Origin of the sequence: Bradyrhizobium sp. B097, assembly GCF_038957035.1 — a bacterium.
Classification (GTDB): domain Bacteria; phylum Pseudomonadota; class Alphaproteobacteria; order Rhizobiales; family Xanthobacteraceae; genus Bradyrhizobium.
Window position 1 is genome coordinate 5050150 of the sequence record NZ_CP152412.1, and the last position, 55840, is coordinate 5105989.

At 64.7% G+C, this 55840-nt stretch carries 55 protein-coding genes and 1 pseudogene (2 of these 56 running past the window's edge); 33 read left to right on the forward strand and 23 right to left on the reverse strand.

The features are described from left to right. The 3 genes and pseudogenes from fabG to AAFG07_RS23840 form a co-directional block, all read left to right on the forward strand. Positions 1 to 194: the 3' portion of a 3-oxoacyl-ACP reductase FabG gene (gene fabG, locus AAFG07_RS23830; protein ID WP_212317641.1), read on the forward strand. The gene continues 487 nt to the left of window position 1, outside the view; the window shows 194 of its 681 coding nt (coding positions 488-681); its start codon lies off the left edge, out of view; the stop codon is at positions 192 to 194. Positions 195 to 252: 58 nt separating this feature from the next. Then, positions 253 to 453 carry a hypothetical protein gene (locus AAFG07_RS23835; protein WP_342722311.1) on the forward strand — a complete coding sequence of 67 codons (201 nt, stop codon included), beginning with the start codon at positions 253 to 255 and terminating at the stop codon, positions 451 to 453. After that, positions 450 to 697: pseudogene (locus AAFG07_RS23840) on the forward strand (hypothetical protein). The gene AAFG07_RS23835 and the pseudogene AAFG07_RS23840 overlap by 4 nt, the downstream one beginning before the upstream one ends. A 28-nt stretch (positions 698 to 725) precedes the next feature. On the opposite strand, the gene AAFG07_RS23845 reads toward AAFG07_RS23840, so the two are convergent. Beyond that, complete coding sequence (locus AAFG07_RS23845; protein ID WP_342722312.1) at positions 726 to 863, reverse strand: hypothetical protein; 138 nt, start codon at positions 861 to 863, stop codon at positions 726 to 728. 140 nt (positions 864 to 1003) lie between these two features. On the opposite strand from AAFG07_RS23845, the gene AAFG07_RS23850 reads away from it, so the two are divergent. The 3 genes from AAFG07_RS23850 (at position 1004) to AAFG07_RS23860 (ending at position 2400) form a co-directional block, all read left to right on the forward strand. Next, positions 1004 to 1687, forward strand: coding sequence for a DUF2161 family putative PD-(D/E)XK-type phosphodiesterase (locus AAFG07_RS23850; protein WP_342722313.1), 684 nt, complete (start codon positions 1004 to 1006; stop codon positions 1685 to 1687). A gap of 15 nt (positions 1688 to 1702) precedes the next feature. Next, positions 1703 to 2002 (forward strand): putative quinol monooxygenase, encoded by a 300-nt coding sequence (locus AAFG07_RS23855; RefSeq protein ID WP_342722314.1) that lies wholly within the window; start codon positions 1703 to 1705, stop codon positions 2000 to 2002. 89 nt (positions 2003 to 2091) lie between these two features. Further along, positions 2092 to 2400, forward strand: a complete 309-nt coding sequence (locus tag AAFG07_RS23860) for a hypothetical protein (RefSeq protein WP_176531725.1) — start codon at positions 2092 to 2094, stop codon at positions 2398 to 2400. Positions 2401 to 2537: 137 nt separating this feature from the next. On the opposite strand, the gene AAFG07_RS23865 is transcribed toward AAFG07_RS23860, so the two are convergent. Beyond that, entirely contained in the window at positions 2538 to 3161 is a 624-nt protein-coding gene (locus AAFG07_RS23865; protein ID WP_342722315.1) for a GNAT family N-acetyltransferase, read from the reverse strand. A gap of 139 nt (positions 3162 to 3300) precedes the next feature. Then, positions 3301 to 3699: a PaaI family thioesterase gene (locus AAFG07_RS23870; RefSeq protein ID WP_092113549.1), complete on the reverse strand. Its 399-nt coding sequence runs from the start codon at positions 3697 to 3699 to the stop codon at positions 3301 to 3303. Positions 3700 to 3881: 182 nt separating this feature from the next. Between AAFG07_RS23870 and AAFG07_RS23875 the strand changes: the two genes are divergently transcribed. Beyond that, positions 3882 to 4667 (forward strand): cobalamin-binding protein, encoded by a 786-nt coding sequence (locus AAFG07_RS23875; RefSeq protein ID WP_342722316.1) that lies wholly within the window; start codon positions 3882 to 3884, stop codon positions 4665 to 4667. 189 nt (positions 4668 to 4856) lie between these two features. Here the strand turns inward: AAFG07_RS23875 and AAFG07_RS23880 are convergent, their stop codons facing one another. Next, positions 4857 to 6134: an ArgE/DapE family deacylase gene (locus AAFG07_RS23880; protein WP_342722317.1), complete on the reverse strand. Its 1278-nt coding sequence runs from the start codon at positions 6132 to 6134 to the stop codon at positions 4857 to 4859. Between the two features lie 55 nt (positions 6135 to 6189). Further along, positions 6190 to 6915: a pyridoxamine 5'-phosphate oxidase family protein gene (locus AAFG07_RS23885; RefSeq protein ID WP_342722318.1), complete on the reverse strand. Its 726-nt coding sequence runs from the start codon at positions 6913 to 6915 to the stop codon at positions 6190 to 6192. 73 nt (positions 6916 to 6988) lie between these two features. Here AAFG07_RS23885 and AAFG07_RS23890 point away from each other — a divergent pair, with 73 nt between their 5' ends. The 3 genes from AAFG07_RS23890 to AAFG07_RS23900 all read left to right on the forward strand — a co-directional run bounded on the left by AAFG07_RS23890 (position 6989) and on the right by AAFG07_RS23900 (position 9054). Continuing rightward, the gene (locus AAFG07_RS23890) at positions 6989 to 8503 is read left to right on the forward strand and encodes a PLP-dependent aminotransferase family protein (protein WP_342722319.1); all 1515 of its coding nucleotides are present in this window, start codon (positions 6989 to 6991) and stop codon (positions 8501 to 8503) included. A gap of 147 nt (positions 8504 to 8650) precedes the next feature. Beyond that, the gene (locus AAFG07_RS23895) at positions 8651 to 8800 is read left to right on the forward strand and encodes a hypothetical protein (RefSeq protein WP_165445530.1); all 150 of its coding nucleotides are present in this window, start codon (positions 8651 to 8653) and stop codon (positions 8798 to 8800) included. Between the two features lie 11 nt (positions 8801 to 8811). Further along, positions 8812 to 9054 carry a DUF6719 family protein gene (locus AAFG07_RS23900; RefSeq protein WP_342722320.1) on the forward strand — a complete coding sequence of 81 codons (243 nt, stop codon included), beginning with the start codon at positions 8812 to 8814 and terminating at the stop codon, positions 9052 to 9054. Positions 9055 to 9109: 55 nt separating this feature from the next. On the opposite strand, the gene AAFG07_RS23905 is transcribed toward AAFG07_RS23900, so the two are convergent. Both AAFG07_RS23905 and AAFG07_RS23910 read right to left on the reverse strand, forming a co-directional pair. Next, positions 9110 to 9505, reverse strand: a complete 396-nt coding sequence (locus tag AAFG07_RS23905; protein ID WP_342722321.1) for a hypothetical protein — start codon at positions 9503 to 9505, stop codon at positions 9110 to 9112. A gap of 39 nt (positions 9506 to 9544) precedes the next feature. Beyond that, positions 9545 to 9703, reverse strand: a complete 159-nt coding sequence (locus tag AAFG07_RS23910; RefSeq protein WP_171947546.1) for a hypothetical protein — start codon at positions 9701 to 9703, stop codon at positions 9545 to 9547. Between the two features lie 444 nt (positions 9704 to 10147). Between AAFG07_RS23910 and AAFG07_RS23915 the strand changes: the two genes are divergently transcribed. After that, positions 10148 to 10375 carry a hypothetical protein gene (locus AAFG07_RS23915; RefSeq protein WP_342722322.1) on the forward strand — a complete coding sequence of 76 codons (228 nt, stop codon included), beginning with the start codon at positions 10148 to 10150 and terminating at the stop codon, positions 10373 to 10375. A gap of 43 nt (positions 10376 to 10418) precedes the next feature. Here AAFG07_RS23915 and AAFG07_RS23920 read toward each other — a convergent pair whose 3' ends face one another. Next, complete coding sequence (locus AAFG07_RS23920; protein WP_342722323.1) at positions 10419 to 10979, reverse strand: CreA family protein; 561 nt, start codon at positions 10977 to 10979, stop codon at positions 10419 to 10421. Positions 10980 to 11202: 223 nt separating this feature from the next. Here AAFG07_RS23920 and AAFG07_RS23925 point away from each other — a divergent pair, with 223 nt between their 5' ends. The 4 genes from AAFG07_RS23925 (at position 11203) to AAFG07_RS23940 (ending at position 15420) form a co-directional block, all read left to right on the forward strand. Then, positions 11203 to 12957, forward strand: coding sequence for a L,D-transpeptidase (locus AAFG07_RS23925; RefSeq protein ID WP_342722324.1), 1755 nt, complete (start codon positions 11203 to 11205; stop codon positions 12955 to 12957). A gap of 174 nt (positions 12958 to 13131) precedes the next feature. Next, positions 13132 to 13701, forward strand: coding sequence for a glutathione peroxidase (locus AAFG07_RS23930; RefSeq protein ID WP_342722325.1), 570 nt, complete (start codon positions 13132 to 13134; stop codon positions 13699 to 13701). Positions 13702 to 13864: 163 nt separating this feature from the next. Continuing rightward, positions 13865 to 14842 (forward strand): polysaccharide deacetylase family protein, encoded by a 978-nt coding sequence (locus tag AAFG07_RS23935; protein WP_342722326.1) that lies wholly within the window; start codon positions 13865 to 13867, stop codon positions 14840 to 14842. 20 nt (positions 14843 to 14862) lie between these two features. Then, positions 14863 to 15420 (forward strand): dihydrofolate reductase, encoded by a 558-nt coding sequence (locus tag AAFG07_RS23940; protein ID WP_342722328.1) that lies wholly within the window; start codon positions 14863 to 14865, stop codon positions 15418 to 15420. Between the two features lie 15 nt (positions 15421 to 15435). Here the strand turns inward: AAFG07_RS23940 and AAFG07_RS23945 are convergent, their stop codons facing one another. Genes AAFG07_RS23945 through AAFG07_RS23955 form a run of 3 tightly spaced genes read right to left on the reverse strand, consistent with a single transcriptional unit; the run spans position 15436 to position 17823 of the window. Further along, the gene (locus AAFG07_RS23945; RefSeq protein WP_342722329.1) at positions 15436 to 15816 is read right to left on the reverse strand and encodes a nuclear transport factor 2 family protein; all 381 of its coding nucleotides are present in this window, start codon (positions 15814 to 15816) and stop codon (positions 15436 to 15438) included. Next, positions 15813 to 16769, reverse strand: a complete 957-nt coding sequence (locus AAFG07_RS23950) for a dienelactone hydrolase family protein (RefSeq protein ID WP_342722330.1) — start codon at positions 16767 to 16769, stop codon at positions 15813 to 15815. The genes AAFG07_RS23945 and AAFG07_RS23950 overlap by 4 nt, the downstream gene beginning before the upstream one ends. Before the next feature lie 10 nt (positions 16770 to 16779). Continuing rightward, complete coding sequence (locus tag AAFG07_RS23955; RefSeq protein WP_342722331.1) at positions 16780 to 17823, reverse strand: substrate-binding domain-containing protein; 1044 nt, start codon at positions 17821 to 17823, stop codon at positions 16780 to 16782. A 214-nt stretch (positions 17824 to 18037) separates the two neighbouring features. Here AAFG07_RS23955 and AAFG07_RS23960 point away from each other — a divergent pair, with 214 nt between their 5' ends. Beyond that, a complete protein-coding gene (locus AAFG07_RS23960; RefSeq protein WP_342722332.1) occupies positions 18038 to 19312 on the forward strand; it encodes an MFS transporter in 1275 nt (424 codons plus the stop codon). A gap of 6 nt (positions 19313 to 19318) precedes the next feature. Here AAFG07_RS23960 and AAFG07_RS23965 read toward each other — a convergent pair whose 3' ends face one another. Continuing rightward, positions 19319 to 19771 (reverse strand): DoxX family protein, encoded by a 453-nt coding sequence (locus AAFG07_RS23965; protein WP_342722333.1) that lies wholly within the window; start codon positions 19769 to 19771, stop codon positions 19319 to 19321. A 199-nt stretch (positions 19772 to 19970) separates the two neighbouring features. Continuing rightward, entirely contained in the window at positions 19971 to 22280 is a 2310-nt protein-coding gene (locus tag AAFG07_RS23970) for an NADP-dependent malic enzyme (protein ID WP_342722335.1), read from the reverse strand. Between the two features lie 223 nt (positions 22281 to 22503). On the opposite strand from AAFG07_RS23970, the gene AAFG07_RS23975 reads away from it, so the two are divergent. Next, positions 22504 to 24501, forward strand: coding sequence for a hypothetical protein (locus AAFG07_RS23975; RefSeq protein ID WP_342722336.1), 1998 nt, complete (start codon positions 22504 to 22506; stop codon positions 24499 to 24501). A gap of 40 nt (positions 24502 to 24541) precedes the next feature. Here AAFG07_RS23975 and aspS read toward each other — a convergent pair whose 3' ends face one another. Beyond that, positions 24542 to 26317, reverse strand: a complete 1776-nt coding sequence (gene aspS / locus AAFG07_RS23980) for an aspartate--tRNA ligase (RefSeq protein ID WP_342722337.1) — start codon at positions 26315 to 26317, stop codon at positions 24542 to 24544. A gap of 207 nt (positions 26318 to 26524) precedes the next feature. Between aspS and AAFG07_RS23985 the strand changes: the two genes are divergently transcribed. After that, positions 26525 to 27997: a YdiU family protein gene (locus AAFG07_RS23985; RefSeq protein WP_342722338.1), complete on the forward strand. Its 1473-nt coding sequence runs from the start codon at positions 26525 to 26527 to the stop codon at positions 27995 to 27997. Between the two features lie 96 nt (positions 27998 to 28093). On the opposite strand, the gene AAFG07_RS23990 is transcribed toward AAFG07_RS23985, so the two are convergent. Then, on the reverse strand, positions 28094 to 29083 hold the full coding sequence (locus AAFG07_RS23990; RefSeq protein ID WP_342722339.1) for a zinc-dependent alcohol dehydrogenase family protein: 990 nt from the start codon (positions 29081 to 29083) through the stop codon (positions 28094 to 28096). A 119-nt stretch (positions 29084 to 29202) separates the two neighbouring features. On the opposite strand from AAFG07_RS23990, the gene AAFG07_RS23995 reads away from it, so the two are divergent. The 3 genes from AAFG07_RS23995 to AAFG07_RS24005 all read left to right on the forward strand — a co-directional run bounded on the left by AAFG07_RS23995 (position 29203) and on the right by AAFG07_RS24005 (position 33224). Continuing rightward, positions 29203 to 30102 (forward strand): LysR family transcriptional regulator, encoded by a 900-nt coding sequence (locus AAFG07_RS23995; protein ID WP_342729227.1) that lies wholly within the window; start codon positions 29203 to 29205, stop codon positions 30100 to 30102. Between the two features lie 679 nt (positions 30103 to 30781). Then, a complete protein-coding gene (gene chrA, locus AAFG07_RS24000) occupies positions 30782 to 31999 on the forward strand; it encodes a chromate efflux transporter (RefSeq protein ID WP_342722340.1) in 1218 nt (405 codons plus the stop codon). Between the two features lie 112 nt (positions 32000 to 32111). Next, positions 32112 to 33224, forward strand: coding sequence for an acyltransferase (locus AAFG07_RS24005; RefSeq protein ID WP_342722341.1), 1113 nt, complete (start codon positions 32112 to 32114; stop codon positions 33222 to 33224). A gap of 57 nt (positions 33225 to 33281) precedes the next feature. On the opposite strand, the gene AAFG07_RS24010 is transcribed toward AAFG07_RS24005, so the two are convergent. Continuing rightward, positions 33282 to 34466, reverse strand: coding sequence for an OpgC domain-containing protein (locus AAFG07_RS24010; RefSeq protein WP_342722342.1), 1185 nt, complete (start codon positions 34464 to 34466; stop codon positions 33282 to 33284). 807 nt (positions 34467 to 35273) lie between these two features. Between AAFG07_RS24010 and rnd the strand changes: the two genes are divergently transcribed. Both rnd and AAFG07_RS24020 read left to right on the forward strand, forming a co-directional pair. Further along, positions 35274 to 36422, forward strand: coding sequence for a ribonuclease D (rnd, locus tag AAFG07_RS24015; RefSeq protein ID WP_212317696.1), 1149 nt, complete (start codon positions 35274 to 35276; stop codon positions 36420 to 36422). Positions 36423 to 36773: 351 nt separating this feature from the next. Further along, complete coding sequence (locus AAFG07_RS24020) at positions 36774 to 36977, forward strand: cold-shock protein (RefSeq protein WP_021079877.1); 204 nt, start codon at positions 36774 to 36776, stop codon at positions 36975 to 36977. Positions 36978 to 37066: 89 nt separating this feature from the next. Here AAFG07_RS24020 and purN read toward each other — a convergent pair whose 3' ends face one another. Both purN and purM read right to left on the reverse strand, forming a co-directional pair. Continuing rightward, on the reverse strand, positions 37067 to 37717 hold the full coding sequence (gene purN / locus AAFG07_RS24025) for a phosphoribosylglycinamide formyltransferase (RefSeq protein WP_342722344.1): 651 nt from the start codon (positions 37715 to 37717) through the stop codon (positions 37067 to 37069). After that, positions 37714 to 38787, reverse strand: a complete 1074-nt coding sequence (purM, locus tag AAFG07_RS24030; protein ID WP_229169778.1) for a phosphoribosylformylglycinamidine cyclo-ligase — start codon at positions 38785 to 38787, stop codon at positions 37714 to 37716. The genes purN and purM overlap by 4 nt, the downstream gene beginning before the upstream one ends. Before the next feature lie 160 nt (positions 38788 to 38947). Between purM and AAFG07_RS24035 the strand changes: the two genes are divergently transcribed. The 4 genes from AAFG07_RS24035 to ppx all read left to right on the forward strand — a co-directional run bounded on the left by AAFG07_RS24035 (position 38948) and on the right by ppx (position 44115). Further along, positions 38948 to 39490 (forward strand): CDP-alcohol phosphatidyltransferase family protein, encoded by a 543-nt coding sequence (locus AAFG07_RS24035; RefSeq protein WP_028332358.1) that lies wholly within the window; start codon positions 38948 to 38950, stop codon positions 39488 to 39490. A gap of 95 nt (positions 39491 to 39585) precedes the next feature. Continuing rightward, a complete protein-coding gene (locus AAFG07_RS24040; protein ID WP_342722345.1) occupies positions 39586 to 40263 on the forward strand; it encodes a chromosomal replication initiator DnaA in 678 nt (225 codons plus the stop codon). A gap of 132 nt (positions 40264 to 40395) precedes the next feature. Next, positions 40396 to 42600, forward strand: a complete 2205-nt coding sequence (locus AAFG07_RS24045) for an RNA degradosome polyphosphate kinase (protein ID WP_342722346.1) — start codon at positions 40396 to 40398, stop codon at positions 42598 to 42600. 12 nt (positions 42601 to 42612) lie between these two features. Next, positions 42613 to 44115 carry an exopolyphosphatase gene (ppx, locus tag AAFG07_RS24050; protein ID WP_342722347.1) on the forward strand — a complete coding sequence of 501 codons (1503 nt, stop codon included), beginning with the start codon at positions 42613 to 42615 and terminating at the stop codon, positions 44113 to 44115. A 15-nt stretch (positions 44116 to 44130) separates the two neighbouring features. Here the strand turns inward: ppx and AAFG07_RS24055 are convergent, their stop codons facing one another. Beyond that, entirely contained in the window at positions 44131 to 44970 is an 840-nt protein-coding gene (locus AAFG07_RS24055; protein WP_342722348.1) for a TerC family protein, read from the reverse strand. A gap of 110 nt (positions 44971 to 45080) precedes the next feature. Then, positions 45081 to 45503, reverse strand: a complete 423-nt coding sequence (gene ndk / locus AAFG07_RS24060) for a nucleoside-diphosphate kinase (RefSeq protein WP_050425938.1) — start codon at positions 45501 to 45503, stop codon at positions 45081 to 45083. A gap of 350 nt (positions 45504 to 45853) precedes the next feature. On the opposite strand from ndk, the gene AAFG07_RS24065 reads away from it, so the two are divergent. The 3 genes from AAFG07_RS24065 (at position 45854) to AAFG07_RS24075 (ending at position 48470) form a co-directional block, all read left to right on the forward strand. Next, the gene (locus AAFG07_RS24065) at positions 45854 to 46111 is read left to right on the forward strand and encodes a sulfur globule protein precursor (protein WP_342722349.1); all 258 of its coding nucleotides are present in this window, start codon (positions 45854 to 45856) and stop codon (positions 46109 to 46111) included. Positions 46112 to 46348: 237 nt separating this feature from the next. Further along, a complete protein-coding gene (locus tag AAFG07_RS24070) occupies positions 46349 to 46519 on the forward strand; it encodes a hypothetical protein (RefSeq protein ID WP_342722350.1) in 171 nt (56 codons plus the stop codon). 88 nt (positions 46520 to 46607) lie between these two features. Further along, on the forward strand, positions 46608 to 48470 hold the full coding sequence (locus AAFG07_RS24075) for an ABC-F family ATP-binding cassette domain-containing protein (RefSeq protein WP_342722351.1): 1863 nt from the start codon (positions 46608 to 46610) through the stop codon (positions 48468 to 48470). A 234-nt stretch (positions 48471 to 48704) separates the two neighbouring features. Here the strand turns inward: AAFG07_RS24075 and AAFG07_RS24080 are convergent, their stop codons facing one another. From AAFG07_RS24080 to AAFG07_RS24090, 3 genes are all read right to left on the reverse strand, one after another. After that, positions 48705 to 49256 carry a hypothetical protein gene (locus tag AAFG07_RS24080; RefSeq protein WP_342722352.1) on the reverse strand — a complete coding sequence of 184 codons (552 nt, stop codon included), beginning with the start codon at positions 49254 to 49256 and terminating at the stop codon, positions 48705 to 48707. Between the two features lie 103 nt (positions 49257 to 49359). Further along, a complete protein-coding gene (locus AAFG07_RS24085) occupies positions 49360 to 49812 on the reverse strand; it encodes a DNA polymerase III subunit chi (RefSeq protein WP_176531759.1) in 453 nt (150 codons plus the stop codon). Between the two features lie 18 nt (positions 49813 to 49830). Then, the gene (locus AAFG07_RS24090) at positions 49831 to 51333 is read right to left on the reverse strand and encodes a leucyl aminopeptidase (protein ID WP_342722353.1); all 1503 of its coding nucleotides are present in this window, start codon (positions 51331 to 51333) and stop codon (positions 49831 to 49833) included. A 369-nt stretch (positions 51334 to 51702) separates the two neighbouring features. On the opposite strand from AAFG07_RS24090, the gene lptF reads away from it, so the two are divergent. From lptF to AAFG07_RS24105, 3 genes are all read left to right on the forward strand, one after another. Further along, positions 51703 to 52869: an LPS export ABC transporter permease LptF gene (gene lptF, locus AAFG07_RS24095; protein ID WP_342722354.1), complete on the forward strand. Its 1167-nt coding sequence runs from the start codon at positions 51703 to 51705 to the stop codon at positions 52867 to 52869. Continuing rightward, the gene (gene lptG, locus AAFG07_RS24100) at positions 52866 to 53963 is read left to right on the forward strand and encodes an LPS export ABC transporter permease LptG (RefSeq protein ID WP_342722355.1); all 1098 of its coding nucleotides are present in this window, start codon (positions 52866 to 52868) and stop codon (positions 53961 to 53963) included. Before lptF ends, lptG begins: the two co-directional genes overlap by 4 nt. 77 nt (positions 53964 to 54040) lie before the next feature. Next, positions 54041 to 55840, forward strand: the 5' portion of a protein-coding gene (locus AAFG07_RS24105; protein WP_342722356.1) for an LPS-assembly protein LptD. The gene runs 618 nt beyond the window's last position; 1800 of the gene's 2418 nt are visible here — the first part of the coding sequence; the start codon lies at positions 54041 to 54043; its stop codon lies beyond the right edge, outside the window.

Below are 55840 nucleotides of genomic sequence, written 5' to 3' on the forward strand. Positions count from 1 at the left end.
TCAAGGGCAAGGTCACGGTCAACGCCGTCCTGCCCTCGATCATCGACACCGCCGCCAATCGCGCCGCGATGCCGAAGGCCGACATCTCGAAATGGGTGACGCCAAAGGAACTCGCCGACGTGATCCTGTTCCTCGCCAGCGACGCCGCAAGCGCCGTCACCGGCGCACTGCTGCCGGTGAATGGGCGGGTTTAGACGCTTTGCCTTGTCCCGACGTCTTTTCGCTCGATACGAGCAATGCTATATATCTGGGATGACCACTGCCGAAGACATCGAGAAGGCCGTCGAACAGCTGGCTCCTCGCGAGCTTGCGCGTTTTCGCGCCTGGTTTGAAACGTTCGATGCTGAGCGTTTCGATGCAGCGATCGAACGGGACGCTAAAGCCGGGAAACTCGACGCCGTGGCGGACGAAGCCTTGGCGGCGCATCGCGCTGGGCAGTCGCGCGACTTGTGAAGCACTCCGCTTCCCCGAAGTTTTGGGCTGCCAGTTGCCTGTCCCAATCCGGGAGCTCGCCGACGCGAACTTCGCACTGTTGAAGCGCAATCCGCGCCATCCATCACTTCAGTTCAAGAAAGTCGGACGATTTTGGTCCGTTCGGGTCGGTTTGCGATATCGCGCGCTCGCGGTTGAAACAGACGATGGATATCTCTGGTTCTGGATCGGCTCTCACGCAGACTATGACCGCCTGATCAGCTAACGCCGCGAGCCCGGCGAGCATCGACAGTTCAATCAGCAACCAGCAGCCGCAGCTTCGACCTGAAGCGGATGCTCTGCTTGCCGGCCAGCGCCATGCCGTCGCCTTCGGCGGTCTCGTCGGTGTAGGTGCCGGTAAAGCCGATGGTGACCACCTTGCGTTCCCACACCGGGCGCTCGCCATAGGTCGGCGAATGCTCCTCGTTGGTGACCTGGTCGCGCTTTGGGCAAATTCCGTCGGCCTCAGCGGGCGCAATTCCGCGCTATGCTGGCACCTGAGTCGCGGCGGGATGCCGCAGGAGCCTGCCTGTTGGAAACCGCGCTTTATCTGCCCGTCAAACGCTTCCTCGAAAAGCTCGGCTTCACGGTGAAGGGCGAGATCGGCGGCTGCGACCTCGTGGCGCTGAGCGGCGGCGATCCGCCTGTCGTCGTGATCGGCGAACTGAAGCTCGCCTTCAATCTCGAACTGATCCTGCAGGCGGTCGATCGCGCCGCCGCCGCCGATGAGGTGTGGATCGCGGCCAAGGTTTCGGCCCGCGGCAAGGGCCGCGAAAGCGACGCGCGCTATCGCAATCTGTGCCGGCGGCTCGGCTTCGGCATGCTCGGCGTCACCGACCGCGGCGACGTCGAGGTGCTGGTGCCGCCGCCGACTGCGGCACCGCGCCGCAATCCGAAGAAGCGCTCGCGCCTGATCACCGAGCACCGGAAGCGCAAGGGCGATCCAGCCATGGGCGGATCGACGCGCGCGCCGATCATGACCGCCTACCGGCAGCAGGCGCTGGCCTGCGCCTGTGCGCTGTCGGATGGGCCTCGGCGGGTGCGCGACCTCCGCGCCGAGATTCCCGACGCCGGCAAGATCCTGCAGCATAATGTCTACGGCTGGTTCGATCGCGCCGAGCGCGGCATCTATGTGCTGACCGATGCCGGCCGTGCCGCGCTGAAGCGCTGGCCGCAGCAACCGATCAATGCGTCAGGGGTGGAAGCCGCCCCGTAACAACAGGGGAAGACCATGATCGTCGTCACCGGCAGCGTCACCGCCCGCCCCGACTCGTTCGACGAGGTGCGGCGGTTGAGCCTCGAGCATGTCCAGCGCTCGCGCACCGAGCCCGGCTGCATCTCGCATTCGGTCCAGGTCGACTGCGAGAATCCGCTCAGGCTGGTGTTTTTCGAGCAATGGGCCGACCGCGCCGCGCTGGCGGCGCATTTCGCGGTCCCCGCCTCGCGCGATTTCGTCCGCTCCCTGCAATCTCTTGCGGCCGCTGCGACCACCATCGAACTTTATGACGCTCACAAGATTGAGAGACTCTAGCTGCATGGCTGGATTGCCATCTCATATTCATATTGCAATGCAACATTGGGGACCTTACGTATCTCCCGCGATTCAAAGATGAGGCGGCGATGAGCGGAGACTGGAATACAAAGTATGGCACCCGGCGCGTGCGGCATGATCCGCCGACGCTGGAGGAGGCAATCTTCGCCGCCATCGGCATCACCGATGACGTGGAGGCCCAGGCCGAGATCGCATCGTCCCTGATGGGGCTGCCCTATGAAGAGGTGCTGGCCGAGGTGAAGAAGACCGCGCGCGTCAGCGCCCGCACCGGAACGGCAACCCGCGTGATCGCCGGCGAACAGGGCGCGCAGCGCTCCGTCGTGGTCGAGCGCCGCGTGGTCCGCCGTCTCGTGCCCGCCAAGCGCACCGGCACCTGAAATACAACATCCGGTTACTCAAAGAAAAAGGGCAATCCGCTGAACGGATTGCCCTTTTTACGTTTGATCTGAGCTTCTTATTGGACGCGTTTCCTTCCCGTGCACCGGTGTCCGGTTCGCTTGGAAACGCTATCGGCTCAGGCGGCGCGGCCCCAGCCGGACATCTGCATTACCATTCGCCAATAGGCGCGGTTCATGTCGACGATCGCGCGCGCGGCCTCGACCGGCGTAACCGGTGCAGCGGCCGGCGCCGGTTCGCCCTGGTTCTGCTCGGTCAGGTCGATGCTGCCGGTGGACTCACCGTGACGGAAGGTCAGCTGCGCACCGAACTTGGTGGCGAGCGCACGCATCGCATCGTTCTGCGCGCCCGTGGTGATGCGCAGGCTGCCGTAGCCCTTGGCATGCGCCTCGGCGATCAGCTTGCGGAACAGGGTGCTGCCGACGCCCTTGCGCCGCACCGACCGCTCCACACTGAAGGCGATTTCCGGCTGCGCATCCGGTGACTGCTCCGGCGGATGCAGCTCGGCCGCGCCGCGGACCACGCCATCCTCGAAATAGGCGATGATGACCGTGCCGTCGTTGGCGCAACGCTCGGCATAGCGGCGGATGAAACTGTCGTCGATGAAGCCATGAAAACGATCGTGGCGGCTGGTACGGTCCAGTCGCAACAGGTGATCGCGCAGCAGAGGAAGCTCCTCCTGCTGGCTCAACGTCCGGACGGTGCCCTTGGCGGACGTCGGACGGATAGAATCATAGTTCATTTCATAACTCCTCTTGGTAGCCCTCGAGGAGGCGTCGAGTCCCTAGCATCCCTATATTGTGCATCGCAGCATATAATTCAAGTGTCTAGATTCATTTAAGTAAACAATGATGTGATCGACAAATCACATCATCGCCTCATCATAATACCAATTGCGTTTGCGTAACCACAGCGACCAGCTTGCCGTCCTCGGTCTCCAGCCTGGTCTGCCATACCTGGGTCCGCCGGCCCCGGTGAACAGGTGTCGCCGTCGCGATCACGGTGGTCCCCTCCTTGGCGCCACCGATGAAATTGGTCTTGCTCTCCAGCGTCGTGGTGCCCTTGGCGTCCTCAGGCAGGTTGATCACGGTGGCGGCGGCGCCGACGGAGTCGGCGAAGGCCATCACCGCACCGCCGTGGATGGTGTTGCGGAGGGTGCAGAGGTCCGGCCGCACCAGCATTTTCGCAACAACCCGATCCTGGCCCGCCTCGGTGAAGGTGACGCCCTTCAGTTCCGCAAACGGCATCTTCATCGATTGGATCTTTTCGAGCGGCGTCATCACGTTTCTCCGGTTTTTCTGGCGTCATACGCGGGCTTGACCCGCGTATCCATCGTCCTCGCGAGAAGCTTCCTCTGCATGATGGATTGCCGGGTCAAGCCCGGCAATGACGTGCGAGGTAATGGAACGGATGACGTCATGGCCGCCGTGACAATCCTTGGCGAGTCTGCATACCGTCCGCGATGCGTGACTTCCCTCCCCGCCGGATCGTCTGCCTGACCGAAGAGACGGTCGAGACGCTGTATCTGCTCGGCGAGCAGGACCGCATCGTCGGCGTCTCCGGCTATGCGGTACGGCCACCGCGGGTCCGCCGCGAGAAGCCGCGGGTGTCGGCGTTCATCTCCGCCGACATCCCAAAGATCCTGGCACTCGATCCCGATCTGGTGCTCGCCTTCTCCGATCTGCAGGCCGACATCGTCACCGATCTCGTGCGTGCCGGCGTCGCCGTCCATGTCTTCAACCAGCGCGACGTCGCCGGGATCCTTGCGATGATCCGCACTTTGGGCGCGATGGTCGGCGCCGCCGAGCGCGCCGGGCAACTCGCCCAAGGGCTCGAACAACGGCTGGCCGCAATCGCGGCAACGCCGCGTCCGGCGCCGCGGCCAAAGGTCTATTTCGAGGAATGGGACGATCCGCTGATCAGCGGCATCGGCTGGGTGTCCGAACTGATCGAGATCGCCGGCGGCGGGGACGCGCTGCCGCATCTGCGGGCGCACAAGGCCGCCAAGGACCGCATCGTCACGCCCGACGCCGTGCGCGCTGCGATGCCCGACGTCATCCTGGCCTCCTGGTGCGGCAAGAAAGTCGTGCCCGACCGCATCCGCAAGCGGGAGAGATGGAGCGACATCCCGGCCGTGCGCAACGACCGGATCGTCGAGATCAAGTCACCGATCATCCTGCAACCCGGCCCCGCCGCATTGACCGATGGGCTCGATGCGATCGTCAAGGCGTTGTGGCCGGAGCGCTGAATCTGCCAACGTCGTCCTGGCGAAAGCCAGGACCCATAACCACAAATCTTGCTTGTTGTGCAACGCTGCGAGGACGAGTCTCATCACAACATAGGCCGCGGAGTATAGGTCCCGGCTTTCGCCGGGACGACACCGAATGTGGTGCGCAATCGCGCACGAGACCATTGCAATGACGTGAGCGCGAGCGCGCTACGCCTGCTCCACCCCACACCATTCCGCGATGAACAGCGCGGTAGCCTTGGTCGACTTCCGCAGCGAGTCCAGTTCGACATATTCGTTGAAGCCGTGCATCGCCGCGCCACTGGCGCCGAAGCAGAGGCTCGGGATGTCGTAGTTCAGGCCGTAGAACCGCGTGTCGGTCAGTGCGGTGAAGGCGCGGTCTTCCACCGCCCCGCCATAGACCGCCTGATGCGCCCTGGCGAAGGCGGCTTCGGGCGCCTCGGAGTTCACGAGCTCGTAGCCTTCCGACAGGAAGCCCGACCATTCCACCTGCGGCGGATTGTTGGAGAGAAAGCGGTGGTCGCGCGCCGCCGCCGACACGCAGGCCAGAATTTCCTTCTGGCATTCGGCGATCGACCAGCCCGGCAGCACCGCGATGCGGCAGTCGACGTCGCACCAGGCCGGCACGCTGGAGGCCCAGTCGCCGCCCTTGATGATGCCCGGATTGAAGTTGATCGGATGATTGACGTCCTTGAAGTGGCGGTCGGCCTTGGCGCGCTCGTTCCAAGCGATCTCGAGCTTCTCCAGCGCATGCACCAGGTGATACGCCGCCATGATCGCGTTCGAGCCGGCGCCGGCCTCGAACACATGCACCGGGAAGCCACGCACCTTCAAGCGGAACCAGATCACGCCGACCTGCGAGCGGATCATCTTGCCGTTGGTCGGTTCCGGGATGAAGCAGGCATCGGCGCGATAGCCGCGCTGCAAGGTCGAGAGCGCGCCGACGCCGGTGCTCTCCTCCTCGATGACCGACTGGAAGTGAATCCGCGCCGTCGGCTTCAGGCCGGCCTTCCTGATCGCATCCAGCGCATAGAGCGCGGCGATGGTGCCGGACTTCATGTCGCAGGCGCCGCGGCCGTACATCCTGCCGTCCTTGATGACCGGCGAGAACGGCGGCGTCTCCCACATCTCGAGCGGACCGGTCGGCACCACGTCGCAGTGGCCCTGCAGGATCAGCGATTTGCCGGCATTGGTGGCCGGGCGATAGGTGCCGACCACTGTGCGCGCCTTGGAGAAATCATGTTCGATCGGGCCGAAGCCGCGCAAATCCTTCAACTCGTCGAGATTGATGTGCCAGTCGTCGACCTCATAGCCGCGCTCGCGCAGGAGATCGCCGATCATGTCCTGGCACGGCCCCTCGGCGCCGCGGGTCGAGGGGATCGCGACAAAGGCCTGCGTCGTCGCAAGCTGCGCATCGAATCCCTCGTCAACGGCAGCAAGGATTCGTTGTTGCGTCTCGGCAGTCATTCGGCAGCTCCATGGGGGACATCAGAAAAGGCGGGAGCCGCACCGTAACCCGATTTCACCCCTCCTTGTATTGCGCAAAATAGGCATCCCGCAATGCATCTTCGAGCAGACGGCCTTCCGAATAGCCATCGAGCGTCGCAGGCCGCGTCACGCCGTCGAGCAGCCGCGGACAGGGCTCGGGCGCGCCGAGCACGGTGCGCACCGGAATACGCTCGGCATAGATCGGCAACTCGTAATCCTCATCGTCATCGGCGACGCCCTTGGCGCGCACCTTTGCCGAGGCCTCCTCGATCTCCATCGCGATGAACGAGGTCGCCTTGATCTCCTGCCTGTTGCTGGCGCGCAAGCTTGCAGTGCGCTCGGGAAAGAAGCGATCGACCATCGCAACGATCGCGCGCTCCTTCTCTTCCGGGTCGGTCACGAGATAGGCCGAGCCGAATGCCATCACCGCGCGATAGTCGGCCGAATGATTGAAGCCGCAGCGCGCCAGCACCAGGCTGTCGAGATGGGCGACCGTCAGGCACACCCGCTGCCCTTCCGACTGGTTCTCCAGCATCCGGCTCGCGCTCGAGCCGTGCCAATAGAGCCTGGTGCCCTCGCGCCAGAAGAAGGTCGGCGTGCAATAGGGCTGTCCGTCGATCACGTAGGAGACGTGGCACAACATCGAGGCGTCCAGGATCTTGTGCACGGTGGCGTGGTCGTAGAAGCCGCGGTCATGGCGGCGCTTGACCCGGTTGCGGGACGACATGGGGTAGGACGGAGTGGACGCGCCTTCGGTCACGGCAGTGCCTTTCGAAATCTGGAATCTGTCCAGAGTTGTAGCGGTCCATTTGGTCTGCGATAGTGCCAATTCCATGCGAAAAATTCCGACCAATTCTCGCAAGCCCGCGGCGCGCAAGCCGGAGCTGCCGCTCGACCTCACCGGCCCGCACGTGACCCCCGGCGCTGCCTCGCAGCAGCGGCTCTATCAGGCGCTGTGCCACACCATCGTCGGCGGCCTCGTCAAGCCGGGCGAGCCGCTGCCGCCGTCGCGCGCGCTGGCCAAACAGACCGGCTTCCGCCGCAACGCTATCACCACGGCCTATGAGCGGCTGATCGCCGACGGCTTTGCGGTGGCAACAACCGGCTCCGGCACCTTCGTCGCCGCGCGCATCCCGGCTCAGGCCACAGCGCCGCGACGGGCGAAGATCGAGATCGAGCCGCCGCAGCACAATGCGTTGTCGCTCGGCTGCACCCATATCGATGAGCGTGCGCTGCAGCGCTTCCGCGCCTTTGCCGGCCGCAGGCTGCGCGCCTTCGGCTCCGAGCATCTGCATTACGGCGATCCCCGCGGCAGCAGCGAGTTGCGTGCCGCGATCTCAGACCATCTGCTGTCGGCGCGCGGGCTGCGCTGCGATCCCGACCAGATCATGCTGGCCTCGGGCACGCTGCATGCGCTGCGTATCGTGTTAGGGGCGATCCTCAAGCCCGGCGACCAGGTCTGGTGCGAGGACCCGGGCTATCCGGCGGCGCGGCGCGCGATCGAGCATTGCGGCTATCGCCCGGTGTCGGTGCCGGTCGATGGCTCCGGCATGCGCATCGACAGGGGACGCGTATCCGCTCCCGCGGCGCGCGCCGCCTATGTCACGCCGTCGCACCAGTTTCCGCTCGGCGTGCAGATGGCGATGCCGCGCCGGCTCGAGCTGCTCGACTGGGCCAGGGACGCCGGCGCCTTCGTGTTCGAAGACGATTACGACAGCGAGTTCCGCTATGACGGCGCGCCGCTGCTGTCGCTCGCCGGCATCGATCATCTGCGCCGCGTGATCTACATGGGCACGTTTGCGAAGACGCTGTTTCCGGGATTGCGGATCGGTTACTGCGCCCTGCCCGAAGCCTTGATCGGTCCGGTGACGGCGGCGCGCGCCGCGCTCGATCGTTTTCCCGGCACATTGATGGAAGGCGCGGTCGCCGACATGCTGAACTCCGGCGCCTTCGCCGCGAACTTGCGCAAGTCGCGCAAACTCTATCGCGAGGCACGCGACGTGCTGGCGTCGACACTCACTCGTGCATCCGAGGGCGAGCTCACGGTTCCCGTGCCGTCGCAAGGCCTGCACCTCGTGGCGCGGCTCGATCCCGCGACCGATCCGCTGGTTGCCGCGCAGGCCAAGGCGGCTGCCGGCGTCGGCGGCTGGCTGCTCGCCGAGACGTATCATCGTGCACGCCCACTACCCGGCTTCGTGCTGGGATTTTCCGGTCATCCGGTTCCGCAACTTGTCGCGTCGGCGGAACAATTGGCGAAGACAACGATGGCTGCCCTGCGCGCGACGCGCAAGATATCGGTGAAGCCATCCGCCAGGCCGCAGCGCTCTAGGAGAATCGCAACCACCTGACTAAGGTCGCCCGCGTTCAGTCAGAGTCTTTTCCGTTCCGATGGAATCGGAACGGGGCTCTGGATTCTCATTTTGACGCGTTTTCTTCACGCGAAGCGGTATCCACTTCGCTCGAAAACGCTTTGTGTCCGCCTACGGAGATACCGGATGCCCAATCGCAACGTCCTGTATCTCGTGATCGGCGCGCTGGTCGTGATCGCAGGGATGCTCGGCTACAATCTGTATCAGGCAAAGAAGCAGCCTGAAGGCCTGCAGATCAATGTCGGCCCTGACGGGGTCAAGATCCAGAACAAGTGAAGGAGGCTGCGATGCCGCGCATTGGATTGGTCGCGCTGCTTAGCGCCGCAGCACTTGTCGCGATTATTGATTACGCCTCTGCACAGACCGTCATGCGCGAGGCTGACGTCGTCGACCTCCGGGTCGGTCAGCGCGTCCTGGTCGATGATGGCTCCTGCCCGGCCGGGCAGATCAAGCAGGTGATCGGCGCCAAGCTGAGCCAGAACGGCGTGGTGCGGACCCAAAGCTGCGTGCCGCGCCTCGCCAAAAAGTAAAGCGCCCCGCTTCCGCGAGGCGCCTCGTCCATCATTGCATTCGGCAATGCGCCGCTCAGTTCGAGATCGGCTCGAACATGCATTGCAGCGTCGGCTTGGCGATCTTGGTGAAGGTCGGGCCAATCTCGTTTTGCTTGGACGGCGGCACCCAATCGGTCTCGATGGTCGGCACGCCGGTCTCGCTGATGCCACGCAGCAGCGCCTGGCGCAGATCGGGATCGTCCACCGTCGCGGCAGCATGGTCGTGCAGGCAACCGCATACCGCCTCGGGATGCGCCCAGCGCCCGAGCATATGCGGCGCGCACTGGCGCACGAACTCGTCGCGCGGTTCAGGCACCCGGTACAGCGACCGGATCTGTATCGAGTCGAGCGGAAGTTGGGATTGGGCCTGCGCGGAACCTACGAGGGCGAGCGATGCCAGGATCGCGGCGGAACAGATACGGAGCAACATGGGGAGCCTTTACCGGCAGTTCTGTTTGTCGCGTCGCGCTCAGTTGGCCTGCGCCATCACCATCGGGGCCGAGGTGACCACCGGCGAGCCGTTGTAGGAGAAGGTGCCGATGCCGGGCAAACCATTGTCCGGGGTACCAGCCATCGATGAACCGGCCATCACGAAGGCGAAGGCGAGGATCAGGCTCATGGTCCGCATTTGACAGTCTCCGTCATTCCGACTCGGCGCCGGGCGCCGTTGTTGACGGTTTGATAACGATCTGCCGTTTCGAGAGTTCTGCGGAACAAGCTGAAAATGGTTTCGTCGACCAGAGAATTGTTTCGTCGGCGGGCAGCCCACGAAACATTGGACGGAAAACGCCAATGTTTTCAGTGCGCGCACGCCGCCCGTGAGCGTGTTCAACATTTCGCGCGTCGAGGGCCGCCCAGTGGCTGCACTCTGCCTGCGGATTATGCGTGCAAATTGAGCGGGCTACCGCGCTTTCTTAACTTTCCTCTGCTGAGACAGGAAGCAGCACAGCAAGGGCGGCGTGAACCGGCCGGCGGTTCCGCCGACTCATCTGGGCACGGTGCAACCATCTCCGCGGTGGCACGTTGTCGTGATTCCCGATCCAACGGTTGTTGTGATCCAATCCAACGAAGGATGTCAGTCGTGGGCAATGGCAACATGGGTGTTGGCAATCAATCCGCGGCCAGCAAATCCGGCCAGCAGCAACAGATGACGGCCGCGATGCCGCAGCAGGGCGCCTATGTGATGGGCGACAACGAGTGCGCGCAGCAAAAGCTGGTCCGCCTCGTCGGCTGCCACGACCCGAAGGTCAAGCCAGGCCTCAGCATCAGCGCGAAGCAGTTCGGGCAGACCAAACGCTAGCTCGCCCGCCGCTTCAGCCGCCCCGGCCAAGCCCCTGCTCCCGCTACTGAATGAACTCACCGCACTTCTGCACGGCGGTGCTGTCGGCCGCGCCCCAAGGCATGATCGGCACCGACGACGTCGAGTTCTTCGGCGAGCCCTCGATCAGCTTGTCGGAATACACCATGTAGACCAGCACGTTGCGCTTGGCGTCGCAGCCGCGCACGATCTGCATCCGCTTGAAGAACAGCGACCGCCGCTTGCTGAACATGTCGTCGCCCTGGCCGAGCTTGCTCTTGAAGCGGATCGGGCCGATCTGCCGGCAAGCCAGCGAGATATCGGAGACTTCCTCGGCAAGGCCAAGCCAGCCTTTGAAGCCGCCCTTCTCCGGCACCGTGAAGTGACAGGCGACGCCCTCGACCTCGGGGTCGTCGACGCCATAGGTCGCAAGCTTGTCGTTGGGGCTCACCCATTTGAACACCGTCGAGCGGCGAAAGATCAGGTCCGGCTCGTCGGCCGCGGCCGCGGGAACTGGCTGCCCCAAAGCCAGCAACGTCAGCAGCGCCGCGCAGCCCCATCGAGACAACAATCGCACGTCACACATGCTCACATTTCTCGATGTCATTGAGGTCTCCGCGGGGTGGGTCCCGCCTATGTAGTGCGCAAACGCCGCACAGGAAGGCGCTAACAGTTCGGTGATCAGATCGGGCGCTTTAACCTCCTGTGAGGCTTTTTTGCTACTCTTTCGTCGAAAAATCGCCCCTCACGGAAGGGTTAGATCGCTTGCGCTGGTGAACGCGTTCGGCGTCTGCGACAACCAACAGATAGTTTGGACTGGGATTCGGAATATGCGCGCAAGCGGACGTCGGATTTCGATTTTTGATTCTGCGAATGGGCGGTTCTGGCAGTTTGCAATTTTGACGGCGGCCGGCACCGTGGCCGCCTCCTCGCAGGCCGATGCAGCCCTGTTCTACTGGAACCGTGACTCCGGCTATTACGGCGATGTCGAGCCGATGCCGCCGCAGCAGCCCCGGCCGAAGCCGAAGCGCAGCACAGCCAAAAAGAATCCGGCGATCGAGAAGGAGGCCGGCCGCAAGCCGCAGGGTCCCCTGATCATCTCGGTCTCGATCGACCAGCAGCGGGTCAGCATCTACGACGCCAACGGCCTCTACGCTGAGAGCCCGGTATCGACGGGCATGAAGGGGCATTCGACCCCGATGGGTGTCTTCAGCGTCATCCAGAAGCAGAAATACCACCAGTCCAACATCTACAGCGGCGCGCCGATGCCGTACATGCAGCGCATCACCTGGTCGGGCATCGCCATGCACGCCGGTGTGCTGCCCGGATATCCGGCCTCGCATGGCTGCATCCGCATGCCGATGTCGTTTGCGGTCAAGATGTACAACTGGACGCGGATGGGCGCCCGCGTGTTCGTCACGCCGGGCACGATCTCGCCGGAGAGTTTCTCGCATCCGCTGCTGGTGACGCAGAAGGTCATCCCACAGCAGCCGGTTGCCGATGAAGTCCTGAAGATGGACGCGCCGCTCGGCGTGAAGAGCGACAAGGGTGCGGACAAGCAATCCAGTCTCGACTTGCGCACCAGCGTCGGCCATGGCGCCGCCGCGTCGCTGCGCGAGAACACCCACACCGCCGACGCCAGCGGCGCGATGCCGGCGGCGAGCGCGTCGGCGACGATGTCCGATGCCTCCTCCTCCCCGCCCGACGCCATTGGGGAGAAGATCGCGGCTGACAAGTCCGAGACGACGGCGACCGAGACTGCCGCGGCCGACAAGCCGGCCGAGACCAATTCCGCCGCTGGCGACAGCAGCGCCGCCACCGACGACAAGACCGTCGGCGAAGTCACCGGGAGCACCGACACGCCGAAGTCCGAGGTGTCCGCAAGCGACCCGGTGAAGGTCGAAGCCAAAGTCGACGAGCCGAAGCCGGACGCCGCCAAGCCTGGCGCCGCCGAGGCGCCCAGGGCCGACGCAGCGAAGGCTGATGCGGCGAAGGCTGATGCGGCGAATGCGGCCAAGACTGCGGACAAGCCCGCCGAGGCCGCAACCGCCGCTGATACCCCCGATGCCAAGCAGGACGCAGCCAAGGATCCGGCACGGCTGCCGGGCGTCGCCAAGATCGACGCGCCGAAGCGCGCCGGACAGATCGCGGTATTCATCAGCCGCAAGGATTCCAAGCTCTATGTGCGGCAGAACTTTGCGCCGCTGTTCGAGGCGCCGGTGACGATCGCGGCAAGCGACCGGCCGCTCGGCACGCATGTATTCACCGCGGAGGCCGACAAGACCGATGCGAACCTGCTGCGCTGGTCGGTGGTGACGCTGCCGACCCGCAACGCCGCCCGCATCGACGTCGAGGAGCGCGCCGCACATCGTCGCAAGCTGGCGGCCGCAGCGCCGGTCGAGGCGAAGCCGCAGCCGGCGACCGACACCCCCGCCGAGGCGCTCGACCGCATCTCAATCCCGGCCGACGTGATGGCGCGGATCAACGAAGCGCTCGGCACCGGCGGATCGATCATCGTCTCCGACCTTGGCGTGAACCAGGGCGAGACCGGCGAAGGCACCGACTTCATCCTGCCGCTGCGCTGAGTCGATCGTAGCCCGGATGAAGCGCAGCGAAATCCGGGACGGTCTGTCCGCGGAGCGTGCGGCCCCGGATTGCGCTTCGCTCCATCCGGGCTACCCACTATAACGCCTTCTTGAAAGCCCGCGCTTGCCCACTGGATTATGATCCCGACGAACATCTGTTCCGGGGACGAGACCATGATGGACCGCAGGACACTGATTGTGACGGCGTTCGCCGTGGCTGCAGGGCCCCGTGCGCTGCATGCGGAGCAGCCGGCGATGAGCCGGATCACGGCCTACGCCTTCTCATTTCCGGCGCTCTCCGGCGGCGACATCCGTCTTGCCGACTATGCCGGCCATCCCCTGATGATCGTGAACACGGCCTCGCTTTGTGGGTTCACGCCGCAATATGCCGGCCTGCAGCAATTGTGGACCGAATTCCGCGACCGCGGCTTCGCCATCATCGGCGTCCCCTCCAATGATTTCGGCGGCCAGGAACCCGGTGGCCCGACCGAGATCGCCGAGACCGCGCAGCATCAATACGGCGTCACCTTCCCGATCGCGGCGAAAGCCGTGGTCAAGGGCGCCAACGCGCACCCGTTCTACCGCTGGGCGGCGGAGGCACGGCCGAAGGACGTGCCGCGCTGGAATTTCCACAAATACCTGATCGGCCGCGACGGCTATATCGCCGACGTCTTCCCTGAGTCGGTCACGCCGGACGACACCCGCATCAAGACCGGGATCGCACGGGCGCTGGCGGCGGTCTGAGAAGCCACGATAATCCCCGGAATTAACTGGGATTTTGGGCACGAGATCGCCACGTTCATTGCCTTGGCGTCGGCACTGTGACTAGGGTACGATCAGTTGGGGGTGAAGCGGCCTTGGTTGCGGCAGTGCCGGCACCGGGAGCGCGATCAGCAGGGAACACGCCATGCGCATTGCGGCAGGTCTGATTTTCGCAGGGACCGTATCGTTGCTCGCGTCGAGCGCTGCCTGGTCGCAGACGCCGCCCGCCAAGGGCGCCGCCGCGGCGCCGGCGGTCGCACCAGCAGCTCCAGCGCCTGCGCCCGCCGCGGCGACCGCTCAAGTGCCGCCGAAGCAAGCGCCGCAACCGGCACGCGCCGCCTGCAACAATCCGAATGCGCTCGGCGTCGCCCGCACCGTCGAGATCGACACCACCGGCGGTCCCGGCTTCGGCTTCGAGCATTTCAAGCAGCTCGACTTCCTGCGCGATCACGAGGTGGTGCTGACCTTCGACGACGGTCCGTGGCCGGCCAACACGCCGGCGGTGCTGAAGGCGCTCGCTGATGAGTGCACCACGGGCATCTTCTTCCCGATCGGCAAGCACGCCACCTATCATCCGGAGATCCTGCGCCAGGTCTACGCCGCCGGCCACACCGTCGGCTCGCACACCTGGTCGCACGAGAATCTGAACAACAAGAAGCTGACCGAGGATCAGAAGAAGGACGAGATCGAGCGCGGCCTGGCTGCGGTCAAGTGGGCGCTCGAGACGTCACCCTCGCCGTTCTTCCGTTTCCCGGCGCTGCAGCATCCGCCGGAGATGGTCACCTATCTCGGCAACCGCAACATCGCGATCTTCTCCTGCGACCTCGACTCCTTCGACTTCAAGTCGAAGAACTCGCAACAGGTGATCGACACCGTGATGAAGAAGCTCGCCAAGCTCGGCAAGGGCATCATCCTGATGCACGACTTCCAGAAGCACACCGCGGAAGCCCTGCCGACGCTGCTGACGCAGCTCAAGGCCGGCGGCTACAAGGTGGTGGCGATGCGCGCCAAATTCCCGGCGACCGTGCTGCCGCAATACGAGCAGGAGCTCGCCAAGGACGTCAAGCTGCCGACCGTGAGCTCGCGGCCGGTGAACAGCGTCGTCACCACCGTCGATCAGTAGCCGCGCCGGCGACCATCCTGGTGTCTGCGTTGCGTATTGAGGGCTTTGTCATCGTCTCGGCCGACGGCCGGCTGGCGAACGCGCACAACGTGATGCCTGACGATCTCAAGGTCGAGGGTGACAAGCGGTTCTTCACCGCAGCGCTCGACCGTGCCGACCTCGTCGTGCATGGCCGCCACTCCCAGGAAGAGCAGCCGAACGCGCCGAAACGGCGCCGCCTGATCCTGACCGGCAAGGTCGCGGCCATCGCACCCGACCCGGACAATCCGAAGGCGCTGTTGTGGAATCCCGCCGGCTGCCCGTTCGAGGCCGCGAGCCGCGAGGCCGGCGTGACCTCGGGCATGGTCGCAATCATCGGCGGCCCCGGCGTGTTCGGCATGTTCATGGACCGCTACGACACGTTCTGGCTCTCGGTCGCGCCGAAGGTGCGCATCCCCGACGGCGAGCCGTGCTTTCCCGGCGTCCCTGCCCGCACCCCGCAGCAGGTGCTGTCAGCGCACGGCCTGCGCGCCGGTGCACCGCAGCTGATCGACGCCGCGCAGGATGTCAGCGTCACGCCGTGGCGGCGCGTGGGTTGATCGTGGTGGATAGCATCAGCTGCGCTGCTTGCGGAACGAGTTCTTCACGGCAATCCTGTCGCCCTTGAACTGGAAAATATCGCAACCTGCGACTTCGACCGACCTGCCATCAACGCCGGTGCCGGTGAAAATCCACTCCGAACAACCACGGTCGCCGGAGATGAAATGCCTGGCATCGTTCCAGCGTGCATCCGGAAACAGCTGCCATGCCCGCATGAATCCGCACCGCACCTCGTCCCTGCCGCGAAACACCGTGCCCGATACGTCGGGCCCCGCATTGGCCTCGAACACGCAATCGTCGGTCATGAACGACATCAAATCGTCGATCGCATGACGATTCCAGGCGTCGGCGAACGCTTCGAGCGTCGCGATGGTCACCTTGCGATCGGACGTCATGCCGCAGCCTTGACCGCATCCGCGAGGTGAAGCCGGTCGTGGAGGAATTCCGCAATCATCGTCTCGACGTCGCATGCGCTTCCGTCGACGCGGAGCACCATCGCGTTACGCTGATAGAAGTGATCGGCACCGGCCACCTGCACGAACTGATTGGCGACTCCAACGCGGTCGAAATGCGCGCGCATCTCACCGATGCCGTCGCGGATGACCGGAAGGTCGCGCTCGCCATGAAACACCAGGGCAGCCGGCGCGATCGCACCGTCAGTCAGATGGTAATCCATCGTCGGCCCGGCGATGCGGCCGGACAACGCGACGACCGCGGCAACCGGCGCCCGTTCCGCAAATGCCGCGTTGAGCGCGGTCGCTGCGCCCGCCGAGAAGCCGCCGCACGCGATCCGCGTGACATCGACGCCATAGGCCTGCGAGCGGTTGCGCACGAAGTTGATCGCCTTGGTCATATCGTCGGTCGCGGCTTCCAGCGTGTCGGCCATCATTTGCGGCGTGCATGGCGGCAGGCCGAGGATGTTGCGGACGAAGTCGATACGGTCGGTATTTTGCGGCTGGCCCGGCAACAGGAACGGCGTGACGCCGGGGTCGGGCGCCTCCTGCATCAGCCGGTAGTCGATCGAGAAGCAGACATAGCCGCGGCGCGCGAATTCGCGGCAATACTCCGCCATCGCCGTGCTCGGGTTCTCGCCCTCGAACACCTCCACGCCCTTGGCGCCGCGATGGAATGCGCCGCCGAAAGCGAGGATGAGCGCTGGTCGCGGCGCCTTACCGTCACCGACCGGACGGTAGACGTCGAGCTTGAGGTCGCGGTAGCGCGCGGGTCCCTGCCCCGCGACGTAGCCGATCCCGCCGACGCCATAGGTGATGTCGGGCGTGAACGCGACGTCGTGGACCTTGTCGAGGTAGAGTGCGTCGGCCGGTGGCCTGGACGAAATGGCGATCACAAAATTCTCCTCACGTTCGAGCCGGCCGGGCCGGACCGGTGCTGCTACGAACGATCAGTTCGGTAGCCAGTTCGATGTGCTCCACGCCGTCGGCTCCGGCGAGCTTCGCCAGCAGGCTGTTGGCGGCCATCCGCCCCATCTCGGCGGCGGGTGTCCTGACCGTCGTGATTGCCGGCGTCATGGCTGCCGCGATATCGAGGTCGCCATAGCCGACCACGGACACGTCGCGCGGCACCGACAGGCCGCGCGACGTGCATTCCATCATCGCGCCGGCGGCGAGCAGGTCGTTGGCACAAATCACAGCGGTGGCCTCGGGAAAGCGCGCCTGCGCGGTCCGGAACGCATTGCGGCCGTCCTGCAGTCCGCTACCCCCGGCGAAGATCACGCGGTCGCGTGGAAACGCGGCGCCGCGAGCAGCGAATGCGTCCTCGATGCCGGCCAGGCGATCGCGTTCGCGGTCGCTGACATTCAGGAACGCCATGATGGTAACGACGTCGCGATGGCCGAGGTCGAGCAGATGGTTGACGACCGGCTGGATCGCCTTGCGATGGTCGAACCCGACCGACGCGACGGTGGTGTCATAGGACCAGGTGACGATGAACGGTTTGCCGAGGTCATTGAGCAGCGGCAGCAACGCCGGATCGTGCTGCATGCCGACCAGCACAACTCCATCGACGCCTTGCCGGATCATCGATCGAACCGCCGCGAGTTCGGCCTTTTCGTCGAAATCGGACGTCGCCAGCAGCAGCGTGTAGCCGTGCCTTGCGATCTCGGACTGCAAGCCCTCGACGGTGCTCGCGAAGTAAGCGTGGCGAAGCGCGGGCACCACGGCGCCGATCACCATGCTGCGGTTGCGGCGCAACGACCGCGCAAGGCCATCGGGAATGTAGTTGAGCTCTGCGGCTGCGGCGTTGACCCGTTTCAGCGTCGCTTCGTTGAGCAGGTTCGGCGTGTTGAACGCCCGCGACACGGTCGCCGGCGACACCCGGGCGAGATCGGCGACCTCTGCCAGCCTTGAAACGCCGCTCGGGGGTTTGCTTCGGATCGCGACCATGGATTCTGATATCTATTTCATCAGGGATACGAGTAAGCCGGCGGATCGGCAAAGTCAATGGACCCATAATCTCTGCATAATATATTGAACTTGCATGAATTATATTGATTTACTTGCCCCCGCCCATTTATCAAGCAGCATAACCCCTTGACGCAATACGCGTCAAATGCCCTGATGATGAAATTGATTTCAGTATTCATGACAGGGACGAACGATGCGCAACACACCCTACTTTCCTGGTTGGAATGTCGTCGCCGGCTCGGGCGTCGGCATCGCTTTTGGCTCGCTGCCGTTCTTCGCCGCAGGCTTTGCGCTACTCGCCGGCGCGATGGCCAAGGATTTCGGCTGGAGTCAGCCCGAAGTCGCCAAGGCCGCGTCGATCTTCTTGCTGCTGCAAATGGTCGCCTACCCGTTTTGCGGCTGGCTCCTCGACCGTTGGGGCTCACGCACATTTGCGGTCACCAGCATCGCGCTATTTGCCGCATCGGTGCTGGTGCTGAGCCGGATCGACGGCTCGCTCTTGCAGTTCTACCTTGCCTTCGCCCTGATCGGCATCGTCAGCGCCGGCACCAACGTCGTCTCCTATGCCCGCGCCGTCGCGCTGTGGTTCAATCGCAAGCGTGGGCTGGCGCTCGGCATCGCGGCGAGCGGACAGGCACTCGGGTCGTTCGTGATCCCGATCCTCGCACACCGGCTGATCTCGACGCACGGCTGGTCGTTTGCGCTGGTTGCGATGGCTGCGTTCGAACTCGTGATTTGCCTTCCGCTGGTCGCGCTGCTGGTCAAGGACAGCCCAAAGCCATTCGGCCTGCTGCCCGATGGCGCGAGCAGCGCTCAGGCGCCCGGTGCAAGCGCACCGGCCGATGACGGCAAGACGGTCGGCGAGATCGTCCGAACCGGCGTGTTCTGGAAACTTGCGATCTGCTTTGCCGTCATGGGCATGTCGTTCTACGCGATCGCGCCCAACATCGTTTACATTCTGACCAAGAAGGCCGGGATGAGCCTTGCCGATGTCGCGGAGGTCCAAGCGGCCTCGGGCATCGCCGTTCTGTTCGGACGAATCGGCTTTGGCTATCTGCTCGACCGGGTGCACGCGCCGTTCGTCGGCATCGTTGCGCTGGCGCTCACCAGCATCTGCGCCATGACCTATGCCACGACGTCGATACCGGCGCTGATCATCGTCGCGGCTGTCCTCAGCGGCCTTGCGATCGGCGGCGACACCGATCTGATGCCGTATCTCGCCAGCCGCTATTTCGGCACGGCTGCGGTGTCGCGGATCTTCGGCTGGTTCCTGTTCGCCTTCTTCCTCGGCGCCGCGATCGGGCCCGTCGCCTTCGCCCAGTCGAGCGCGACCTTCGGAGGCTCCGACATTCCGCTGATGCTGCTGGCGGCGCTACAGATCATCCCTGCCCTACTATTCATCTCGATCGGCCGCTACCGGACCGGCCCAGCCGAGGCCTCCGGCCTCACCGCGGCGGCATCGTCGTAAGCCGTTCTACACGTCCCCATAAGCCGGGTCGTCGCGGCGCGGGCCGCGGCCGTAGCCGGCGATGATGAACAGCGCGCCGATCAGCGACAGGTTCTTCAGCGCGTCGATCAGTGTCTTGGCGTTGTCGGGCGCCGGCTGATTCCAGAAATCGTGGAAATAGAAGGTCGTGAAGCACACGAAGATGATCAGCAGGATCGCGAAGAACCTTGCCAGCACGTTCACCGCGATCATCAGCCCCGCGATGATCTCGAAGCCACCGATCGTGATCGCCAGCAGCTGCATGAACGGCATGCCGACGAAGGTTTCGACCTGCTGCGTATAGGGCGCGACGATTGCCGGGATCGTCACCTTGGCCGTGAGCAGATCCGCCGTCGCCTGGATGCCGAACAGCTTGCTCGCCCCCGAATAGAGGAACAGCACGGCGAACAGAATGCGCCCGAAGGTGATGAACGCTGGCATGGGTTGGCCTCACTGGATGGCAGAAATCGGACGAAGCAGGCGGAGCGAGTATGGCCGCCCCGCCTGCTTCGATCAAATCGAATCCGTCTCGAGCATGATCCGGCCCCGAAGGGCCGCGCTGGCGCAAAGTGCCTAGCGGTTTTCCCCCGCGACAAACGCCATGCGTTTGCGCGGAGATCATGCTGAAAACAACTCTTGCTCAGCCGAACAGCGTCGGCTGCGCGCGGCCGGCGCGCTCCTGGGCCTCGACCGCGGCAACAGCGGTCATGTTGAGGATTCCGCGCGCCGTCACGCCGGGGGTGAGGATATGCGCCGGACGCGCCGGACCGATCAGGATCGGCCCCACCGGCAACGCGTTGGCCAGCGACTTGATCATCTGGTAGGCGATGTTGGCGGCATCGAGGTTCGGCATGATCAGGATGTTGGCCTCGCCTTCCAGCCGCGACTGCGGCAGGACGAGCTTGCGCGCAACCGCCGACAGCGCGGTGTCGCCCTGCATTTCGCCGTCGGCCTCGATCTCCGGATGCTTTTCCTTCAAGAGCTGGGTGGCCCGCCGCATCTTGCGCGAGGAGTCCGTATCATAGCTGCCGAAGTCGGAATGTGACACGAAGGCGACCTTCGGCTTGAAGGCGAAGCGCTGGACGTGGATCGCCGCGAGCGATGCGACTTCCGCCAGTTCCTCCGCGCTCGGATTCGGCCGCACCTGGGTGTCGGCGAGAAAATGGGCGCCGGTGGAGGTGATCATCAGCGCCAGCGCGGCATAGTCGCTGACCCCCGGCAGGAAGCCGATGATCTCGCGGACATGGCGCAGATGGCTCATGTAGCGGCCCTCGACGCCGCACAGCATCGCGTCGGCCTCGCCGCGCGACACTGCCAGCGCCGCGATCACCGTATTGTTGGTGCGGACCACCGTTCGCGCGGCCTCCGGCGTCACGCCGCGACGCCCCGCGACGTCGATGTAGGACTGCACGTAGGAACGGTAGCGCGGATCGTCCTCGGGATTGACCAGGTCGAAATCGCGGCCGGCCTTGATCGACAGGCCGAAGCGCTTGATCCTGGTTTCGACCACGGACGGACGGCCGACCAGGATCGGCCGCGCCAGCTTCTCCTCGAGCACCACCTGGGTCGCGCGCAGCACGCGCTCGTCCTCGCCCTCGGCATAGATCACGCGCACCGGCTGGGTCTTCGCCTTGGCAAACACCGGCTTCATGGTGAGGCCGGAGCGGAACGCGAAGCGTTCGAGGTTCGCGGCATATTCGTCGAAATTGGTGATCGGCCGGGTCGCGACGCCGGACTCGATTGCGGCCTTGGCGACGGCCGGTGCGATGCGCAGGATCAGGCGCGGATCGAACGGGCTCGGGATCAGCGAGCCCGGGCCGAACCCCTGCGTCTCGCCGGTGTCGAAACCATGGGCCACCGCATCCGACGGCGGATCGCGTGCGAGCTGCGCAATCGCTTCCACCGCCGCATGCTTCATCGTCTCGTTGATCGCGGTGGCGCCGACGTCGAGCGCGCCGCGGAAGATGAAGGGGAAGCACAGCACATTGTTGACCTGGTTCGGATAGTCCGACCGGCCGGTGCAGATCATCGCGTCGGGCCGCGCCGCGCGCGCCTCTTCCGGCATGATCTCCGGCACCGGATTGGCAAGCGCCATCACCAGCGGCCCATCCCCCATCTGCTTGACCATCTCCGGCTTCAGCACGCCCGGCGCCGACAGTCCGATGAAGATGTCCGCGCCCGGGATGACATCGGCCAGCACGCGCGCGTCGGTCTTCTGGACATAGACCGCCTTCCAACGGTCCATCGTGGTGTTGCGGCCCTCATAGACGACGCCGTCGATGTCGCAGACCCAGATGTTCTTGCGCTGCGCGCCCATCGACACGAGCAGGTTGAGCGTGGCGATCGCCGCCGCGCCTGCGCCCGAGCAGACGATCTTGACGTCAGGCAGCTTCTTGCCATTCAGCAGCAGCGCGTTGACGATCGCGGCCGCTACGATGATGGCGGTGCCATGCTGGTCGTCGTGGAACACTGGGATTTTCATGCGCTCCTTGAGCTGCGCCTCGATCTCGAAGCACTCCGGCCCGCGGATGTCTTCCAGATTGATGCCGCCGAAGGTCGGCTCCAGCGCCGCGACGGTCTCCACCACGCGCTCGATCGTATTGGCGTTGATCTCGATGTCGAACACGTCGATGCCGGCGAATTTCTTGAACAGCACCGCCTTGCCTTCCATGACGGGCTTGGAGGCCAACGGGCCGATATTGCCGAGCCCGAGCACCGCCGTCCCGTTCGAGACCACCGCCACCAGATTGGCGCGGGCGGTCAGCGTCGCCGCCTCGGCCGGGTTCTTGGCGATCTCCGTGCAGGCGGCGGCCACGCCCGGCGAATAGGCCAGCGCCAGGTCGCGCTGGTTGGCAAGCGGCTTGATCGCCTGGATCTCGAGCTTGCCCGGCCGCGGCAGCCGGTGATAGGCGAGCGCGGCGTTATGGAGTTCTTCAGACGATGACGACATGCGTGCTTCCCGCGTTTCCGGCCCAAATTTCTTGTTTCTGTGCTAATCCAGGCAAAAGTCAGTTGTCCGGCAAATCGAGCCGGATGTGAAGCATGTCCCGCCGCTTGGATGCAACATCGGATACTATCCCCGTCAACAGGCCCGGGCGGGCCCGTTCGTCGATGCTGCACCTTCCGACCGCCGGTTGGCAATTTTTTTCCCTTGATGATCCGGAGTTGACCGAATGAAGAAAATTCTGCTCGGCCTGGTCGCCGTCGCAATCCTCGCGGCGGGCGGCTACTTCGGTTTCGACTTCTATGCCCAGCGCCGGGTCACGCGCGACGTCGAAGCCGCCTTCGAGCAGGTCCGTGCCGCCGGCGCCAAGGCGAGCCACGGCAAGATCGCGTTCGACACCAAGAGCCGCACCCTGACGATTTCGGACATCGCCACCGAGTCGGGCACGCAGCCCCCGGTCAACGTCAGGATTGCCAGCCTCACCATGACAGGCCTCGGTCAAACCGACGCGGGCCGGATCTCCGCTGACAATATCGCATTCAATGATGTCGAGATCGGCGCGACGGGGCCGACGCCGACCATCGCCACCCTGACCTACAAGGCGCCGCGGATCACGGTGAAGGACTATTCCGGTCCGGCCGGCCTGCCCCAGCTTCCGGCCTCGTCGTCGATCTTCGAACTGTACCGGTTCGCATTCACCCAGCTCGCGAGCATCAACGCATCGTCGGTGACCGCGCCCACCTTGACCGGAACGATGACCTTCAGCGCCGCCGCACATGTCGGCGACGGCGCCGGTGGCGAATTCGCCTATTCGGGCCTTGCCATCGAAAACATGAAGAACGGCAAGATCGGCACCAACAAGATCGACAAGGTTGCGTTCACCATCAACTCGCAGGCGGCGGGCAAGGCGATCAAGACGACCGGCGATCTTGCGAATATGGTCGCGACCGATATCGACGTCGGCGCGATGGCGGCGATATTCGATCCGGCCAAAGCCAACGACGACCACGAGTACCGGGTTCAGGGGCACGTTTCCGCCGGCCCCTACGTGATCACCACCACGACCACGCCTCCCCTCAACATGCGGATCGATGGCATGACCATCGACGACGTCAGGATCAACCCGTCGCGGATGCAACTGCCGGCATTGATGGCGATGATCCCGCCACCAGGCAGTCCGCCGCCGTCTCCGGCCCAGGCGCGCGAACTGCTGGAAAAAATCGCCGGCCTCTATTCGGGTGCCGGCATCGGAAATGCAGAGTTGCACGGGTTCTCGGTCGAGACGCCGAAAGGCCCGCTCAAGCTTGCTTCGATGCGCTTCAACTTCGAGCACGGCAAGATCGGCGAGCTTGCGGTCGAGGGACTTGATGGCAATGCCGAGAACGGCCCGTTCAAGGTCGGACGTTTCGCGCTGAAGTCGCTCGATGTCGTCAATTTCATGCGGCTGTCGGTACAGTTCACGGCGCAGAAGCCGTCGCCAGAGCAGGCGCTGGCGCTGTTGCCTATGATCGAGGGTGTCGAGATCAAGGGTGTCACGTCGCCCTACAAGGCCACCGGCAAGCCGGTCAACATCGACGTCCTCAGCCTCGATTGGGGCCAGTTCGTCGGAACGATCCCGAGCAAACTGCGGCTGGTCGCGAAGATGGCGGCGCCGCTGGATGCGGCCGATCCGCGCCAACAGGCGCTCGTCGCCGCCGGGATCGACCGGATGGCCGTCGACGCCGATCTCGGCGCGGTCTGGACCGAGGCGTCACGCTCGTTCGCGCTCGAGCCGGTCAAGCTCGACATGGCGGGCCTGTTGAACGCGTCGGCGAAGGTCACGCTCGCCAACGTGCCGCGCGAGGCATTCTCGACCAGCGCCGCGGAATCCCTGGGCGCGGCCGCGCAGATCGAGGCCGGCACGATTGAACTTGCCGTCCACGACCTCGGCGTCATCGATCTCGCCATCGCCCAGTACGCGCGCACCCAGAATGTCAGCCGCGACGAGGCGCGCAACGCTGTCCTCAGCACCATCAAGGCGCAGGGCGAAGCGGTCAGCGGCGGCAGTGCCGATGTCACGGCGCTCGTCACCGCCATCAGCCAGTTCATCGAAACGCCGGGACAGACGCTGGTCATCAAGCTGACCCCGCGCGCAAAAGCGCCGGCGCTTCAGTTGATGCAGCTGCTCAAGACCGATCCACAGTCGGCGCTGGCGCAATTCCGGATCGAGGCCTCGACGGGGCTGTGACGCGCTCGCTCCATCCGGGCTACGCACCTCTCCTCCCAATCTACCCCTTCGCCGGCAGGTTGGTCCGGATGTGCAGCTCCTTGAGTTGCTTCGGCGAGGCCTCCGACGGCGCGCCCATCAGCAAATCCATGGCCTGCTGATTCATCGGGAACAGCGAGATCTCGCGCAGATTGTTGGTGCCGCACAGCAGCATCACGATACGGTCGAGGCCGGCTGCCATGCCGCCATGCGGCGGTGCGCCGTACTGGAACGCACGGTACATGCCGCCGAAGCGGTCGATGACCTCCTGCTCGCCATAGCCCGCGATCTCGAACGCCTTCACCATGGCTTCCGGCTTGTGGTTGCGGATGCCGCCGGAGGCGATCTCGTAGCCGTTGCAGGCGATGTCGTACTGGAACGCCTTGATCGTCAGCGGATCCTGCGACTTCAGCGCATCGAGACCGCCCTGCGGCATCGAGAACGGATTGTGCGAGAAGTCGACCTTCTTGTTCTCCTCGTCATACTCGTACATCGGGAAGTCGACGATCCAGGCGAGCTCGAAGCGGTCCTTGTCGATCAGGTTCAACTCCTCGCCGAGTTTTGTTCGGGCAAGGCCGGCGAACTTCCAGAACTTCTCCGGATCGCCGGCGACGAAGAACGCGGCATCGCCCTCCTTGAGGCCGAGCTGGTCGCGGATCGCAGCGGTCCGTTCGGGGCCGATGTTGTTCGCAAGCGGACCGGCGCCCTCGCCGCCCTCGCGCCACATGATGTAGCCGAGGCCCGGCTGTCCCTCGCCCTGCGCCCACGAGTTCATGCGGTCGCAGAAGGCGCGCGAGCCACCACCGGTGCCGGGGATCGCCCAGACCTGGTTCTTCGGGTCTTCCAGCATCCGCGCGAACACCTTGAAGCCGGAGCCGCGGAAATGCTCGGAGACCTCCTGCATCTCGATCTTGTTGCGCAGATCGGGCTTGTCGGAGCCGTATTTGCGCACCGCTTCCGCGAACGGAATCCGCGGCCAGTTCTTCGTGACCGGCTTGCCCTTGGCAAAGTCCTCGAACACGCCGGTGATGACGGGCTCCATCGCCGCGAACACGTCGTCCTGCGTCACAAAGCTCATCTCGACGTCGAGCTGGTAGAACTCGCCCGGCAGACGGTCGGCGCGCGGGTCCTCGTCGCGGAAGCACGGCGCGATCTGGAAGTAGCGGTCGAAGCCCGACATCATCAAGAGCTGCTTGTACTGCTGCGGCGCCTGCGGCAGCGCGTAGAACTTGCCGGGATGGATGCGCGAGGGCACCAGGAAGTCGCGCGCGCCTTCCGGTGACGACGCCGTCAGGATCGGGGTCTGGAATTCGAAGAAGCCCTGCTCCTTCATCCGCTTGCGCATGGAATCGACCACCGCGCCGCGGGTCATGATGTTCTGGTGCAGCTTCTCGCGACGCAGGTCGAGGAAGCGGTACTTCAGCCTGATGTCCTCAGGATATTCCTGCTCGCCGAACACCGGCAGCGGCAGCTCGGCCGCCGGGCCAAGCACCTCGATCTCCTTGATGTAGATTTCGATCAGGCCGGTCGGCAGTTCGGGATTGTCGGTGCCGGCGGGACGGCGGCGCACCTTGCCGTCGATCCGGACCACCCACTCCGAGCGGAACTTCTCGACCTCGGCGAACGCCGGCGAGTCCGGATCGGCCACGCACTGGGTGATGCCGTAATGGTCGCGCAGATCGACGAACAGCACGCCGCCATGGTCTCGGACACGGTGGACCCAGCCTGACAGCCGGGCCATCTGGTCGATATCGCTCTCTCGGAGCGCGCCGCATGTGTGTGACCGGTAGCGATGCATATTCGTTCCAAAACTGATGTCGGAGGGTCGAATCGCAACAGGGCCAAAATGCCCTGTCCGAAGTTGCGGAGGGTTTACCCGACGAGGCCGGGTGCGGCAACCAAGGGAACGGCCGGTTTTGCCCCGAAACCGCACATTTTACGCCGATCCGTCGCCAAGTGGACGCCGATCGTTTGCCTATTCGGCCCGCAGGCCTATCTTCCCGATATGACCATCCATTTCCCCTTCCAGAACACCTATTCGGCGCTGCCGGCGAACTTTTTCGCCCGCGTCGCGCCGACCCCGGTGGCTTCCCCCCGGCTGATCAAGCTGAACCGGCCGCTCGCGGTCCAGCTCGGGCTGGATCCGGACCTGCTCTCGACGCCGGAGGGCGCCGAAATCCTCGCCGGCAAGCGGCTGCCTGACGGGGCGGACCCGATCGCGATGGCCTATGCCGGTCACCAGTTCGGGCACTTTGTGCCCCAGCTCGGCGACGGCCGCGCCATCTTGCTGGGTGAGGTCATCGACAGGGACGGCGTCCGCCGCGACATCCAGCTCAAGGGCAGCGGCCCTACCCCGTTCTCCCGCCGCGGCGACGGCCGCGCCGCGCTCGGACCCGTACTGCGCGAATACATCGTCAGCGAGGCGATGTTCGCGCTGGGCATCCCGACCACGCGCTCGCTGGCCGCTGTCGTCACCGGCGAGGCCGTGATGCGCGAGACCGCACTGCCGGGAGCGGTGCTGACCCGCGTCGCCGCGAGCCACATCCGCGTCGGCACCTTCCAGTTCTTCGCCGCCCGCGGCGACACCGACGGCGTGCGTGCGCTGGCCGACCATGTCATCGCGAGGCACTATCCCGAGCTGAAGGATGCCGCCCAGCCCTATCACGCGCTGCTCGCCGGCGTCGTGGCGCGGCAGGCCGCGCTGGTCGCGCGCTGGCTGCTGGTCGGCTTCATCCACGGCGTGATGAACACCGACAACTCTTCGATCTCGGGCGAGACCATCGACTACGGCCCCTGCGCCTTCCTCGACGCCTACAACCCGGCGCAGGTGTTCTCCTCGATCGACGAGATGGGCCGCTACGCCTATGCCAATCAGCCGCGCATCGCGCTGTGGAATCTGACCCGGCTCGCCGAATGCCTGCTGCCGCTGTTCGACAGCGAGCAGGAGAAGGCAATCGAGCAGGCGCAGACCATTCTCGGCGAATTCCCCGAAAAGTTCACCGCGGCCTATCAGGCCGGGCTGCGCGCCAAGGTCGGCCTGTTCACCGCGCGCGACGGTGACGAGGCCTTGATCCAGGATCTGCTCGACGCGATGGCGAAGAACGCGGCCGACTTCACGCTGACCTTCCGCCATCTCGGCGAAGCAGCGAGCGGCGACGCCGCCGACGTCCGCGCGCAATTCACCGATCCGGCAGCGTTCGACGAATGGGCCGACCGTTGGCGCGCCCGCCTCGCACTCGAACAGCAGACGCCGGCCGAGCGCAAGGCCGCGATGGGGGCCGTCAATCCGGCCTTCATCCCGCGAAACCACCGCATCGAGGCGGTGATTGCGGCCGCCGTCAACAGCGACGACTACGCGCCATTCGAGGAGCTGCTGACGGTGCTGGCCAAGCCGTACGAAGACCAGCCGCAATTCGCGGCCTACGCCGATCCTCCGCTGCCCGAGCAGATGGTGACGCAGACGTTCTGCGGGACGTGAGCCCAGATTGTGGGATGGGTAGAGCGCAGCGAAACCCATCAATCTCGCCGGCGGAACCGATGATGGGTTTCGCTTCGCTCTACCCATCCTACGCATTCACACCGTCACGACGATCTTCCCGAACTGCACGTTCGATTCCAGATACCGGTGCGCCTCCACGATCTCCTCGAAGGCAAATGTCCTGGCGATGATCGGCCTCAATGCGCCGTCTGCCAGCCCGTCCAGGATGAACGCCTTCGCCGCTTCGAGCCGCGCCGGATCCTGGACAACCTCGTGCACGCGGTAGCCGCGCAGGATCAGGCTCTTGCTCAGCACCGTGAACAGCGGAAACGGCGTCGGCTCCGCGCTGAGCCCGCCATACTCGATCAGGATGCCGCCATGCGCCATCGCTGATGTCAGCGGCATGAAGACGGGGCCGCCGACCGGATCGAACACCACGCGAATGCCGTTCGGCCCTGCGATCTGCTCCAGCCTCGATTGCAGGTCTTCCTCTGCCGACGCGATCACATGCGCAGCGCCGGACTCGCGCAGGGCCTGCTCCTTGGCTGACGTCCGCGTCACCGCGATCGGGATCGCACCGATACGATTGGCGATCTGGATCGCGGCGAGCCCGACGCTGCTCGATGCTGCCGTGATGACGGCGAACTCCGCACGGGCAAGCTTCGCAATATCGATCAAGGCACCGTACGCCGTGACGTATTGCATCCACACCGCGGCGGCCTCCTGAAAACCCAGCGCCGGCGGATGCTTGACGACGAACGCGGCCGGGAACGTTGCGAGCTCGCCATAGGTCGGCCAGCGCGCCATCGAGATCGGCGGCAAGATGCTGACGGCATCTCCAAGCGCGAAGCCGCCGACACCCGCGCCGATCGCTTCGACAAGGCCGGCAGCCTCGAGGCCGAGGCCGGACGGCAGCGCCGGCGTCTCGATATAGGTCCCCGTGCGCATCAGGGCCTCGGCGCGGTTCAGTCCGAGCGCCTTGATCCGGATCCGGATCTCGCCGCGCGCCGGCGGCGCGATCGCCACATCCTCGATCCGCAGCACCTCGGGACCACCATGTTGATGAAAACGAACCACACGAGCCATCGGCAACACTCCAAAGCGATTGAATTGCAAAACAGTTCAATTGAATGAGCTATGCCAAGGCCAGTTCCGCGGATAAATCATCCCGCAGACTGAACAGTCAAAACTGAGGGTTTCGAATGATGGACCGCCTGACCAGCATGGCCGTGTTTCTCAGGGCGGTCGATCTCGGCTCCTTTGCGGCCGCCGCCGAGGCGCTCGAGATGTCCGGCCCGATGGTCGGCAAGCATGTTCGCTTCCTCGAAGAACGGCTCGGCGTCCGCCTGATCCACCGCACCACGCGGCGTCAGAGCCTGACCGAGTTCGGACAAGCCTATTACGAGCGCTGCCGCGCGGTGCTCGCGGAAGCGGACGCTGCCGATGCGCTCGCGGCGGATCAACTGTCCGAACCACGCGGACGGCTCAAGGTGACGATGCCGGCGCTGCTCGGTCGGCACTGCGTCGCGCCGCTGCTGCTCAGACTGGCGCAGAAATATCCAGCCCTGGAGCTCGATCTCTCGTTCGGCGATCCGGTCGCCGATCTGATGGACGGCGGCTACGACCTTGCGATCAGGACCGGCGATCTCGACGAGCAATCCGGCGTGATCGCACGACGCCTCGCGCGCCAGCGCATGGTGGTGTGCGGCTCGCGCGCGTATCTGAAGGCGCACGGCAGGCCGCGCACGCTCGACGAGCTCGGCCAGCACCAGGCGATCGTCTATCGCCGCCTCGGCCGCGCGCGCCCGTGGCTGTTCCCGCGCGACGGCCAGCCGCCGCGCGAGGTGTGGCCGGCCGGCCGGCTCAGGCTCGACGATCTCGAGGCCATCGCCGACGCCGCGGCGCGCGGCATGGGGCTGGCGTGGCTGCCCTCCTGGCTGGTGCGCGAACGCCTCGAGCGCGGCGCACTGATCCGCGTTCTCGGCAACGAGGGTGAGCTTCCCTACGATTGCCACGCGCTGTGGCTGCCGACGCCGCGACTGCCGCTGAAGGTCCGGCTTGCGGTCGACGCACTCGCAGCGGCGCTGCCGAAGCTCGTGGCCTAATGCCGCGCCACTGCACAATGGCACCGTAGGATGGGTAGAGCGCAGCGAAACCCATCGATCTCACACGCGGACGGAATGATGGGTTTCGCTTCGCTCTACCCATCCTACAGGGTCCGCCCGTCGTGAGCGTTAACTCACCCTCCACCATGCCGGGAGGCTCGCGGCGGTAACCATAAGGCTTAACAGCGCGTCAACGCTCCCCCAACAAGTCTAACTGTTTCTAATGGGGGAGAATGGCCCGTGGACGCATTTGCATTCGAATTCATGGGACTGGCGATGATTGCGCTGTGTCTCGTCGTGCTGGCGATGCCTGCGGCACGGCGGCCGTCGAAGAACATGCGCTACGAGTGACGCGCCCGATGCGGCGCGCGGATCGGTGTGTGGTCAACAGGCGCCCTGCTCGGACTGTCGTCGTCAACGAAGGGGATCGTTCATGTTGGACCACGTCTCCATCACCGTATCCAACATACGCGCTGCCGAGCCCTTCTATGACGTGCCTCGTCGTCGGCGCGATCTCCTTCGTCGTGCTGGCGCCGCTCTATCTCGTCTGGTTCCGGCTGCTCGGCTGGATCGGCTGACGGTCGTCGCCGGAAGTATCGCGCCTGGGCGTCATCGAATAACGTTATGCTTGCCCTGATGAGTCCTGACGTGGGACGCAAGCCCAAGGAATTGACGACGCTTGAACGACACCGACGTCCAGCACGCCAACACATCCGCCGCGAGGCCAGCGCGCGCGCCGCTCGAAGTGCTGCTCATTTTCCTCAAGCTCGGCGTGACGTGCTTCGGTGGTCCGATCGCGCATATCGGTTATTTCCGCGACGAGTTCGTCACCCGCAGGCGCTGGCTTGACGAGCAGGCCTATGCGGATCTGGCGGCGCTTTGCCAATTCCTGCCGGGGCCTGCGAGCAGCCAGGTCGGCTTTTCGCTTGGCCTGATGCGCGCTGGCTATCTGGGCGCGCTGGCGGCCTGGACCGGCTTCACGCTGCCCTCGGCGATTGCGCTGGTGCTGTTTGCCTTCGGCGCCAGCGGACTGAGCGGCCCGGCCGGCGCAGGCCTGGTGCATGGCCTCAAGCTGGTCGCGGTGGCGATCGTAGCGCAGGCGGTCTGGGGCATGGCGCGCTCGCTTTGTCCGGACCGCGCGCGCGCATCGATTGCGACAGTCGCGGCACTCGTCATCCTCGCGAGCTCCTCGTCGATCGCGCAGATCGGCGCCATCGTGCTCGGCGCCATCGCCGGGCTGTGGTTTTGCCGCGCGCAAGCAGGCGACGGCGTCACGCACATTGCGATGCCGGTGTCGCGCCGCGTTGGCCTCTGCGCACTGATCCTGTTCCTTGCCCTGCTGGTCGGGTTGCCGCTGCTCGCCCGCGCATGGCCCGGCCTCGGCCTGTTCGAAGCCTTCTACCGCTCCGGCGCGCTGGTGTTCGGCGGCGGCCATGTCGTACTGCCGCTGCTGCGGGAAGCGGTGGTGACGCCGGGCTGGATCGGCGACGACGCGTTCCTGACCGGCTACGGCGCAGCACAAGCCGTGCCGGGCCCGCTGTTCACCTTCGCCGCCTATCTCGGCGCCGTGATCGGCGGCGTGCCGGGCGCGGTCACAGGCCTCGTCGGCATCTTCCTGCCGGGACTTCTCATCCTGCTCGCGGCGCTGCCGTTCTGGGATGGCTTCCGCAAACGGCCGGCGGCGCAAGCGATGATGCGCGGCGTCAACGCCGCCGTGGTCGGCATCCTCGGTGCGGCGCTCTACGACCCGGTCTGGACCAGCAGCGTGCACCGTCCGCTCGATTTCGGCATCGCGCTATCAGGCTTCGTCCTGCTCACGGCATGGAGCGCGCCGCCGCTCGTGGTGGTCGTCCTCAGCGCGGCGGCCGGTATCGCCACCGGCCTCCTGCAATCGTGAACAGCCGCCCAGGCGCTCGGCCGGCCGGATTAAGAACGCCTTCATGCCTCGCCGCCATGATCGGGGGCGTATGCTGAGCGTAGCCAACCAACCGGATCCGACCCGGGTTCCCATGCTGGACCTGCTGCGGCTGGCCGCGGTCGGGGCCGTGATCCTGTACCATTACGGCTTCTGGGGCACCGCATCGCACGGCGTTCAGAAGGTGGCGTTGCCGTATCTCGCCCCGGTCGCGCAGTACGGCTTCCTCGGCGTCCCCGTGTTCTTCGCGATCTCTGGCTTCGTCATTGCCTATTCGGCCGAAGGCCGCACGCCGGTCGGTTTCGCGATCGCGCGCTTCAGCCGCATCTATCCGACCTTCGTCATCTGCATGACGCTGACCTTCCTCACCACGCTGCTGCTGGGCCACACCTGGTTCCACGTGACGTGGGGACAATGGCTGGCAAACCTGTTCATCGCGGCGCCGATGCTCGGTCAGCCCTATATGGACGACGCCTATTGGTCGCTGGTGATCGAGGTCGTGTTCTACATCTGGGTCGCGCTGTTGCTGGCCTGGGGCATTTTCCCGCGGAGGATCGACACGATCATCCTGGCGTGGATCGCCATCACCTTCGCCAACGAGCTGACGCTGGACGTTCCGCTGTTCGAGAAGCTGTTCATGGCCGACGACAGCGGCTTCTTCGCCGTCGGGCTCCTGATCTATGAACATTACCGCGGACGGCGCGACACCAGGCTCTATAGCCTGCTGACGCTGGCGATGGGCACCGCGACGTTCCAGGCCGTGCACAAGCTGGAACGGCTCGGCGTCCACACCCATGGCAGCTTCGATCCGCGCGTCGTCACCGTTATCTGCATCGTCTCGCTCGGCATCGTGTTCGCCGCCACCCGCATCAAGTCGGTGCCGCTGCCGGACAGCCTGGTCAGGGCCGTCGGCGGCATCACCTATCCGCTCTATCTGCTGCACCTGCAGCTCGGCTACGTGCTCCTGCTCCTGATGACGCCAACGCCGGGCGCACTTTCGACCGCGCTCGTGGTGACGGGCATAGTGGTGCTGGCATGGTTCGTCTGGCGCTTCCTGGAAAGCCCGGCGCATTATCTCGTCAGGGACAGGCTCACGATGCTGGCCTCAAGCCACGGATGGCCGTCGCGCATTCGCGCGCACGAAGCGCAGATCAATCCGGGCCACATCGCCGCACCGGTCGAGGTCGGGCGGATTGCCAATCACTGATTTTCCGACATGGCAAGCCCCCACAGGCGCGGGAACGCCTCGTCCAAGAACACCAATCTAGTTCGGTCGCCCAATCTTCCGTCGAAGCTCTGCATTTGTCACATCGACGAACAAATTCGGGATGTCGTCGGCGCGGTGCAACAGCCACGCCGCGGCGATCATGATCGCGATTCCGGCCGCGCTCACCACGAGCTGTGCGATGACCGCGCCGCTGTATTGGGTCAAGACCCAATGGGCGGAGAACGAAAGCAAGACCCCGAGGCAAAAGATCGGAAGCGAATGCTCGCCGCACAAGGTCAGCGGACGCAATGATCGGGATTTCAGCGGCGGCCAGTCCCGCGGAATCAGGCCATGGACAACGACCGCGAGCGCGAGGAAGTGGGTCAAGCGCAACATATCCAGATCCGTTTTATCGATCGGGTAGATGAGCTTCATCATCCATCCCGGTATGAACATCTCCAGCGCATGGAAATGCCACGTCATCACGATCAGGAACGCAAAGATCAGCCAGGCAATCGCTACCGCTGCGACGATCCGCGACTGGATGAGTCCAGCGATCTGAGACAATGCGCCCACCCCACACCACTGGCCGAAGACAAACAGCAATTGCCAGCAAAATGGATTGAAGTACCACGTTGTGCCCGGTGGATAGGAGGCGATGTTCCAATCGAACCATCGCGCCAGCACGTAGAGAACGATCGAAGCCAGCAAGGTGAGATTGGGACGACGCACCAAGGCCCAGATGACCAGCGGGGACGCGACCAGCAAGACAATGAACAGCGGCAGCACGTCGAGATCCACGGGCTTGTATCGCAGCGTGAGTGCCTGCCCAATCAGGATATCCGGATGCTGCAGAAAATTGAAAACGTTGAATTCGTTTTCATACATCGGATTGTCGAGCCGTCGGGAGGTTCTCGCGACCTGGGCCGTGAAGATCAGGAACAGCATGATATGCGCCACGTAGATATGCGCGGCCCGCGTCCACAGCCGCTTCGCTGCGGACAGCAAGAAACCCGAAGCGATGATCGGGCCGTATATGAAACCGGCAAGGTAACCCGAGATGAAAACGAAGAACTCCGCAGCGTCGCTGAAGCCGTAGTTGCGCAGCGTAATCCAGCCGATGGCTCCATCATTGGGGATGTGATCCAGAAATATCATCCACAACCCGAGCCCTCTGAACAGGTCGAGCCGAACATCGCGTTCGATCGTTTCCTCGATCTGGTGCGCGTGGTGGAGCTCCATCGGGACGACCCTCACTCGGCTGCTTCTGAGATCGCGATAGCTGCACCCATCGGAGTCTTGATTCGCGTCGGGCTCGAATGCGTTAGCCGACGGCAAATCCGGGTCGACAGGCGAAGATCATAGACATCCTTATACTCCCGCGTGACATCACCGTCCAAGTGCCGCACCCGCATGCTTGACGTTTGCCGGGTGAGCCGCATCGTGCGGTCCTGACGCCCTAGCGGCAGGTGTCTTTTCACAAAGCGCTGACGCGTCTTGTGAAGGCGGTGACAAGCAAGCCCCGTCTCGCCGGGGAGAGCACGAAGCAAGCCGTATCCCATCGCGCAGGGAAAGCCGGAGTCTCCGGTTACACCTGTGGTCCTACCCCCGAGCTTATCTCCATTGCTCGGGGCCCATGGGTGCGATCGGCACCCGGCTTTCCCTGCGCCCTCTGCTCAAGAGAGGGCGAAACGAACAGCAAAGCTCGGGCGATTCATGTCGCGAGAACGCGAAGCTGCATCGCCACTACAACGGTCATCGCCCGGCTTGACCGGGCGATCCAGTACGCTGCGGCATCTCGGCTCAAGCACAACCGCCTCTGGAATGCTGGATCGCCCGGTCAAGCCGGGCGAAGACACCGAAGATGGGGTTGGCCAGGACGACGGCCGGATTCGCGGCCCGACCCGGCCGAAAACACCCCCGAATCGCGCCGGATCAATTCAAAAATGCCCTGTCCCTCACCCCGCGCAGGGCCAAAATCCCTGCAAGACCCTTGACATAGCTGCCCTTTCGGCAGAACGCGTGGGGTCAAGCCGTCATGGACTGTTCATGGATCTGATTAGCACGACCCCCGACCTCGCCGCCGCCTGCGACCGGCTCGCCAAACACAAGGTCATCACCGTCGACACCGAGTTCCTGCGGGAGACGACCTACTATCCCCTGCTCTGCGTCGTGCAGATGGCCAGCGCGGATGAAGCCGTCGTGGTCGACGCGCTGGCGCCCGGCATCGACCTCAAGCCGTTCTTCGATCTGATGTCGAACGAGGCCGTGCTGAAGGTGTTTCATGCCGCGCGGCAGGACATCGAAATCGTCTGGCACCTCTCCGGCACGATCCCGCATCCGATCTTCGATACCCAGGTCGCCGCCATGGTGCTCGGCTATGGCGACAGCATCGCCTATGACCAGCTGGTCGATCGTGTCACCGGCCACCGCCCCGACAAGACCCACCGCTTCACCGACTGGTCGCGCCGCCCGCTGAGCGAGGAGCAACTGCATTACGCCGTCTCCGACGTCACCCATCTGCGCGAGGTGTTCGCGGCGCTCGACGCCGACTTGAGGAAGCGCGACCGCAGCGACTGGGTCAGCGAGGAGATGGAGATCCTGACCTCGCCGAAGACCTACGACTTCCATCCCGAGCGCGCCTGGGAGCGGCTCAAGACCCGCGTGCGCAAGCCGCGCGAGCTCGCGGTGCTGATCGAGGTTGCCGCCTGGCGCGAGCAGGAGGCGCAGAGCCGCGACGTGCCGCGCTCGCGCGTGCTCAAGGACGATGCGGTCGGCGACATCGCCACCCATGCGCCGACCTCGCTGGAGAAGCTCGGCAATCTGCGTTCGCTGCCGAAGGGTTTCGAGCGCTCGAAATGGGGTGCCGACATCATCGCCGCGGTGCAGCGCGGGCTGGCCCGCGACCAGGCCACGCTCCCCAAGCTGGAAAAACCGAGAAACAATTCCAACGGTGCGGCGACCGTCGAACTGTTGAAGGTGCTGCTGCGCATGACCTCGGAGCGCCACGGCGTCGCCAGCAAGGTGATCGCCACCGTCGACGACCTCGAGCAGATCGCGGCCAGCGATGAGGCCGAAGTCGGCGCCCTGCACGGCTGGCGGCGCGAATTGTTCGGCGAGGCGGCGCTCAAGCTCAAGCACGGCCAGCTCGCGCTTGCGATCGACAAGGGCCGCGTGGTGCGGGTGGATCGGGGCTAACTCACGCCATTCGCTCGGTGCAGGCGAAGTTCCGGCGTCTTCGACCGTCGGCCAGTGGCCGAACGCGCCGCGATGGAGTTCGACCGGCACAGGCTGAGGTTGCGTCACGCGAAACGAGCGCGCTTGCTAAGGCGCAGATTTCGTGTTGCAATCCCTTCACAATCGGATTGCGGCCGTTCGACTGTGCGTTTCACGACGTTGATAGCCAAGGCTTCGAGAGGCGAAACTTCGGACTTGAAGACCTTGGATATAGAGACCCGGGAATTGAACAGACAGCGGAAAGCCCGCTTGTGGCGTGGCACGTGGAGAACGTGGCCGCGTCTTTTTTATGTCTAGACTGGGAGAGAGACGATGCCGAAGGGTACCGTCAAATGGTTCAACCCGACCAAAGGTTACGGGTTCATCAAGCCGGCCGTCGGCGACAAGGACGTGTTCGTCCACATCTCGGCGGTCGAACGCGCAGGTCTCAGCACATTGAACGAGAACCAGACCGTCGAGTACGAGCTGGTGGAGAACCGCGGCAAGGCGTCGGCAGAGAACCTCAAGGTTCACTGATCGCCGCGGCTAGCGGAATTCATCTTGACGGCTCCCCCGGCCGCATCACCCGGGGGATTGTTCTCGGTGATCTCTCGTGCAATCGCGCGCTAAGGCGCTGGCGCGATCAGCGTGCTGTCGGTTGCGGCGCTGCCTTGCGTCCTGCAGACGTCGCCTTCGAGCTTGAGCCGGCCGCTCGCCAGAAGCCGAAGCGCCTCCGGATAGATGCGATGCTCGATGGTGATCACGCGTGCAGCGAGCGTCTCCGGCGTGTCGTCGTCAGCCACGGTGACCGCACCCTGCATCACGATCGGTCCCGCGTCGGTCTCCGGGATCACGAAATGCACCGTCGCGCCGGACAGCTTGACCCCTGCACGCAAGGCCTGGCCGTGCGGATCGAGGCCCGGAAAGCATGGCAGCAGCGACGGATGGATGTTGAGCATCCGGCCGTACCAGTGCCGGACGAATTCGGCGGTGAACAGCCGCATGAAGCCGCCGAGGCAGATCAGCTCGACTTGGCTGTCGTCGAGCGCCCGTTGCAGCACCGCCTCGAAGCCGGCGCGGTCCTTGCCGAACGGCTTGCTCTCGATGACGACCGTTGGAATGCCGCTCGCGGCCGCCTTCTCGAGCCCGGGAGCATTAGGACGGTTGGAGATCACGGCGACGATCTCGGCCGGAAAATCCGCAGCCTTGGCAGCCTCGATCAGCGCGGCCATGTTGGAGCCGCGGCCGGAAATGAGGATGGCTGTGCGGCGCTTCATCGCGAGAGATCGAGATGACCGTGATAGACCACGCGATGCTCGCCACTGGCCTCGATCACCTCACCCAGCAGCGTCACGGTCTCGCCGCCGGCGGTGAAGGCCTCGGTCACCGCATCGACCGCATCGGCCTTGACGATCGCGATCATGCCGATGCCGCAGTTGAAGGTGCGCAGCAGCTCGAGCTCGGCGATGCCGCCCTGCTCGGCCAGCCATTTGAACACCGGCAGCACCGGCAGCCGTGCCAAATCGATGCCGACGCCGAGATGCTTCGGCAGCACGCGCGGAATGTTGTCGGTGAAGCCGCCGCCGGTGATGTGGGCGAGCCCCTTCACTGCGCCAGTCTCGCGGATCGCGCGCAGGCAGGATTTCACATAGAGCCTGGTCGGGGTCAGCAGCGCCGCACCGAGCGTCATGACCGGTGCGAACGGCGCCGGCGCATCATAGGCCACGCCGGATTGCTCGACGATCTTGCGCACCAACGAATAGCCGTTGGAGTGCACGCCCGAGGACGCCAGGCCGATCACGGCGTCGCCCGCCGCGATATCCCCGGTCGGCAGCAGGGTGCCGCGCTCGGCAGCGCCGACCGCAAAGCCGCCGAGGTCGTAGTCGCCATCCTTGTACAGGCCGGGCATCTCGGCGGTCTCGCCGCCGATCAGCGCGCAGCCGGATTCGCGGCAGCCCTCGGCGATGCCCGCGACGATCTGCGCGGTGGCCTCCGGGTGGAGCTTGCCGCAGGCGAAATAGTCGAGGAAGAACAGCGGTTCCGCGCCCTGCACGACGAGGTCGTTGACCGACATCGCGACCAGGTCGATGCCGATGCCGTTGTGGATGCCAGTCTCGATCGCGATCTTCAGCTTGGTGCCGACGCCATCGGTCGCGGCCACCAGGACCGGATCCTTGAAGCCTGCGGCCTTGAGGTCGAACAGCCCGCCGAATCCGCCGATCTCGGCGTCCGCGCCGGGCCGTGCGGTGGCCCGCACCATCGGCTTGATCAGATCGACCAGACGATTGCCGGCGTCGATATCGACACCCGAATCCGCGTAAGTGAGCCCGTTTTTGCGCTCGGTCATGCCCAATTCCAGATGATAAGGGGCTGGTTACGAGGAATTCCGCCCCCGCGCAATGGCTCGCGGCGATGCTGCCGCGATACTATGTAGATAACACCCGGCCGCCGCGCAAAAGAGCCGGATATCGAGTAAAATCAGGCTTCTAGCCGGGAAGCGATTCAAGTTGAGCATTCCGAATATCATCACCCTCGGCCGCATCATCCTGGTGCCGGTGATCGTCTGGGCCATCGTGTCGAGCCAGATGGAGATCGCGTTTGCGATCTTCGTGATCGCCGGCGTCTCGGACGCGGTCGACGGTTTCCTTGCCAAGCGCTTCAACATGACGAGCGAGCTCGGCGCCCTGCTCGACCCGCTCGCCGACAAGGCGCTGCTGGTGTCGATCTATGTCGCGCTCGGAATCTGGGGCGCGGTGCCGCGCTGGATTGTGATTCTTGTGGTGTCGCGCGACATCATGATCGTCTCCGCCGTGATTGTGTCATGGTTGTTCGACAAGCCCGTCGAGATGAAGCCGCTGATGGTGTCGAAGCTGAACACGGTGGCACAGGTCGCGTTCGCGGCTCTGGTGCTGGCCTCACTCGGCTTCGGCTTTCAGCCGCATCCCTACGACCTGATCCTGATGGGTCTGGTCACGATCTTTACTTTGGGTTCGGTGTCCCTCTATCTCGTGGAGTGGGTGCGGCACATGAGCACGATCGAGGCTCGGTAGCGCACGATCCGAAAAAGTGGTGACCGGTTTTCCCGCGACAAACGCGAAGCGTTTGCGCAGGGATCGTGCTAAAATGACGTGGTTTGGAGATTTGCGTGGCCGGTAGCGTTCAACCTCGTCAATTGGCCTTGGCCCTGCCGCACGAGGAGAAGCTGACCCGCGACGATTTCCTCGAGGGGCCCGCCAATGAGGCGGCGCTGGCGCTGATCGACGGCTGGCCCGACTGGCCGAACCGAATCATGCTGCTGGTGGGGCCCGAAGGCTCCGGCAAAAGCCACCTCGCCGCGATCTGGGCCGAGAGCGCCGGCGCGCGCTCGACCGCCGCGCATGCCCTGACCGCCGACACGGTGCCAGCTGCGCTCGCGACCGGCGCGCTGGTGGTCGAGGACCTGAGGCCGTCGGATTTCGACGAGCGCGCGATGTTCCATCTGATGAATCTCGCCCGCCAGGACGATGCCTTCGTGCTGATCACGGCGCGGGTGCCGCCGTCAGCGTTCGAGATCGAGCTGCGCGACCTGCGCTCGCGGCTCCGCGCGGTGCCGACGGTCACGCTGCTGCCGCCCGACGACCAGCTGTTCCGCGGCCTGATCGTCAAATTCTGCGCCGACCGCCAGATGAGCGTGGACGAGCCGCTCGTCAGCTACCTGACCAACCGGATCGAGCGCTCCTATACCGCCGTCCGCCAGGCGGTCGAGCTGCTCGACACCGAGGCGCTGCGGCTGGGCCGGCCGGTAACCCGGACGCTGGCGGCGGAGCTGCTGCGCGATGCCTGACGGTCCCCGCGGCTTGACGGCGCAGGCCAGCGGAACATCAATGTCATCGAAACGTCATCGCAATATCACATGTTCTGTGCGGCCCTCGGCTAGACCGCTCCGGCCCCCTGCCCCGAATTGGACCAGCACTTGATGGACTCGGCACAAGCACCTGAAATCAAAGAGAAAGAGGCGGATCTTCCGCCCGTCCCCGCGGTCGCAACCAGCCCCGAGCGATTCATCAACCGGGAGCTGTCCTGGCTGCACTTCAACCGCCGGGTGCTCGAGGAATCGGTCAATCTCGGCCATCCCCTGCTGGAGCGGGTCCGCTTCCTGTCGATTTCGGCGAATAACCTCGACGAGTTCTTCATGGTCCGCGTCGCCGGCATCAAGGCCCAGGTCCGCGAGGGCATTGCCGAGCGCAGCCCGGACGGCCTGCTGCCGGCCGAGCAGCTCGTGATGATCAACAAGACCGTGTCGCAGCTCGCCTCCGACCAGCAGGCGATCTGGAGCGACCTTCGGGAGCTCCTGTCCAAGGTCGGCATCCAGCTGGTCGACGGGCGCGACGTCACCAAATCCGAACGCACCTGGATCGAGGATCATTTCCTCCACAACATCTTCCCGCTGCTGACGCCGCTCGCGATCGACCCGGCGCATCCGTTCCCGTTCATCCCGAACCTCGGCTTCACGGTCGCGCTGCAATTGTCGCGGATCGCCGACGGCAAGCCGATGAACGCGCTGATCCGCATGCCCGGCAAGATCGACCGCTTCATCCGCATTCCCTCGACCAAGGAAGGCGCGCCGGCCCGCCTGATCACGCTCGAGCAGGCCACCGGTCTGTTCATCGGCCGCCTGTTCCCCGGCTACACCGTCAAGGGCCAGGGCGCGTTCCGCATCATCAGGGACTCCGAACTCGAAATCGAGGAAGAGGCCGAAGACCTCGTTCGCCTGTTCGAGACCGCGCTCAAGCGCCGTCGGCGCGGATCGGTGATCCGGCTCGAGATCGAGGCCACGATGCCCGAAGAGCTGCGCATCTTCGTGCAGCACGCATTGTCTGCCGCGGACGATGAAGTGATCCTGGTCGACGGCGTGCTCGCGATGAACGAACTGTCGCAGCTCACCCGCCTCAATCGCCCCGACCTCGAATTCCCGCCCTACGTGCCGCGCCATCCCGAACGCGTGCGCGATCATGGCGGCGATATCTTCGCCGCGATCCGCCAGAAGGATCTCGTGGTCCATCACCCCTACGAATCCTTCGACGTCGTCGTCCAGTTCCTGCAGCAGGCGGCACGCGATCCCGACGTGGTCGCGATCAAGCAGACGCTCTATCGCACCTCGAACAACTCGCCGATCGTGCGCGCGCTGGCGGACGCCGCCGAAGCCGGCAAGTCGGTGACCGCGCTGATCGAATTGAAGGCACGCTTCGACGAGGAGGCCAATATCCGCTGGGCGCGCGACCTCGAACGCGCCGGCGTGCAGGTCGTCTACGGCTTCATCGAGCTGAAGACCCACGCCAAGCTGTCGATGGTGGTGCGCCGCGAGGGCGGCAATCTCACCACCTATGTGCACACCGGCACCGGCAACTATCATCCGGTCACCGCCCGCATCTACACCGACGTCTCCTACTTTACGTCGGACCCGATCATCGGCCGCGACGTCGCGCGGGTGTTCAACTACATCACCGGCTATGCCGAGCCGAGCGACATCGAGAAGATGGCGGTGTCGCCGCTGACATTGCGCAAGCGGATCATCGAGCACATCCACGGCGAGATCGCCCACGTCAAACATGGCCGGCCCGGCGCGATCTGGATGAAGATGAACGCGCTGGTCGATCCTGACATCATCGACGCGCTGTATGAGGCCTCGCAGGCCGGCGTCTCGATCGAGCTCGTGGTGCGCGGCATCTGCTGCCTACGGCCCGGGCTGCCGGGATTGTCGGAGAACATCCGCGTCAAGTCGGTGATCGGCCGATTCCTGGAACACGGCCGGATCTATTGCTTCGGCATGGGCCAGGGCCTGCCGAGCGCAAAAGCTGCTGTGTATATCTCGTCCGCCGACATGATGCCGAGGAACCTCGACCGCCGGGTCGAGGTGCTCTGTCCGCTGCAAAATCCGACGGTGCATCAGCAGGTTCTCGAACAGATCATGGTCGCGAACCTGAAGGACACCGAGCAGAGCTGGCAATTGTTGCCGGATGGGTCCTCAACGCGTATGAAGGCCGCGAAAGGCGAAGAGCCGTTCAATCTACATGACTATTTCATGACAAATCCGAGTCTGTCCGGCCGTGGTAAGTCTCTCAAGGAATCTTCACCGCGCCGTCTCACGCGTCGTAACGAGCGTCAGCAGCCATCGTCTTAAGGGGGCCTTACGGTGAAGCGGCCGCGGAAGCGCGCTTCCAGCGTCGCTGTGATCGATATCGGCTCGAACTCGGTTCGTCTCGTGGTCTACGAGGCGATGGCGCGCAGCCTCGTCACCATCTTCAACGAGAAGGCGCTGTGCGGGCTCGGACGCGAGGTGCAGAGCACCGGCCTGCTTGCAACCGACGCCGTCAACAAGGCGCTCACCGCGCTGCGCCGCTTTCGCGCGCTGTGCCGGATTCAGCAGGTCGGCCGCGTCTACGCGATTGCGACCGCGGCCTGCCGTGACGCCAAGAACGGTCCGGACTTCATCGCCAAGGCCGAGCGGATCTGCGGCGCCAAGATCGAGATTCTGACTGGACCGCGTGAAGCGAAGCTGTCCGCGCTCGGCGTCGTCTCCGGCGTGCACAATCCGAACGGCATCGTCGGCGATCTCGGCGGCGGCTCGCTCGAACTGATCGACGTCAGGGGCAACCGCGTGCGCAGCGGCGTGACGCTGCCGCTCGGCAGCCTTGCGCTGCAGGACCTCTCGAACAAATCGCTCAAGCGCGCCGAACGCATCGTCAAGAACGAACTGCTCGGGGTCGCCCAGCTCAAGACCGGCCGCGGCCGCACCTTCTACGCGGTCGGCGGCACCTGGCGCGCGCTGGCGCGCATCCACATCATCCAGAGCGGCTACCCGCTCAAGGTGATGCACGGCTATTCGATCCCGGCGGCGGACGCGCTCGACTTCGCGCAGCGGCTGCGGCGGCTGGCGGCCACCAACATGCTGGCCAATATCGAATCCGTCGCCGATGCGCGGCGGCCGCTATTGGCCTACGCCGCGCTCGTGCTCGAATACATCATCCGCGTCGCCCAGCCGAAGACCATCGTGTTCTCGACCTTCGGCGTGCGCGAGGGGCTGCTCTACGAGATGCTGCCGCAGGCCGAGCGCGCCAAGGATGGCCTGGTCTGCGCCGCCCAAAACCTCAACGAATTGCTGTCGCGCTCGGCCCGCCACGCCCAGGAGCTGGCGGCGTGGACCGACCGGTTGGTGCGCGTCGTCAGGCTGCGCGAGACCGAGGAAGACCGCAGGCTGCGCCACGTCGCCTGCCTGCTCTCCGACATCGGTTGGCGCGTGCATCCCGACCATCGCGGCGAGGAAACCCTCAGCCTGATCATGAACGGCAATTTCGGCTCGATCACGCATCAGGGCCGCGCCTTCGTCGCGCTGTCGGTGTTCTATCGCTACGCCGGCCTCAGCGAGGAGAACGAGCCGCCGCCGCAGATCCGCGCGCTGGTGACGCCGGCGATGGACGAGCGCGCGCGTGTGCTCGGCGCCGCGTTCCGTGTCGCACATCTGATCACCGCGGCGCGCACCGGCGTGCTGCCGGCGACCCATTTCCGCACCCAGGGCCGCAAGCTGATGCTGGTGTTCGAGCATCGGATGGTGGATCTGGTCGCCGATCGCGTCGGCAGCCGCTTCAAGCAATTGGCGCGGCTGCTCGGGCGTGCCGGCTCGATCGTGCGGCGCTAGGCTTCACGCCGCCCCTCACGCCGCCTTGGCGGCCTGCTTGGCCTTGCGGAGCGCGTGACGGCGCCAGATCGATCCGATGAGCAGCACCACGACGATGCCGAGCACCGCGAGCGCGATCTCGCCGCCGTTGCCGCCATGGGCGAATTGCGGTGACATGCCGATCGAGGTCAGCCAGGAATCGAGCCTGGCACCGAGCGGTCCGGCGAACAGCGCATCCAGCCTGGGATGCACGGCCGGATCGGTCGCTATGACGTCGCCCGCGATCCAGCCGAGCAGCGCAGCGCCGGCCCAGACCAGGATCGGCAGCTTGGTGAGCAGTGCCATGATCAGCGCCGCACCGGCAACGATCAGGGGAACGCTGATCGCAAGGCCGAGCACCAGCAGCGGCACGCTGCCATTGGCGGCAGCGGCGACCGCGATCACATTGTCGAGGCTCATCACGATGTCGGCGACGACGACGATCTGAACCGCGGCCCACAGATGCGAGGCCGTATTCACGCTGTCCTCGTCCTCCTGCTCCGGCACCAGGAGCTTGGCGGCGATCACGATCAGCGCCAGTCCGCCGACCAGCTTCAGATAGGGAAGCGCCATCAGGCTGGCGACGATGCCGGTGAAGATGACGCGCAGCAGCACCGCCGCGGCGGCGCCGAGAATCATGCCCCACAGGCGCTGGCGCGGCGCGAGCCCGCGGCAGGCAAGCGCGATCACGAGCGCGTTGTCGCCCGACAGCAGGACGTTGATCCAGATGATCTTGCCGACGGCGACCCAGAAGGTCGGGGTCGCCATCTCGTTCTTGAACTCGGTGAAGAACGCGCCGATGTACGCCGGATCAAAGATCTGCCACAGCCAGTCCACAGCGAGTCCTATTCGGCCTTGAGGCCGCCCCTGGCGGCGGTGGTCCGCCGCTCCCAGTTCACGTCGACGCGGTCTCCCCAGGAGACCGCGTCACTTTCTGTTGTTCCGCGTTAGCCGACGATCTCATTGCCGGCGAAGAACTGCGCGATCTCGATCACCGCGGTCTCCGGCGCGTCCGAACCGTGCACCGAATTCTCGCCGATCGACTTCGCATAGAGCTTGCGGATGGTGCCTTCGGCGGCCTTCGACGGATCGGTCGCACCCATCACGTCGCGATACTTCAGGATGGCGCCCTCGCCTTCCAGCACCTGCACCACGACGGGGCCGGAGGTCATGAAGTCGACCAGTTCGCCGAAGAACGGGCGCGCCTTGTGGACGGCATAGAAGGTTTCGGCCTGGCCGCGGGTCATCTGGATACGCTTCTGCGCCACGACCCGCAGGCCCGCCTTCTCGATCACCGCATTGACCGCGCCGGTCAGGTTGCGCTCGGTGGCATCGGGCTTGATGATCGAAAAGGTGCGTTCAATCGCCATGATTTCGTCCTTGTAAACGGTGGCTGGGAGTTGCCGGGGCTTATATCGGCGCGATGGGGTAACGGCAAGCGACCCTGTGACGCGTTAGCCTTTAGTTTTGATGGATTTTCACGACAAAAATCGTCGTCCGGGCGCTCTCCGGACAGAGACAGGCTCGGCCAACTTACCGCGATTTCACTTAGGTGAACCCATTCTGACAGCGCCGTGCCGCTGCCGTTCAGCCGCAGCCGCCTAGGCTCAGCACCGATCGGACGCCTTGCTGGCCCCCCATCCGCAAGCCTCACAGGACGTCTCGGGAAACGATGTCACCGCGGGCGCGTCATCCGCGCCCATAGCTCGAGGAGACGATCATGTTACGCAAATTATCGCTCGCTGCCGTTGCCGCGATTTCGCTCGGTGCCGCCGCGCTCGCCCCGACCTCCGCCTCAGCCTGGGGTGGTTGGCATGGTGGATGGCATCACGGCTGGTGGGGCGGCCCGCGCGTCATCGTCGGAGGTCCGGCCTACTACGGCGGCTATGGATACGGCTACGGTGGCGGTTGCTACGTGCGCCGCGTCGTGCCGACCCCGTGGGGTCCCCGCTGGCGCCTGGTCAACCGCTGCTACTGATCCATCCGTTCTGTCGACTGCTCCCCTGACTTGCCTTCGCCCCGGCCTTGCGCCGGGGCTTTTTTTATGCCCGCCAGGGAACCCGGCCGCATGATGCGCCTCACTACCTCAAGGCGAGAGTAAGGCGGAACGGAAACCAAATTCGGGGGTCGCGACTTGTCATGGCAAGGATTGATGAAACACGCGAGATGGAACTCGCCAAGAGACATTCCAAGAGAAATGCCAAGAGCCATGACGATGACCCAGACCGACAACGATCCCGATCAGATTGATCGCAAGACCTGCCGTTACATCTGCGATGCCGTGGGTGAACGGCTCCAGCAAAGCATGCCGCCAGAACCCGCCCTTTCGTCCCGCCTGCAGCAGTTGCTCGAGGAAATGCAACGCCAGGAAACCGGGCGCCATTAGATATTATAGGCTCACCAGCGGCCCAATTCAGGAGAGATTTTACAGACAGACGGGTTGCGTTTGGCAGCGGGTCCGGTGACAACGCTGCATGCTCTCCATCACTGACATTTCAGTCCGGATCGCCGGGCGGCTGTTGATTGATCACAGTTCTGTGCAAATCGTACCCGGCGCACGCGTCGGATTTGTCGGCCGTAACGGTGTCGGCAAGTCGACGCTGTTTCATGCCATCCGGGGCGAGCTCCCGACCGAGAGCGGCAGCATCGCGCTTCCGCCGCGCTGGCGGATCGGCAGCCTCGCGCAGGAAGCGCCCGACGGGCCCGAAAGCCTGATCAACGTCGTGCTGAAGGCCGACCTCGAGCGCGACGCGCTGCTGGGCGAGGCTGAGACCGCGCACGACCCGCATCGGATCGCCGAGATCCAGACCCGGCTGGTCGATATCGACGCCCACTCCGCCCCGGCCCGCGCCGCGGCGATCCTCTCCGGCCTCGGCTTCTCGACATCAGACCAGGCACGGCCGTGCGCGGAATTCTCTGGCGGCTGGCGCATGCGCGTGGCGCTGGCGGCGACGCTGTTCTCCGCGCCCGATCTCCTGCTGCTCGACGAGCCGACCAACTATCTCGATCTCGAGGGCACGTTGTGGCTCGAGAACCATCTCGCCAACTACCCGCGCACGGTGATCGTGATCAGCCACGACCGCGATCTCCTCGACACCTCGGTCGATCAGATCCTGCACCTCGATCGCGGCAAGCTCACACTCTACAAGGGCACCTACTCCTCGTTCGAGGAACAGCGTGCCGCGCGCGAATTGCTCGACGCCAAGCACGCCAAGCGGCAGGCCGATGAGCGCAAGCGCCTGCAGGACTTCGTCGACCGCTTCAAGGCCAAGGCGTCCAAGGCGCGGCAGGCGCAGTCGCGCGTCAAGATGCTGGAGCGGATGAAGCCGATCACCGCGTTGGTGACCCAGGACGTTCGCGAGATCTCCTTTCCGGCACCGGAGAAGCTGCTGTCGCCGCCGATCATCGCGGTCGATGACGTCTCGGTCGGCTACGAGCCGGGCAAGCCCGTGCTCAATCGCGTGACGTTGCGCGTCGATCCCGACGACCGCATCGCGCTGCTCGGATCCAACGGCAACGGCAAGTCGACGCTGGTCAAGCTGCTGGCAGGCAAGCTCGCGCCGTTCGCAGGCAAGATCACGCGGGCGGACAAACTGTCGGTCGGCTATTTCGCTCAACATCAGGTCGACGAGCTCAATCTCGACGGCTCGCCCTACGATCACATCCGCAAGCTGATGCCCGAGGCGCCGGAGAGCAAGGTGCGCGGCCGCGTCGGCGCGATCGGCTTCTCCGGCAAGGCCGGCGACACCCTGGTGAAGAGCCTGTCGGGCGGCGAAAAGGCGCGGCTGCTGCTTGGGCTTGCGACGTTCTACGCCCCCAACATGATCATCCTGGACGAGCCGACCAACCATCTCGACATCGACAGCCGCGCGACGCTGGCGGAGGCGATCAACGAATTCCCCGGCGCCATCATGATGGTCTCGCACGATCGTTATCTGATCGAGGCCTGCGCCGATCGTCTGTGGGTCGTGGCGAACCAGACCGTGACGGCATATGACGGCGATCTCGACGAATATCGACGCATGATTCTGTCGGCCAATGACGGAAGGACGGCGTCGCGTGAGCGCGCCAAGGAGCCGGCAAAGCCGGAACGTGCCCGCAATGAGAAGCGCGCTTCACCGAGGCAGCGGGTCGCGCAGGCGGAGAGCGAGATCGAGCGCATCAACGGCATCATCGCGAAGATCGATACCGCGCTCGCGCTGCCCGATATTTTCACGCGCGATCCCAAGCAGGCCGCACAGCTGACCAAGGCCCGCGCCGGCGCCGAGAGCGCGCTGCAACGCGCCGAGGAAGAATGGCTGGAAGCCAGCACCGAACTCGACGAAGCCGCGAACTAGATTTGATCCGCCGGGCGGAGCCGCATATGTCGTCCCTGCGAAAGCAGGGACCCATAACCACAGATGGTCATTGTTGCGCGATCGTCGAACGACGAGTCCCCTTAACCACATCCGCCGCAGAGTATGGGTCCCTGCTTTCGCAGGGACGACGTGTGGAGGGAGCCTGGGCTCTCATTCTTTCCGGTGTCATGCCCGCGCCTGCAGGCATCGAGCTGCCGTTGCGGCGAAAATGCCCTAGCCGTGCGCGGTCTTTTTCTTCTTCGGCTTCGCGGGCTTCGGCTCCGGCGCAGCATCCGGGCCGCGCTCGACCGACGTCAGGCGTCCCGAGGAGAACGTATAGATGCCGGCGCGCGCACCGCGCGACCAGGTCACGACCGCGACGCGCTCGCCGCCCGGCCCGCTGGACAGATTGACGCTGTCGGGGGCGCCGATGCCGCGCACGACGTCGCATTCGGTGTGGCCGAGTGCGACACTGCCGCCGGTCGGCCGCGGCGGTGGCGTACCGCCAGCCTGCGCGTTCGCGTCAGTGGCACCCGCGGGCGGCGCCATGCCGGGACAGCTTCCGTCGGCACTGACGAGATCGTCGTTGGTCACCGGTTTGTCCGGCGTCAGCGGCGGCGATTCGATCGAGATGTTGCGGATGAACACCCGTCCAGGGCGCGAGAACCAATCCGCGTCACGCGAAAAGATGTCGGACGCGCCCGAGCAGCCGGCAAGGCTAGGTGCAAGTACCAGCAACGCCAGCAGCGACTTCCGACTGAATGTTCCGTCTCGCACGATCGACAAGGCTCCTAACCCCTCTACCTAAGGGCTTGTCCGAACATCACTTTGCGGCATGACCGTGACCCGCCCGAGGAAACGTCGAATTATCATTAATTCATCGATATCGCTATTGGCGCCGCTGCCAGCGTCCCCGCTCGTCGGTCTGCCAATAGGTGACCTCGAAGCCCCGCGCCTTGCAGGCGGTCCAGCTCTCCCGCGCCGAAGCCACCGCGTCGGGGTCGTCGCCGTTGAACACGAGGACCAGGCGCTCGTAGCTGTCGCAGTCGGCCGGCAGCGCCGCGTTGTCGACCAGGAACCGGACATTGGCCCGATTCGGATTGCCCTCCTCGATCGACAGGATGATCGGCTGGTCCTGGGCGTCGGCAACCCGCGAGCTCGCATGCGGCAGGAATGAATCGTCGCTGTAGGTCCACAAATGCGCGTCGAGCGTCTCGGCGCGCTCCTGCGATGTCGATTGCACGACCACCCGCCAGCCGCGCTCGAGCGACTTCTCAAGCAGCGGCGGCAGCACGCTTTCCAGCGTCATGTTCTGCAGATGGTAGAACAGAACCTCGGTCATGCGCCGGCCGACACTCTATTACTTCTTGGCTTCATAATATTCGGAGACGAGCCGCTCGAGTAGCCGGACGCCGTAGCCCGAGCCCCAGCTCTGATTGATCTCAGTCTTCGGCGCACCCATCGCGGTGCCGGCGATGTCGAGATGGGCCCAGGGCGTGCCGTCGACGAAGCGCTGCAGGAATTGCGCGGCCGTGATCGAGCCGCCATTGCGCCCGCCGGTGTTCTTCATGTCGGCGAACTGCGAGTCGATCTGCTTGTCGTATTCGGGACCGAGCGGCATGCGCCACACCTTCTCGCCGGTCTCCAGGCCGACCTTGGCGAGGCGCTCGGCGAGTTCGTCATTGTTGGAGAACAGGCCGGCGTAATCGGTGCCGAGCGCGACCATGATCGCGCCGGTCAGCGTTGCAAGATCGACCATGAATTTCGGCTTGCACTTCTTGGCGACGTACCAGAGCACGTCGGCGAGCACGAGGCGCCCCTCGGCGTCGGTGTTGATGATTTCGATGGTCTGGCCGGACATCGAGGTGACGATGTCGCCCGGACGCTGCGCGTTGCCGTCGGGCATGTTCTCGACGAGGCCGATGGCGCCGACCGCGTTGACGCGGGCCTTGCGCGCGGCGAGCGCGTGCATCAGCCCGACCACGCAGGCCGCACCGCCCATGTCACCCTTCATATCCTCCATGCCGCCGGCCGACTTGATGGAGATACCGCCGGTGTCGAAGCAGACGCCCTTGCCGACGAATGCGACCGGCGCCTCGCTCTTCTTGCCGCCGTTCCAGCGCATGATCACGGTACGGCTGGGCCGTTCCGAGCCCTGCCCGACGCCGAGCAGCGCGCCCATGCCGAGCTTGGTCATCGCCTTGACGTCGAGGACCTCGACGGTGACGCCGAGCTTGCGCAGCTGGCTGGCGCGGCGCGCGAACTCTTCCGGGTACAGCACGTTCGGCGGCTCGTTGACGAGCTCACGCGCCAAGTTCACGCCATCGACGATGGACGATTCGGGCGCAAAAGCCTTCCTGGCGGAAGCGACGTCGTCGACCGCGATCGAGACGTCGGCGCGTACGGCGCCGTCCTCGCCGTCCTTCTTCTTGGTCTTGTAGCGATCGAACTTGTAGGCGCGCAGCCGGATGCCGGTGGCGATCGTCGCCGCCTGGCCGGCGGTCATTGCGGCATCGGGCAGTTCCGCGAGGACGGTCATCGCACCGCTGCCGGCGTTGAGCTTGCCGGCCACCACGCCGCCGAACTTGAGAAGATCCTTCTCCTTGAGGTCGGCCACCTTGCCGGTGCCGATCACGATCAGCCGGTCGACCTTGATTCCCTCCGGCGCCAGGATGTCCAGCGCCGACCCGCTCTTACCCTTGAACTGGTTGGCGGCCGCGGCACGCTTGACGGTCTCGGCGGCAGCTCCCAGCGCCTTCCGGGTGGCGGCTCCCAGCTTCAATTGCTCGTCGCAAAAGGCGACCAGAATGCCGCGGGCGGACGCGGAGAACGGGACGAAGCCGACCTTGACGGCGTCGGACATAGGAAAATCCTCCAGAACTCAGGGTGTTGCTCGGGCCTGAGGCGGCCCTTCCGGCACGCGGGGGTGAGCATTGCGATGGCGTCCGGAGCGACCCGGACCGGGCTTGTGGCACACTATGACCTGTCGGCTGCGCCGCTGCCAAGCGCCGGAGTGGCCGGAAGGCCACAAAAGCGATTAATTAACCATAAATTAAGCGTGCCTTGGCCCGGCCATTTTGTTGACGGATCAAAGGGATGGTAGTGAGATTGTGAACAGAGAGTGAGCCGGACGAGTCCGCGGCTCGACCATAGGGGAACCCGGGTTGACGGGATTGGTCGAAAGCCGTGCGTTTGGTTGCGTGAAGGGGTCTTTGGGGGCCATGCGGTAGCGATGGGGTCGATCGACAAGTACATCTTCAAAACGACGCTGGCGTCGTTTGCGCTTGTCCTGGTCAGCCTTACCGGCGTGATCTGGATTACCCAGGCGTTGCGCGGCATCGACCTGATGACCAGCCAGGGTCAGACCATCGTCACCTTCCTCGGCATCACCGGCCTCGTGATTCCTGCCCTGGTCCTGATCATCGCCCCGATCGCGCTGATGATCGCGATCTCGCACACGCTGAACAAGCTGGCGACCGATTCCGAGATCATCGTCATGAATGCGGCGGGCTTCTCGCCGTTCCGGCTGTTCCGGCCGTTCTTCTTTGCCACCTGCGTGGTGGCGGCGCTGGTCGCCTTCATCGGCGCCTATCTCGCCCCCGACGGCATGCGCCGAATCAAGCAGTGGGATGCCGAGATCACCGCCGACGTTCTGACCAACATCCTGCAGCCCGGCCGCTTTGCCCAGCTCGATCAGAACCTGACGATTCGGATCCGCGAGCGCCTGCCCGCCGGCGTGCTCGGCGGCGTTTTCGTCGACGATCGCCGCGATCCGCAGCAGCGCGTCACCATCGTCGCCGACCACGGCACCGTGCTGAAGAACGAGAGCGGCTCATATCTGGTGCTGGAGGACGGCAATCTCGAGCGATTCGAGGTCGGCAAGCGCGATCCGACGCTGGTAGTGTTTCAGCGTTATGCGTTCGACATGTCGAAATTCTCGCAGGGCCGCGACGTCACGCTCGGAATTCGCGAGCGCTATCTCTGGGAACTGATGTGGCCGGACGAGAACGACCAGACCTATCAGCAGCTGTCGGGCCAGTTCTTCGCCGAGCTGCATGATCGCTTCATGGCGCCGATCTATCCGTTTGCGTTCGCGGCCCTCACCTTTGCCTTCCTCGGCGCGCCGCGCACCACGCGCCAAAGCCGCAATTTCTCGATCGGCGGCTCGGTATTCGCGGTGTTCGGCCTGCGCATGGTCGGATTCGCCTGCTCCGTCATGGCGGTGAAGACGCCGCTGGCCGCTCTGGTGCAATACCTGATGCTGTTCGCCGGCATCGGCGTCGGGATCTGGATGATCGTCGGCGGCGTGGTCGTCGAACCGCCAGCGGCATTGATGGAAGTCATCAACAGGAACAACGAGCGCATTGCGCGCCTCTTCCGGAGGCCCGCCACCGCATGAGCATGGTCACAAATACGCTCGGGCGTTATTTCGCCGGCCGCTTCGTCGTCGCGGCGGTGGGCGTGTTCGCGGGCATCTTCGTGCTGCTCGTGCTGGTCGACTACATCGAGATGGTACGCAAGACGTCGAGTCTCGTCGGGGCCTCCGCGATCACGGTCGCGGAAACCTCGCTGTTCCGCGTGCCGCAGCTGCTCGAGAAACTGATGCCGTTCTGCGTGCTGATCGGCGCGATGACCTGCTATCTCGCGCTGTCGCGGCGGCTGGAGCTCGTCGTGGCACGCGCCGCCGGCGTCTCGGCCTGGCAATTCATCTCGCCGGCGCTGGTCAGTGCGATCGTGCTCGGCATCTTCGCGACCACCGCCTACAATCCAGTGTCGGCCAATCTGCGCGAGCTCTCCAAACGGATGGAGGCCGAGCTGTTCGGCTCGGCGCCTGGCGGCGGCATCCAGGACGCGTCCGGTTTCTGGCTCAACCAGATCAACGACGAAGGTCAGGCGATCATCAATGCAGCTCGCAGCGAACAGCAAGGCATCCGGCTGACCGGCCTCACCGTGTTCCGATTCGATACGGCGCTGCAGTTCAAGGAACGAATCGAGGCCCGCGAAGCTACGCTCGAGGAAGGCCGCTGGGCGTTCATGGGAGTACGCCGATACACCCTCGACAAGGCTCCGGTGGACCAGGACACCTTCTACCTGACCACCACCCTGACCCCTGCACAGGTGCGCAACAGTTTCTCCACCCCCGAAACTGTGTCCTTTTGGCAACTGCCGAACTACATCCGTTCGTCGGAGAGCTCAGGGTTCGCGACGGCTGGCTATCGCTTGCAGTATCACAAGCTTATCGCGCAGCCGTTTTTGCTGGCTGCGATGGTGATGTTGGCGGCTTCTGTGAGCCTCCGCTTCTTCCGGATGGGCGGCGTGCAGAAGATGGTTTTGAGTGGCGTGGGCGCAGGCTTTCTGCTCTACGTCCTGTCGAAAGTAACTGAAGATTTGAGCAAGGCTGAGTTGATGCATCCCATCGCTGCGGCGTGGTTGCCTGTCGTTGTGGGTAGCCTCACCGGCTTCTTAGCCTTGCTGTACCAGGAGGACGGGTAGTGGCTACCGTCGCCGCCCGCCAGTTGAGGTCGCCTGTATCCGGGCGGCGCAGTGCCCTGCGCCGTCAACGGAGCCGCATGGCCGCGTTTGGCGTTTCGATTTCTGCTCTCCTTGCCGCGTTCGTCGCGGTCAGCGCGCTCGACGTCGTCGCGTCGACGCCGGCTGCTGCGCAGGCATTCACCTACAATCCGCGTCCGCCGAAGCCGGTCCGCCCGCCGGCCAAGAATGACGGGCAGATGCTCGTTCAGGCGACCGAGGTCGACTACGACTACAACAACAGCCGCATCTCGGCCGTCGGCAACGTCCAGATGTTCTACAACGGCACCAGCGTCGAGGCCGACAAGGTCATCTACGACCAGAAGACCAAGCGTCTTCATGCCGAAGGCAACATCCGCATGACCGATGCGGAAGGCAAAATCACCTACGCCAACATCCTGGATCTCAGCGACGACTACCGCGACGGGTTCGTCGATTCGCTGCGCGTCGACACCGAAGACCAGACCCGCATGGCGGCGACCCGCGCCGATCGGTCCAGCGGCAATTACACGGTGTTCGACAACGGCGTTTATACCGCCTGCGCACCCTGTAAGGATGATCCGAAGAAGCCGCCGCTCTGGCAGGTCAAGGGCGCGCGCATCATCCATAACCAGACCGAGAAGATGCTCTATTTCGAGAACGCCCAGCTCGAATTCTTCGGCGTTCCGATGGCCTACCTGCCCTACTTCTCGACGCCCGATCCGACCGTGAAGCGCAAGAGCGGCTTCCTGATGCCGGGCTTCACCACGTACACGGCGTTCGGCTACGGCGTCGAAATTCCGTATTACTGGGCGATCGCGCCGGACATGGACGCGACCTTCACTCCGCGCATCACGACCAAGCAGGGCGTGCTGCTGCAGACCGAATTCCGCCAGCGCTTCGTAGACGGCTCCTATCAGATCCGGCTTTACGGCATCGACCAGCTTGATCAGGACGCCTTCAAGGGCCAGCCCGGCGACCGCCAGTTCCGCTGGGGCGTCGACACCAAGGGCCAGTTCGCGCTGAACGACAAATGGGTCTGGGGCTGGGACGGCGTCGTGCTGTCGGACTACTTCTTCATGTCCGACTACCGGCTAGCCCAGTACAAGGATCCGTTCGGATCGTTCCTGTCGCTGCCGACGGAAGCGATCTCGCAGCTCTATCTGACCGGTGTCGGTAACCGCAGCTTCTTCGACGCGCGCGCGATCTACTATCTCAGCTACTCGGGCAACCAGAACCAGGTCCCGGTGGTCGCGCCTGTGATCGACTACAACAACGTGATCAACAACAACATCCTGGGCGGCGAGTTCAGCTACAAGATGAACTTCGTCAACCTGACCCGCGAAACCGCGGTGTTCGATCCGATCACGACAACCGCCAACACCAACGGCCTGTGCCTGACCACATCGGCTGACCCGATGGCGCGCACGCCGTCGCAGTGCCTGCTGCGCGGCATGCCGGGCACCTACACGAGGCTGACGGCCGAGGCGCAGTGGCGCAAGTCCTACACCGACCCGCTCGGCCAGATCTGGACGCCGTTCGCCAGCGTCCGCGCCGATGCCATCAACGCCGACATCTCGAACCAGCCGGGCGTTTCCAACTTCCTGCCGGTCGGCGACACCCAGACGGTCCGCTTCATGCCGACCGTCGGCCTCGAATACCGCTACCCCTTCATCAACGTGCAGCCGTGGGGCACGACCACCGTCGAGCCGATTGCGCAGGTCATCATCCGGCCCAACGAGCCGGATGCCGGCAAGCTTCCGAATGAGGACGCACAGAGCCTGGTGTTCGACACCAGCAACCTGTTCGCGGTCGACAAGTTCTCCGGCTACGACCGCGTCGAAGGCGGCGGCCGCGCCAAT

Excerpts from the sequence above, each read along its gene's own strand:
- ndk (WP_050425938.1), bottom strand. The coding sequence starts at position 45,503 with ATGGCGATTGAACGCACCTTTTCGATCATCAAGCCCGATGCCACCGAG.
- AAFG07_RS23855 (WP_342722314.1), top strand. The coding sequence starts at position 1,703 with ATGATCGTCGTCACCGGCAGCGTCACCGCCCGCCCCGACTCGTTCGAC.
- AAFG07_RS23995 (WP_342729227.1), top strand. The coding sequence starts at position 29,203 with ATGGACCGCCTGACCAGCATGGCCGTGTTTCTCAGGGCGGTCGATCTC.
- AAFG07_RS24045 (WP_342722346.1), top strand. The coding sequence starts at position 40,396 with ATGGACTCGGCACAAGCACCTGAAATCAAAGAGAAAGAGGCGGATCTT.
- AAFG07_RS23900 (WP_342722320.1), top strand. The coding sequence starts at position 8,812 with ATGCCGCGCATTGGATTGGTCGCGCTGCTTAGCGCCGCAGCACTTGTC.
- AAFG07_RS23905 (WP_342722321.1), bottom strand. The coding sequence starts at position 9,505 with ATGTTGCTCCGTATCTGTTCCGCCGCGATCCTGGCATCGCTCGCCCTC.
- AAFG07_RS23930 (WP_342722325.1), top strand. The coding sequence starts at position 13,132 with ATGATGGACCGCAGGACACTGATTGTGACGGCGTTCGCCGTGGCTGCA.
- AAFG07_RS23880 (WP_342722317.1), bottom strand. The coding sequence starts at position 6,134 with ATGACTGCCGAGACGCAACAACGAATCCTTGCTGCCGTTGACGAGGGA.
- AAFG07_RS23945 (WP_342722329.1), bottom strand. The coding sequence starts at position 15,816 with ATGACGTCCGATCGCAAGGTGACCATCGCGACGCTCGAAGCGTTCGCC.
- AAFG07_RS23985 (WP_342722338.1), top strand. The coding sequence starts at position 26,525 with ATGACCATCCATTTCCCCTTCCAGAACACCTATTCGGCGCTGCCGGCG.
- AAFG07_RS23935 (WP_342722326.1), top strand. The coding sequence starts at position 13,865 with ATGCGCATTGCGGCAGGTCTGATTTTCGCAGGGACCGTATCGTTGCTC.
- purN (WP_342722344.1), bottom strand. The coding sequence starts at position 37,717 with ATGAAGCGCCGCACAGCCATCCTCATTTCCGGCCGCGGCTCCAACATG.
- AAFG07_RS24075 (WP_342722351.1), top strand. The coding sequence starts at position 46,608 with ATGCTCTCCATCACTGACATTTCAGTCCGGATCGCCGGGCGGCTGTTG.
- AAFG07_RS24070 (WP_342722350.1), top strand. The coding sequence starts at position 46,349 with ATGACCCAGACCGACAACGATCCCGATCAGATTGATCGCAAGACCTGC.
- AAFG07_RS24065 (WP_342722349.1), top strand. The coding sequence starts at position 45,854 with ATGTTACGCAAATTATCGCTCGCTGCCGTTGCCGCGATTTCGCTCGGT.
- AAFG07_RS23865 (WP_342722315.1), bottom strand. The coding sequence starts at position 3,161 with ATGAACTATGATTCTATCCGTCCGACGTCCGCCAAGGGCACCGTCCGG.
- AAFG07_RS24085 (WP_176531759.1), bottom strand. The coding sequence starts at position 49,812 with ATGACCGAGGTTCTGTTCTACCATCTGCAGAACATGACGCTGGAAAGC.
- AAFG07_RS23990 (WP_342722339.1), bottom strand. The coding sequence starts at position 29,083 with ATGGCTCGTGTGGTTCGTTTTCATCAACATGGTGGTCCCGAGGTGCTG.
- lptF (WP_342722354.1), top strand. The coding sequence starts at position 51,703 with ATGGGGTCGATCGACAAGTACATCTTCAAAACGACGCTGGCGTCGTTT.
- AAFG07_RS23860 (WP_176531725.1), top strand. The coding sequence starts at position 2,092 with ATGAGCGGAGACTGGAATACAAAGTATGGCACCCGGCGCGTGCGGCAT.
- AAFG07_RS24090 (WP_342722353.1), bottom strand. The coding sequence starts at position 51,333 with ATGTCCGACGCCGTCAAGGTCGGCTTCGTCCCGTTCTCCGCGTCCGCC.
- AAFG07_RS23915 (WP_342722322.1), top strand. The coding sequence starts at position 10,148 with ATGTCAGTCGTGGGCAATGGCAACATGGGTGTTGGCAATCAATCCGCG.
- AAFG07_RS24010 (WP_342722342.1), bottom strand. The coding sequence starts at position 34,466 with ATGGAGCTCCACCACGCGCACCAGATCGAGGAAACGATCGAACGCGAT.
- AAFG07_RS23970 (WP_342722335.1), bottom strand. The coding sequence starts at position 22,280 with ATGTCGTCATCGTCTGAAGAACTCCATAACGCCGCGCTCGCCTATCAC.
- AAFG07_RS23965 (WP_342722333.1), bottom strand. The coding sequence starts at position 19,771 with ATGCCAGCGTTCATCACCTTCGGGCGCATTCTGTTCGCCGTGCTGTTC.
- purM (WP_229169778.1), bottom strand. The coding sequence starts at position 38,787 with ATGACCGAGCGCAAAAACGGGCTCACTTACGCGGATTCGGGTGTCGAT.
- AAFG07_RS23890 (WP_342722319.1), top strand. The coding sequence starts at position 6,989 with ATGCGAAAAATTCCGACCAATTCTCGCAAGCCCGCGGCGCGCAAGCCG.
- lptG (WP_342722355.1), top strand. The coding sequence starts at position 52,866 with ATGAGCATGGTCACAAATACGCTCGGGCGTTATTTCGCCGGCCGCTTC.
- AAFG07_RS24020 (WP_021079877.1), top strand. The coding sequence starts at position 36,774 with ATGCCGAAGGGTACCGTCAAATGGTTCAACCCGACCAAAGGTTACGGG.
- AAFG07_RS23925 (WP_342722324.1), top strand. The coding sequence starts at position 11,203 with ATGCGCGCAAGCGGACGTCGGATTTCGATTTTTGATTCTGCGAATGGG.
- AAFG07_RS23960 (WP_342722332.1), top strand. The coding sequence starts at position 18,038 with ATGCGCAACACACCCTACTTTCCTGGTTGGAATGTCGTCGCCGGCTCG.
- AAFG07_RS23975 (WP_342722336.1), top strand. The coding sequence starts at position 22,504 with ATGAAGAAAATTCTGCTCGGCCTGGTCGCCGTCGCAATCCTCGCGGCG.
- aspS (WP_342722337.1), bottom strand. The coding sequence starts at position 26,317 with ATGCATCGCTACCGGTCACACACATGCGGCGCGCTCCGAGAGAGCGAT.
- AAFG07_RS23895 (WP_165445530.1), top strand. The coding sequence starts at position 8,651 with ATGCCCAATCGCAACGTCCTGTATCTCGTGATCGGCGCGCTGGTCGTG.
- AAFG07_RS23835 (WP_342722311.1), top strand. The coding sequence starts at position 253 with ATGACCACTGCCGAAGACATCGAGAAGGCCGTCGAACAGCTGGCTCCT.
- AAFG07_RS23920 (WP_342722323.1), bottom strand. The coding sequence starts at position 10,979 with ATGACATCGAGAAATGTGAGCATGTGTGACGTGCGATTGTTGTCTCGA.
- AAFG07_RS23875 (WP_342722316.1), top strand. The coding sequence starts at position 3,882 with ATGCGTGACTTCCCTCCCCGCCGGATCGTCTGCCTGACCGAAGAGACG.
- rnd (WP_212317696.1), top strand. The coding sequence starts at position 35,274 with ATGGATCTGATTAGCACGACCCCCGACCTCGCCGCCGCCTGCGACCGG.
- AAFG07_RS24005 (WP_342722341.1), top strand. The coding sequence starts at position 32,112 with ATGCTGGACCTGCTGCGGCTGGCCGCGGTCGGGGCCGTGATCCTGTAC.
- AAFG07_RS23870 (WP_092113549.1), bottom strand. The coding sequence starts at position 3,699 with ATGACGCCGCTCGAAAAGATCCAATCGATGAAGATGCCGTTTGCGGAA.
- AAFG07_RS23910 (WP_171947546.1), bottom strand. The coding sequence starts at position 9,703 with ATGCGGACCATGAGCCTGATCCTCGCCTTCGCCTTCGTGATGGCCGGT.
- AAFG07_RS23955 (WP_342722331.1), bottom strand. The coding sequence starts at position 17,823 with ATGGTCGCGATCCGAAGCAAACCCCCGAGCGGCGTTTCAAGGCTGGCA.